Here is a 57,671-nt window from a genome sequence, read left to right as displayed (position 1 = left end):
AAGGGATTCTGTTGTATCCTACGATTGCTACTTTTTTTGTTTCCATATTGTGAAGTTTATGATGGAAGGTGTTTTAATTCTTTATCAATAATTAATAATATTCTGTCTAAAGCTAGATTGAGATATTTTTCATCGCCTGTTGTTTTGGAAAGCAAAATTCCGCCCTCGACGAGCATAATAAATAACGATCCGAATTCATCAGCATTGATATTTTCATGAATTTCACCATTTTTCTGACCTTGAATAATGACTTCTGATATATTTTTTATCCAGCCTTCGAAAGATTTTGTGACCTGCTTTTTCAACGTAGGAAATTTGTCGTCAGCTTCAGTTGCGGCATTCATCAATGGACAACCTCCGGTTTCGAAAACCATTTTCCAGCTTTTACGGTAGAAATTCACAAAAGCATTTAGTTTATCAATAGTTGTCGGAAATTCATCACCAAGCGATCGCGACATACTTTTACCCAATAAACTTGAGTTGTATTTGTAGACCGCAAGCGCAACTTCATCTTTATTCTCGAAATTTCCATAAATACTTCCTTTCGTTAAGCCCGTTGCTTCCGTAATATCCGAAAGCGACGTAGAAGTATAGCCCTTGGTATTAAACAAAGAGGCTGTTTTTTCAATAATAAATTGTTTTGTCTTTTCTGCTTTTGACATTTCTTTCAATGAAAATATAGTACAAAGATACAAAAATATACCAATCGGTATATTTTATTTTAAAATTAAATCTGAGTGTATTTAAAAGCTCAGATTTAGTTTTTTAAACCATTAAGATTTTCTTTAAGGAGTTAAGATTATTAAGAATTTGCAAGCGAATTTAAAGTTTATCTCTTTCCTTAATTTCACTTAACTCCTTAAAGAAAATCTTAATGGTTCAATTTTTTAATTAAGCCAAAGTAGCATTCAAAGTAATTTCAAAATTGAAAGCTGCACTTACAGGGCATCCTTCCTCTGCAATTTTAGCATATTTTTGAAAATCTTCTTCTGAAAGTCCCGGAACTTTAGCAGTTAAAGTCAATTCAGATTTTGTAATTTTTCCGATGTTTGGATCAAGAGTGATTACTGATTTTGTAATTAATTCTTCCGGAGTAAAACCGGCCTGAGAAAGTTCTGCACTTAATTTCATGGTAAAGCATCCTGCGTGAGCTGCTGCCAATAATTCTTCAGGATTTGTTCCTACTCCGTCAGCAAAACGGCTGTTGAAAGAATATTGAGTTTCGTTCAAAGTTGTGCTTTGAGTAGTGATATGTCCGTTACCTTCTTTAATGTTACCGTTCCAAACGGCTGTTGCGTTACGTTTCATAATGTTTTTGTTTTATTTAATGTTGTTTGTTTTTGATGATACAAAGATATGTCAGATGTTTGTCCAAATAAATAGATAAAAAGAACTAAATATTGTACTTTTTTCCCGAAGTGTAATTTTTCTTGAAATTAACAGGGGTATTTCCAACTTTATTGGTGAAAAGCCGGTTGAAATAGGCCGGATCTTCATAACCTAAATCATATGCAATTTCTTTAACAGGTTTATCGGTGTAAAATAACAATCTTTTGGCTTCCAATAAAATTCGATTGATGATAAACTGATTGGGCGAATCTAGATTTAAGTTTTTAAATTTATGAGTTAACGTTTTTGGAGCGATGTGAAGTAAATCTGCATAATCAGCCACATTGTGCTTTTCTCTGAAATGGATTTCCAGATGTCTGCTGAAATCTCTGAAAACATCCAATTCATTGCTTGGAATTTTTACCGTATCGTTGTCCAGATTTTGCTTTTTCCATTTTCTGGTAGCGCGGATGATGATCTGTTTTAAATATGTTCTTATCATTTCTTCGCTGGAAGATTCTTTCCATTCGAGTTCTTCGTTGATATTTTGAAATAAGTTTTTAATGATGATCGTTTCAGAATCATCAAGATCAACTTTTGGAATTTCAAAAACATTATGAAAAAGCAGGCCGTCACAAGCTACTTCTTTATCATGAATTTGGATACAATAAAAATCTCGGTTGTAATAAAGAAGAGAAGCGGCTTCAGAATCTCCATTTTTAATATCTAAATATTGATAGGTAAGAAAAAATAGAGTAGGAGCTTCTGTTTTATAATGATTGAAATCTACGGTCAGTTCATAACCTGCAGGAACTAAAAGTATTTTGATATAAGGTTGAGACTTTATTTTGTTGATGGTTTCAAGGTTTTCGTTAGAAAATACACTGAGCCCGAATTTTTTATAATTGTCTTCAAAAACAAGATCCTGTAATCCCATACTTTTACTTTAGTTTAAAGATACAAAAAAGCATGATTTCAAGATATTAAATTATTGAAATCATGCTTGAGTTTTTTTACCACAAAAGTCACAAAAGCTTTATGTTAAGCTTTAACTTAAAAATTAAAAATTAAAAGTTCACAAAAATGAAAATCTAAGATTTTCAGAAAACTTATGTGTTCTTCTTTGTAGTTTTATTTTAGCTTAAAATTACTAAAGTGTTATAAATCTTTTGTCTCTTTTGACTTCGTCGAATTTTCGATTTGTGGTTGAATTAAAATGTTATATCCAATCCAACATAAAAATTAGCTTTCATGATAGGCGCGTAAACCATTCCGCCATCAAAGTAATTTCCAAACAGATTCTTGAAATCTACAATCGCATTTTTCTGGTAATAAGACGTTAAATTTTCACCCCCAACATAAGCTCTGATCTTTTTATTGAAATTCCTTGAGATCTGAGCATTCAACACCGCATAAGATTCTGAGTAGGTTGGCAATTGAAATTCTTCGGGATTGCTTGATGTATTCGGAAGTCTCTGTTTTCCAACCCAGTTTAAAGTGGTGTCAAAACTCCAAAATGCGCCATTGTTATTTTTATTGGTTGCATAAGCTAAATTCACAAAACCTCTGTGTTTTGCCATGAAAGGAATCTCTCTTCTTCCGTCCAGATAATCAGCCTGTACATCATAATATTTATAAGCTAATCTTACATCAAAGTTCTTGAAAGGCGTAAAATCCCACTGCGTTTGGAAAGAATTGGCGAAAGATTTACCTTCTAAGTTATAGAAAGTTAACTGCTGAGGAGAACGGTCTAGATCAACCAAAACCTGATTCTGGAAATCTGTTCTGAAAAAATCAGCAATAATCGAAGATTTTCTTCCAAATAATTTGAATTCCTGTTGTAAACTCACGCCGTAATTCCAAGCGATTTCTGGCTTTAAACCATAAATATCTCCATTATTTTGCAAGATTTGAATATTTCTGTTAGATGCAAAATACTGTTGATTTTCAGCAAAAACATTCGCCGTTCTAAAGCCTCTTCCCGCAGAAAGTCTTACAATAGTTTGTGGAGTGAAATCATATTTAAAATTCAATCTCGGGGTAAACTGAGTTCCTGCCAAATTGTGAAAATCTGCTCTTGCTCCGGCAACTAAAGTATATTTTAAGCCTGTCAAAGTATATTCAGCAAAAATTCCCGGAACAATTTCGTTTCTTTTGAAATTATCTGTCAAATACGTTTCATCATAACCGTCGTACATAAAACTTGCACCCGTTTTATATTTGTGATTGGTATTTCCTAAAATACTTTCAAATATTAAATTTGAGTAGTACGTATGCTGCTTTCCTGAATAATTTCTGAGACCGAAAAAACTGTTCTGCTGATGATAAACATATTGATTCATCCAGCCTAAACTTTGGTAAGGTTTTCCTTTAAAAACGTATCCTGTTTTATTCCAAACCTGAAATCTTGAGATGTCAATTCCAACGCCGTAAGCGGTTTGTTTGTCCTGAGCCAATTGTTTGTTGAAATGAGTTTGGCCTGCCGTTCTCTCGTCTTTAATGAAATTAATTCCAAAATGCGAACCGAAACCTGACTTCTCTAAATCATTATAATTCAATAAATAAGCTGCGTTGATCTGCGTTCCTTTTGGACGGTCAAGGAAACCATCATCATTCATATCCGTATTCCCGAAAGTTCCGTTTCCGTGAAGTAAAAAAGTCTGTGACCATTTTTCGTTGATCTTAGAAACGTTAGTAATATTAGCTTCAGCTCTTCCATTAAAATCAGAGAAAAGATTTAATGAAGTTTCAGGTTCTTTAGCGTTTTTTAAAAGCTCTGTATTAATCTGTCCTGTAATACTTTCATATCCGTTGGTAACGGTGCTTCCTCCTTTGGTTAACTGGATGCTTTCGATCCATCTTCCGGGAATGAAGCTTAATCCATACGCAGAAGCCAAACCTCTGATCTCAGGAAGTAATTCTTTAGTTAAGCTTGTATACTTTTGATCTAAGCCTAACATTTTCAATTGTTTTGTTCCTGTAACTGCATTGCTGAAAGAAACATCAACCGTTGCATTGGTTTCAAAACTTTCGGATAAATTACAGCAAGCCGCTTTTAATAATTCTTTTTTATCAATATTAAAAACCAGCCCTGCTTCTTTCTTGCTTAGAGAAGTTGCTGCTTTGCCACCTGTTACAACAACGCCTTCAATGTGTTTTTCATGATTGTCGTGATTTTCTTGGTTTTCGTTTGAAGCGTTTGCGTCCTTATGTTCTGAATGTTCAGACTTTGCACCTTCTTCATAATGAACATTAGGATTTTTTTCTCCTAACGCGATTTCTCTGTCATACAAACAACATGAGGGCAAGTTTTTATAAGTGCTGTCGTTGGATTTGTACTTTTCATTATCATGACCAACGTCTGCAATTTTCTTTAAAATTTTATCTGCTGAGGTTTTTGATGAATCAAAATCTAATGTCACGGTCTGCTTTTCTGCATTCCAGTCCGCAGATTTTGCACCCGCGTCTTTAGCTGCTTTTTCAATTCTTGCTTTACAAGATGCGCAGTTTCCTTTTACATAAAACTCATTCTCCTTTTTGGAATGATGTTCGTGATTTTCTGCAATTTTAGGTTGTAAATCTCTTTCGTAATGACAACATCCGGGAAGACTTTCATACGTCTCATTTGATGCTTTGAATTTTTCATTGTCATGTCCCGCTTCTGCAACTTTATTTAAAATCTCGTCAGTTGAAACGTTACTGTCAGTTTCTAAGGTTAAGGTTTGAGAATCAACAGAATATCGGGCTTCTTTTGCGCCTGCCTTTTTTGCAGTTGTTTCAATTCTTTCCTTACACATTTCGCAGTTTCCTTTAACTTTAAACTGACTTTTAGAAAGATTTTGAGCAAAAATAATTTGGGTAAATAGTAAGAATGTACCAAGAATGACCTTGGAAATATATAATTTCATTTTGTTTAAAATTTAGATTAATTAAAAATCAGTTCATCATAAAATAATGAACTATTTGATAGATAATTAACCTAGTTTGGGCGGTTGCCAGATATCTTTTAAACCATCTGAAACATAAGGATCAGAATATTGAAATTGTAAGTTTTCAGTAAGATTAAAATTTGAAAAGTCCAAAGACAACAAGTTTTTAGAAGATGTAATTTCTAAAAACGGTGCGCAAGACACGCAAAAAGTACAGCAGTCATCATTACAAGATGATTTACTTTCTTTAGAGTGATTTTCTTTAGAAGAAGAATGATGATTTTTACAGCAATCGTCTGATTTAGACTCTTTTTTGCAACAAGTTTCCTGTGAAGCCTGAGCATAGAAATTATCCTTAGGAATTAAAAAAATCCCAAGGCAGAAAATGATTGTCAAAATCTGAACTAGCTTCACGAGTGCAAATTTACAAAAATTATGGCAAAGGATCTCCCACTTTTAGTGAACAACTGTGAAAAGGCTCACCATGAGGAGGATTCAATTTTGGTTTTTCACCAGTTGCAAGAGCCTGTTTAGGGGTCGGAGCCGGAGTTGATTGAACTACATTAGCAGGTGTTGCTTGCGGGGCAGGTTTGCTGTTTAAGGGCTGTCCAACAGGAATATCACATCTGTGTCCCGGTTCTCCGTGTGGAGGATTCATTCCCGGTGCTGTTTTTACCTGTCTCTTGTCTGGAACAACGAATTGTCCTGCAGGTAAAGTATTTGGATCGATCTGAACCGCATTTGGAACATTATTAACAGGTGCGTTTTGTGCTGTTGGTGCAGGTTTTGTATTCAAAGGCTGTCCGACAGGGATGTCGCATCTATGACCAGGCTGTCCGTGGGCAGGATTAATTCCGGATGCTACAGCAGTCGTGTTTTGACTGGAAATTCCGGCCTGATCTAAAAGGGATGTTTGAGGTGCATTAGCAACTGCATTCGACTGAACGCTGGCTTCCTCTTCAATGTATGTTGCTCTTTCGTCCTTTTTACAAGAAACGGTTACTATGGAAACGGCAATTAAACTTAAAAATATATTCTTCATATCCAAAATGGTATGAAACAAAATTAGCAAAACATTTTTAATTGTTTTGCTAATTTTATATTTATAATCTTAATCTGGAATTAATTCTTAACTAAAAGTCTGAATCCTTCTCCGTGAACGTTGATAATTTCCAACCCTTCGTCATCTTTTAATAATTTACGAAGTTTTGCGATGTAAACGTCCATACTTCTTGCGGTGAAGTAGTTTTCTTTTTTCCAGATCTTTCTTAATGCTAAGTCTCTCGGCATGAAGTCGTTTCTGTGGATGCAAAGAAGTTTCAGCAATTCATTTTCTTTTGGAGAAAGTTTGTATTCTTTATCTCCAACTCTTAATTGTCTCAACATAGAGTCAAAGAAAATATTGCTGATCTTGAATTGTTCCTGCTCTTCATTTTCCAATGTAGAACTTCTTTGAAGAATTGCCTTGATTTTATATAAAAGTAATTCAGTATCAAATGGTTTTGTGATATAATCATCAGCTCCCAATTGATATCCTTTCAATATATCTTCTCTCATGTTTCTTGCAGTCAAGAAAATGATTGGTGTATTTTTATCGATTTTTTTAACATCTTCTGCCAATGAAAACCCGTCTTTTTTAGGCATCATGACATCAAAAATACAGATGTCGAATTCGTTTTCTGTAAATTCTTTTAATCCCTGTTCTCCATCTACAGCCAGCGTAACTTCAAAGTTATTGATCGTTAAATAATCCTTCAACACTGCGCCGAAACTCTGATCGTCCTCTACTAATAATATTCTGTTGCTCATAATTTCAAGTAATTAATAATTAATAAATAAGAATGAACTAGCTATTCCTTCTTATTTGTACTATTTTATTTTGTGATTTAATATTTATTTTAACTCATTGGAAGCTTAATCGTAAACGTGCTTCCTAATTCTTTTTGAGAATCTACAATGACCTGTCCTTTATGCAGTTCTACAATTTTCTTAACGTAAGAAAGCCCCAACCCTTGTCCTTTCACATTATGAATATTTCCGGTTTCTTCTCTAAAGAATTTGTCGAAAATTTTCGTTTTATTCTGGGTTTCCATTCCCATTCCTTTGTCGGAAATTTCAATAACATAGAAATTGCCTTCGTTTCTTGTTTTTACATGAATTTCAGGGGTTTCCGGAGAATATTTATTGGCATTGTCCAATAAATTCACTAACATATTTGAAATGTGAAATTCATCAATTTTAAAAATATATTTCTCTGCGTTGAACTCTTGTGTCAATGAACCGTTTCTTTGTTTCACGATCAGGTTAAATGATTCAGTCGTTCTTTTGATTAATTCTCTTACGTTGGCTTCTTTTAGGAATAGGTTGACTTCGTTTCTCTCCAGTTTAGACATATTGAGGACGTTTTCTACCTGTTTTTTCATCCTCAGATTCTCCTGTTTTATCAATTCTGAATAATATTTAACCTTATCAGGATTGGTCGCAATTTTATCATTCGCCAACGAGTCTGTTGCTACCGAAATTGTTGCCAGAGGAGTCTTGAATTCATGCGACATGTTATTGATGAAGTCTGTTTTTACTTCGGCCAATTTTTTCTGTCTCATCATATAATTAATGGAAATAATATAAATTCCCAAAATCGTCAATAATGAAAGGAAAGTGCCCAAAAGCATCGGCCAGTTGTTCATCGCCAAAGAATATTCTTTCTTAGGAAAAACTAAAGCCAAGGAATATAAGGTACGTTCTTTATTGTCCGTAAAAAGAGGGTAGCTGTAGGGCGTATTGTCTTTTTTATCTTTATAATCTTTGTTGACTATGCTTGTAAGATTGTTGTTTTTATCCGTAATTCCATATCCGAATTTTGCAGAAATACCCCTGATTTTAAGCTCCTTTGAGATAATAGAATCCAGCACTTTATCATCAACTCTTTTGGTGATGGGTAAATTATTGCCATAGATTTTTGCAAATTCTTTTATGGTATAATCTCCGTTTTCTATTTCATTGTTAAGTTCTGAGGTAAGCTGTTGAGGTTTTGTGGTATCCCTTTTTATTTTATAGGCAGCTTCATCGCTGTAAAGTGTCGTCCATTTTATAGAATCTCCACTTTGAGAAATCGGTAGCTGACTTCTTTCAATAATATTTTTAGAATAAATAATTTGTCTCTGAGTCCCAGAATCTTCAACCTGCTGAATAGTGGTTAAAGAAGGCTGTTTATTGTTGGCAAGAATATTATTTCGGAAGTTTTTATTATTCTCGTTCATGTATTTTTCTATCTCAATTTCGGTAACGCTTTTGGCGGTACTTTCTAAGGCAGTATATACTTTGCTCGAAAAATCTTGCTCTAGGACATTATAATATCTTTTCAACCAATAAAATTGGAGCGTAACGAAGACAATCAGTGAGATCGTCATAAACACTGAAATTATTGGGATGAATTTATTATTCATTATTTTATTTTAAAAATTTTGGAATTATGAATGTTAAAATTAATTATTTTAAGACTTCATAAACAAAAAACGAGCCAAAAAATTGTGTAATTTTTCTTAAAACCACGTTTTTTAACATTTTATTATAAATTTTTAAATACTTGTCATAGGAAAAGCCTTGTCAGAGAATAATATATTAAGTTTGTTAAAAATAATTACTTATGAAATCTAATATCGTTTTTAACAAAGATTTTGATTCTAATACAGTTTATGTAATGAAAATTTTTAATACAGATGTGTCAAAAGTATGGGATTATTTTACAAAATCAGAATTATTGGATCAATGGTGGGCTCCAAAACCATGGAAGTGTGAAACAAAAGAACAGGATTTTAAGGAAGGTGGAATTTGGCTGTACTCAATGGTTGGTCCGGAAGGAGAAAGACATTATGCACAGGTAAAATATGGCGAAATCACGGAGCATCGTAGTTTTGATGGAACAGATGCTTTCTGTGATGAAAATGGCAACATTAATCAAGATTTTGGGCAATCAAAATGGCTGTTTGGATTTACGGGTGTAGAGGAAGGTGTAAAAATGACGGTCAATATTCATTTTGCATCTCCGGAAGGTATAAAACAGCAGTTGGAGATGGGTTTTGAAGAAGGTTTCAAAATGGGATTGAATCAGCTTGAGGAAATTCTAAAATAATTTAAACCAAATCTTAATGGTTTAAAAATTAAAAAAGCTTGGAAAAAATTTCCAAGCTTTTTTTTTATATCAATTCTTCATCCTGAAAATATTGAATAACCGCTTTTTTCATAAGCAATGATTGCTCATTGGGTTTTAATTCCGGCAGTCCTTCCAGCTTTTCAAAATGAGGCCATCCATCTTCGTAATGCGTGAATTTATAATAACCAAAAGGCTCTAATAATCTGCAAACGGCAATATGAAGAATGTTTAATTTGTCGTCTTTCGTATATTTTTGTTGACCACTTCCAAGTTCCTGAAGACCAATCAGAAATAATATTGTCTCGATTGGCGGATTTTTTTCAGTCTCAAAGTTGTCCTCGAAAAATTGTTCTACTTTTTTCCAATATTCAGCTTCGTTGATCATCCTTTTTCGTTTTCTAATTTTAATAAGAAGGCATATTCTAGTGCGTCTTCTTTTAATGATTCAAATCTTCCGCTTGCACCTCCGTGGCCTGAACTCATGTCGGTTTTGAATAGCAAAAGATTATTATCAGTTTTTAACTCTCTTAATTTCGCAGTCCATTTTGCAGGTTCCCAATATTGAACCTGAGAATCATGCAGACCTGTTGTAATCAACATGTGAGGATATTCTTTCGCTTCTACATTATCGTAAGGCGAATAATCTTTCATGTATTGATAATATTCCTTGTCGTTTGGATTTCCCCATTCGTCGTATTCTCCAGTCGTTAATGGAATCGTTTCATCCAACATAGTTGTCACAACATCTACAAAAGGAACTTGGGAAACAATTCCGTTGAATAGTTTCGGTTCGTAATTGATAACTGCTCCAACCAATAATCCTCCGGCACTTCCGCCCATTGCATATAAATGCTTTGATGAAGTGTAGTTTTCTTTAATTAAATATTTTCCGGCATCAATAAAATCGAAGAAAGTATTTTTCTTAAACAGCATTTTTCCGTCTTCATACCATTCTCTTCCTAAATATTCACCACCTCGGATATGAGCGATTGCGTAAATGAAACCTCTGTCTAAAATTGATAATCTTACATTCGAGAAACTTGCATCAACTGTGTGTCCATAACTTCCATAACCATATAAAAGTACAGGTGTATCAGCTGATTTTTTAGTGTCTTTATGGTAAACTAAAGAAATTGGAACCTTCGTTTCTCCATCTCTTGAGTCTGCCCAAATTCTTTCGGAAATATAATTTTCAGCAATGAATTTTCCTCCCAAAACTTCCTGTTGCTTCAACAGTTTCGTTGTTTTGTCTTTAAGGTTGTATTCGTAGGTTGCATTGGGTTGTATAAGCGAGGTGTAGCCGTAACGTAAAACTTCGGTGTCAAACTCCAAATTGGTTCCGATGTAAGCGGTGTAAGTTGGATCTGAGAAAGGAAGATAATAAGACTCGTTCGTTTTCTCTTCAATGATTTTGATTTGTAGAAGACCTTTTTCTCTTTCTTCAAGAACAAGATAATCTTTAAATATTTCAAAACCTTCCAATAAAACTTCTGCACGGTGCGGAATTACATCTACCCAGTTTTCCATTCCACAATTATCGATTTTGGCTTTTACAATTTTGAAATTGAAGGCATCATCGGCATTGGTGATAATGTAAAACTCATCCTCATAATGTTCTACAGAATATTCAAGATCATCGATTCTTGGCTGAATCATTTTCCATTCTGCAAAAACATCATCAGCAGGAATAAAACGATGTTCGTCCGAAATAGTGCTTGAACTAGCAAGGAAAATATATTCTAATGATTTTGTCTTGAAAACATTCACATCAAAAGTATCATCCTCTTCATGGAAAATTAAAACATCTTCCAAAGGTTCTGTTCCTAATTTATGTCTGTAAACCTGAAATGCACGTAAACTATCATCTTTTCTAATGTAAAAAACATGTTCGTTGTCGTTCGCCCAAACCGCTTTACCTGTCGTGTTTTCTATTTTATCGGTGAGAATTTCTTCTGTTTCTAAATTTTTAAAATTAATGTCATAAATTCTTCTTCCCACATTGTCGGACGAAAAAGACATTAATTTATTATTCGGACTTACGGCAACGCTTCCGACTTCGAAAAATGTTTCGCCTTCTGCAAGTACATTTACATCAAGAATAATTTCTTCTGTATTGTCTAAACTTTTATGTTTTCTGCAAAAAATAGGATATTCTTTTCCTTCTTCATAACGAACGATATACCAATATTCATTGAAGAAATAGGGTAGAGACTCATCGTCTTTTTTGTAGCGGGCTTTCATTTCTTCGTAAAGCTCTTCCTGAAGCTCTTCGGTATCTTTCATCATAAATTCTTCGTAAGCGTTTTCTTCTTCAAGATATTTTATGACTTCGGGATTTTCTCTTTCATTGAGCCAGAAATAATTGTCCGTTCTTTTATCTCCGTGTATTTCTAGTGTTTTTTCTATTTTTTTTGCCTGTGGAGCTTCCATTCAATATTAATTCTTGTTCAAATTTAGTTAAAAAAAAGCCATCTTTCCTTTAAATGAAAAGACGGCTGATTTATATTTTATAGTAAAAGCTATTTATGAAGCGCTTTAATGTATTTTTCAAGGGCCATTGTCATGGATGGCGTTTCTTTTGTAGGCGCCATTAAATCTACTCTTAATCCTGCTTCTTCGGCGGCTGCTAATGTTGTGTTACCGAAAACACCAATATTAGTTTCGTCCTGTTTGAATTCAGGGAAATTTTGTTGTAAAGATTTAATTCCTTGTGGACTAAAGAATATCAACATATCATAATCTTTAATCGTAATATCTGTTAAATCACTGCAAACTGTTCTGTACATGATCGCTCTTGTCCAATCTACATTTGAGGTATCTAAAGTTTTAATGATATCCGGGCTTAAAACATCTGAAGAAGGTAACAGATACTTCTCAGTAGGGAATTTTTTGAAAAGAGGAGCCAAGTCTGAGAAGTTTTTCTCCCCAAAACTGATCTTTCTTTTTCTGTACACAATATGCTTTTGAAGATAGTTGGCAACTGCTTCGGACTGGCAAATGTATCTCATCGTATCCGGTACGCTGAAACGCAATTCTTCTGCAAGTCTGAAATAGTGGTCAATCGCATTTTTGCTGGTAAAAATAATTCCAGTGTACTGCGTTAGATCTATCTTCTGTGTTCTAAGTTCTTTGTTGTCAACTCCTTCGACGTGGATAAAAGGGCGGAAGTCAATCTTTATTTTTTCCTTCTTCGCTATTTCCAAATATGGAGAAGACTCACTAGGCGCTGGTTGAGAAACCAATATAGACTTTATTCTCATCATTGACATTTATTAAAAAAATAATAGTTTCCAAAGCAACAATAAAGGTGCGATTTGGAGGGTGCAAATATACAAAAATTTATAATACCATTTTTCAGGTAAAACATTGTTCTTGTGAAATAAATAGAAAAAAACTTTGAAAATGAATACAAAAGAAAAGAAGAACAAATAGTATAAAAACATTTTATTTCTGTCAATAGGGAAATAGTAGTGGGTTACACATAAAATTATCAACAAAAATGACAAAACGAAATAAAATTTGGTAGAGGTAAAATAAAAAACCAGCCATTTTTTACCATCACCTATACTTTGATAAAAAACAAACCCTAAAGTCGTTTTTATGAAATAAAACAGAATAACTATTGTTAAACTATACCCAAATTTATTCAATTGATACCCCAAAACACTCAGATCGGCTACGTATTTAGGCACAATCGGAATATATTGAGAGATTAAAACGGCCAAAGTAAGAGCCATTACACAGGAAGTAATGATCCAACTTGGGAGATTATTGCTTGCGTCAAAATATTTTTGAAGCAAAAAGTCTTTCAGGTTGGCGCCTCTTTCTATGATATTCATCATAAATAGGTATAAAAATATGCAGCCCAACAATATAAAGATTACCCAATCGTTGTTCTCAGGTATTCTTACATTATTAATAAAATTTTGTGATAACGGCAAAGGAATGTTTTTTGCAAAATTATAGATTATTTTGTATAAAATAAAAAGGTTAAATAAACTATCTTTGCAAATTGAAATGAAAAAACTCGTCATCATCCCAACTTATAATGAAAAGGAAAATATAGAAAGTATAATTTCCGCGGTTTTTGCGTTGGAAGATGACTTTCATATTTTGGTGGTGGATGACTCGTCTCCGGACGGAACTTCCAACATTGTAAAAGATCTTCAAAAGAAGTTTCCCCATACTTTACATTTGTCGATAAGACATGTGAAAGACGGTTTGGGAAAGGCTTACATTCATGGATTTAAATGGGCGATTCAAAACAATTATGATTATATTTTTGAAATGGATGCCGATTTTTCTCACAATCCAAGTGATCTCCCTAAATTGTTTGAAGCTTGTTTAAATGCAGATATGGCGATCGGTTCCCGTTATTCAAAAGGAGTAAATGTGGTAAATTGGCCAATGGGAAGAGTTTTACTTTCTTATTTCGCTTCAAAATATGTGAGATTTGTTTTAGGACTTCCGATTCATGATACAACAGCAGGTTTTGTCTGTTTTTCAAGAAAAGTTTTAGAAGAAATAGGATTGGATAACGTAAGATTAAAAGGGTATGGATTTCAGATCGAAATGAAATTCAGAGCTTTTAAAAAAGGCTATAAAATTGTAGAAGTACCTATTATTTTTACAAACAGAATATTGGGAGAAAGCAAAATGAATGGAGGAATCATTCATGAAGCGGTTTTTGGTGTTTTAAATTTAAAGTGGAAATCATTAATCAACAGATTATGAAAAAGCTGATCTTCATTTTCGTTTTATCATGCATATTTTCATGCAGTGATTATGTAGATAAACCAAAGAACTTGGTGGATAAAGATACGATGGCCGAGATTCTTGCTGACCTGTCAATCAACGATCAGGCAACTTTCATGTATCAAAATAAAAATCTGGAAGCGGGAACAAGATATATCCTTAAAACACATAATATAAAATCTACCGATTTTGTTGAAAGTTTTAAATATTATGTTGTAAAAGACCAGATGAAGGGTATCGCAGACGATGCTCAGAAAAAACTGTTAGAAAAAGATCCAAAAGCGGATCAATATATAAAAGACAAATTAAAAAAGGATGGTAATGTGCCGTCTTTTGCAAGATAACAATGCAGAAACGTGATCCATTAGGCAAAATAAAACGGCTAATGGCAATGATTTAAAAGTATACGAATGAAATTTTTTAATATAGAAAAAACCTCTGAAGGTAAGGCAAGAGCAGGAGAACTTATGACCGATCACGGTAAGGTACAAACACCTATTTTTATGCCTGTGGGAACTGTTGCAAGTGTAAAAACAGTCCACCAAAGAGAATTAAAAGAAGACATTAAAGCTCAAATTATTCTGGGCAATACCTATCATTTGTACCTTCGTCCCGGCATGGAAACGATGCAGAATGCGGGAGGTTTGCATAAATTCATGAACTGGGATCTTCCAATTCTTACGGATTCAGGAGGTTTTCAGGTTTTTTCACTTTCAGGAAGCAGAAAAATGTCTGAGGAAGGAGTGAAATTCAAGTCTCACATCGATGGAAGTTATCATTTGTTTACTCCGGAAAAGTCTATGGAGATCCAAAGACAGATCGGGGCAGATATTTTTATGGCTTTTGATGAATGTGTCGCTTATCCAAGTGGATACAATCAGGTAAAAGCTTCCATGGAAATGACCCATCGCTGGCTAAAAAGATGTATCGATTGGAATGAGCAAAATCCAGAATTATACGGTCATAAACAAAGATTTTTCCCTATTGTTCAGGGTTCTACATATTCAGATTTAAGAAAAATTTCAGCAGAAGTAATTTCGGAAGCTGGTGCAGAAGGAAATGCGATTGGCGGACTTTCCGTTGGTGAGCCTGAAGATGAATTGTACAGAATTACCGATGAGGTTACCGATATTTTACCAAAAGACAAACCAAGATATTTAATGGGAGTTGGTACTCCGTGGAATATTCTGGAATCCATTGGTTTAGGAATTGATATGATGGATTGTGTAATGCCTACAAGAAATGCCAGAAACGCAATGTTGTTCACTTGGCAAGGTGTTATGAACATGAAAAATGAAAAATGGAAGAACGATTTTTCGCCTTTGGATGAATTTGGGACGAGTTTTGTAGATAAAGAATATTCAAAAGCGTATGTGCGCCATTTGTTTGTTTCTAAAGAATATTTAGGAAAACAAATTGCATCAATTCATAACTTGGCATTTTATTTAGATTTGGTAAAAGTGGCGAGAGAACATATTGTTGCAGGAGATTTTTATCAATGGAAAAACTCTGTAGTTCCGATTCTTAGACAAAGATTGTAAGAAAAGGAGTTCCAAAGGGACGACTTACCAGAGAATAGGATAAAATCCTATTAAATTTAAATTATCAATATTAAAATAAAACGCATTAAAAAAAGAAAATGCTTAAAATTATAGACCGATATATCATTAAAAAATACCTTGGGACTTTCAGTTTCATGTTGATATTGCTGTCTGTAGTAGTTTTGGTAATCGATGTTCAGCAGAAAATTCCGAGAATTGAAAATGCTAAACTTATAGATCCAAAATTAGATTTAACTTATTTTCTTATTCATTTTTATCCTTTCTGGATTATCAACTTGGTCATGACTTTCCTGTCCATTTTGGTGTTTATTTCTGTGATTTATTTCACATCCCGAATGGCTAATAATACGGAGATTGTTGCAATTATCAGTAGTGGAGCAAGTTTTCACAGATTTGCAAAACCGTACTTAATTACTTCTCTGTTTATTGCTTGTTTATCACTGGTAATCAATCACTTTGTGCTTCCTTGGGCAAATATTCAGAAAAATCAGCTTGAGGCGTACACTTATAATGCGAGGAATAAAGAAAAAGTTTTGGGTACAGCTCCGGTTTCCGCGCAATTAAGCAGAACGGAATATATTTTTGTAAATTCCTGGAACAAAGGAGAAAAAAGAGGTTCTGGTTTTGTCTTTCAAAAATTTGATAAGAATAGAAAGATGACTTACGAACTTAAAGCTTCTGATGTGCTTTGGGACAAGGCTAAAAAACAATTTGTTTTAAGTAATTATTTCGAAAAAACAATCAATAAAGACGATACCGAAAAACTAGGAAACGGTCCTGAATTAAGAAAAAATTTCGGGCACAATCCTGACGAACTTTTCCCGAATGAATTGTTGGGTCAAAATAAAACAACGCCCGAACTTCTGAAATTTATCCAAAGAGAAAAAGAAAAAGGGAATAGTAACCTGAATAGCCATCTTAATGAGCTTCACCAGAGGACTTCCATGCCTATTTCTATTGTTATTCTGACGTTTTTGGCGCTGTCTCTATCTTCTCAAAAGAAAAGAGGAGGATTGGGAATTAACCTGGCGATAGGGATTTCTTTGGCCTTTTTATTCGTATTTTCATTCGAAGCTTTAAAAGTAGTTTCGGAAAATAAAAGTATGTCTCCGGCTTTGGCAATGTGGTTCCCGAATATCATCTTTTTCCCAATTGCATTGTATTTATATCTGAAAAGAGCGAATCAGTAAAGCAATTTTATTTCTTTGTGATAAAAAGATTTTAGTCCGTCATTTTCAAGATCGATCCATAATTCACCTTTTTCATCGGCGTATTTTATGATGCCATTTTGTCTTTCTTCATTAATTTCAAAAACGGAAATCTCATCTTTTCGGAATAGATTTTCATTAAATTGATCCATAATTTCCTGTGCAGACGGAATGTTTTTTAATTTTTCAATTAAAAAGTTATGGTATTTTAGTGTGAATTCTTTTAAGTCAAATCGTATCCCGGTCTGGGTTAGAAGTGATCCAGCCTTAGAAATGTCATCAAATTCTTCCTGTAAAATATTAATACCCGAACCGATAATATAATAATTGCTTTGATTAATTTTTTTCTTCTCAATTAAGATTCCGACGATTTTTTTATTTTTAAGAATGATGTCGTTTGGCCATTTTATTTTCACTATATTTTCAGTCAAATTGGCAAGGAAATCCCTTATGATGATTGCGGTATAATAATTGAACAAGAAATCAGTAAGCGTGAAATTGTCAGCTTTAACGGCTAAAGTGTAAGCTAAATTTTTTTCAGCTGTTGAAATCCAAGTATTTCCATACTGTCCGCGACCTTTTGTCTGGTTGAAAGTATGAAGACCAATAAAATCCGAAGTATCATAAAGTAAAAACTGAGATATTTCGTCATTAGTAGAAGAAGACTCTTTTTGATAGAATAGTTGACCCATTAAGAAAACTTTAAGACTTTAAAAGGCTAAAAGTAAGGCTAAAGTAAAAGAAAAACAATAAATTTGCAGATTATAGATATTTTAATGAATAAAACAGCAGAAAAGCAGGCACTAATAGATAAAATTGTTGAAGCCATCCAAGACGTAAAGGGTGAAGATATCATGATTTTCGATCTTTCTAAGATTGAGAACTCTGTAGCGGAAACTTTTATAATTTGTAGCGGAAACTCAAACACTCAGGTATCTGCATTAGCAGGAAGTGTTGAGAAAAAGGTGAGAAACGATCTTCAGGATAGACCTTGGCATGTGGAAGGTACCGAAAACTCTATGTGGGTTTTGGTAGATTATGTTACCGTAGTGGTGCACATTTTCCAGAAAGAAACTCGTGAATATTATGACATCGAGGAACTTTGGGGAGATGCAGCAATCACAAAAATTGAATATGAATATTAAATTTTAAAAAGTATAAATGAACAATAAAGGATTTAACTGGTTTTTTCCGATTGCGATCATAGCTCTTTTGTTATTCTTCGGTTCCAATTTTTTAGGAGGCGATAGTGCAAAATCTATTGATGAAGATGGTTTCTTCAGAGAATTGCAGACGGGGAAAGTTCAGAACATTATTATATACAAAGACACCGAAAAGGCTGATATTTTCTTAACTAAGGCTGCCAAAACAGCAATGGTAAGTAAAGAAGCCAAAGACAACAATCCGTTATCAGGTTTTGAGATGGCTCCAAAAGCAGATTATTCTGTAAAATATGGAGATCTTCAGCTTTTCCTTCAAAAATTTGATCAGGTAAAAGCAACAAATCCGGCGATTAAAACGACTAAAGATTACGGTGCGGGCAAAAACCCGTTCATGGATATCTTGTTTTCAGCTTTGATCTGGATCGCTATTTTAGGATTATTCTATTTCCTTCTTTTCAGAAAGATGGGAGGTGGCGGAGGTCCTGGCGGACAAATCTTCTCTATCGGTAAGTCTAAAGCTAAACTTTTCGACGAAAAAGAAAGAATTCAGGTAACATTTAAAGATGTTGCAGGATTGGAAGGAGCAAAAGAAGAAGTACAGGAAGTTGTAGATTTCTTGAAAAATTCTGAAAAATATACAAAACTGGGAGGCAAAATTCCGAAAGGAGTTCTATTAGTAGGCCCTCCGGGAACGGGTAAAACATTATTGGCTAAAGCTGTTGCAGGTGAAGCTAAGGTTCCGTTCTTCTCACTTTCAGGTTCAGATTTTGTTGAAATGTTTGTAGGTGTAGGTGCTTCAAGAGTTAGAGATCTTTTTGCTCAGGCAAAAGCAAAATCTCCGGCAATTATCTTTATTGATGAGATTGATGCTATCGGACGTGCAAGAGGTAAAAACAACTTCTCAGGCGGAAACGACGAAAGAGAAAATACATTGAACCAACTTCTTACAGAAATGGACGGATTTGGAACAGACGTGAACGTAATCGTTATGGCTGCAACCAACAGAGCTGATATCTTAGATAAAGCCTTGATGAGAGCAGGACGTTTTGACCGTTCTATCTATGTTGACCTTCCTGAATTACATGAAAGAAAAGAGATTTTTGATGTTCACTTGCTTAAAATTAAGCTTGATGATACGGTTGACAGAGAGTTTTTAGCAAAACAAACTCCTGGATTCAGTGGTGCTGATATTGCTAATGTTTGTAACGAGGCGGCATTGATCGCAGCTAGAAATAGTCATACTTCAGTTACTAAACAGGATTTCCTTGATGCTGTAGATAGAATTATCGGAGGTCTTGAAAAGAAAAATATGGCAATCAAACCTTCAGAGAAGAAGAGAGTTGCTTATCATGAAGCTGGTCACGCTACAATCTCTTGGTTGGTAGAACATGCAGCTCCATTGTTAAAAGTAACGATTGTGCCGAGAGGACGTTCTTTAGGAGCAGCTTGGTATCTTCCTGAAGAAAGACAATTGACAACGACTGAACAGATGTTGGACGAATTATGTGCAACATTAGGAGGTAGAGCAGCAGAGCAGGTTATTTTCAACAATATTTCAACAGGTGCATTATCTGACTTGGAAAGTGTAACGAAAAGAGCTCAGGCAATGGTTACTGTATACGGATTGAGTCCAAATATTGGTAATATTTCTTACTACGACAGTTCAGGACAGTCTGAATATAACTTCGGTAAACCATATTCTGAGGAAACAGCTAATAAAATTGATGTTGAGATAAAATCAATTATTGAAAATCAATATCAGAGAGCAGTTCAGATTCTTACCGAGAATAAGGATAAGCTTGATGCTTTGGCGAATAAACTTTTAGAAAAAGAAGTGATATTCCGTGAAGACCTTGAGGACATCTTCGGAAAAAGAGCATGGGATCCTGAGTTAACAGAAAGACCTGTTACAAGTACGATCGCAGCAGCGAAAGAACCGAGTGAGGAAATCATTATCAAAGACAAAGAAGAGGGAAGTGAAATTCAGGCTCCAGAAAGCCCGACTCAACTTTAAAATACCTCAAAAACATATTACAAAAACCTGACAACACAAAATTGTCAGGTTTTTTCATATTTAAGGCTACATTTTTAGAATCTATTGTAATTAATTTTCTATTTTTGTATAAAGTTGACTAAAAATAAATTAAGTTGAGTTTATTCAAGAGAATTGTAAGCAAACTTACCAACCAACCTGAGGAAGAAGACAAACAGAGTTTGGAGAAACTAGGGGACTCGCTTAAAAATGCGGATCTCGACTATAAGTTTGCGCAATTGTTTACGCATTCCGGAGGATTTTTCAATTACTGTGCAGATGAAGCGGAAGCTCTACAGACTTTAAATCAAATCATAAAAATAGAAGGCATCAACAATATGTTTTGTTGGGATAAGGAACTTCAGAGTTTTCTGAATGTTGTAAAAGCTCCTTATACTTCAGATTTTGAACATTCCAATGATGCGGCTTTCATCACTTGTGAGTATCTTATTGCTTACGACGGCAGAATCATGCTTTCTCACAATAATATCCTGCATTACCATTCTTCAAGACTGCCAAATAAAATCATTATTATGGCGAATGTATCTCAGATCGTAAATAATCTTAATGATGCGATGGGGAAAATCAAAAGGAACGGAAATATTAAAAACCTTACTTCCATCAGCGGAAATCAGTCAAAATTAGATACTTCTTCTAATGCCAATACAAAACTGTTTTTATTGCTGCTTGAAGATTAGCATCAACTTCTAAAATTTAAATCTTGGACAAAAATCTTATTCAAAGAACGCTCTCGGGAATTGTTTATGTTGCAGTTATTATTCTTTGTACGACTCCGTTGGGAGCGCAACTGATCAACAGTATTTCTCCGGACCTCGTTAAACAACAATATTTATATTACGGTTTGATCACTTTTCTAATGGTTGTAGGATCATGGGAATGTGTAAAGCTTATGAAATTTGGAAAAGGATATGAAAAATGGGTGGTATTTCCTGTCATTTTGGTTATTTTTTATATGTTTTCTAAAAGATATTTCTATCACGACTTTTATTTTAATTTCAGACTGAGCGAAATATTAGCTCTTTCATTGATTTTAATAGCTGTTATTACTTTATTTAAATATGCCAACGAATTGTACTTCGATAGCGGAAAACTGATTTTTACAGTCATTTACGTGGCTCTTCCGTTTAGTTTTGCATTAGGTTTGCCAAAGTTTTCGACTTATGATAATACGTTCTCTTTAGAAGTCCTTTTCTTATTTGTTCTGATATGGAGCAGCGATACTTTTGCGTACTTAACAGGAAAGTTCTTCGGAAAACATAAAATGGCTCCCAAAATCTCTCCTAAAAAGACTTGGGAAGGATATATTGGTGGAGTAGTATTAACTTTAGTTTTATCATACTTCATTGAACATTATCAACCTGAACTTAGAGGAAACTGGATGGTTGTTGGATTTTTAGTGGCTGCATTTGCACCATTAGGAGACTTGGTAGAAAGCCAATTGAAAAGAAATTTCGGTGTAAAAGACAGCGGAAACATCCTTCCGGGGCATGGTGGCGTATTAGATAGGCTGGATAGTTTTTTAATTTGCGCGCCTGTCGTATATTTGTACTTTATTTTAGAAAAATTTATTTAATCTCATGAAATTACATAAGGAGTCAAAAGGGACGATCACGGTAGCAACGATACTATTTATTATTATTAGTGTGTTGGCTATTTATTTTCTTAAAATGTGGTCGCTGCTGATCATTATGCCATTATTGATTGTTTACAGTTTGGTATTTTGGTTCTTCAGAGTTCCGAACCGTGACATTTTGGAACACAGAGAGAATGTTATTGCTCCGGTTGACGGGAAAGTAGTAATGATCAAAGAAGTAGACGAAGACGAGTTTATCAAAGGAAAGGCTATTCAGGTTTCTATCTTTATGTCACCTTTGAATGTTCATATCTGTAGATATCCGGTTTCAGGAAAAGTGATCTACAAAAAATATCACCCGGGAAAATATCTTGTTGCGTGGCACGAGAAATCTTCTACAGAAAACGAAAGAACAACCGTTGCTGTTGAAAGTATGACAAATCATAAAGTGGTTTTCAGACAGATCGCAGGATATGTTGCCAGAAGAATTGTTTTCTATTGTAATGAAGGAGATCAGGCGAAAGCTGGACATGAGTTCGGTTTCATCAAATTCGGTTCAAGAATGGATGTTTTCTTGCCTTTAGATACAGAAATCATCTGCAAGATCGGAGATATCACGAAAGGTGGATTGGATGTGATCGCAAGAATGAAAGATTAAGATTTAATCAAAAATATATGCAAGACTGTTTCGAAAGGAGCGGTCTTTTTTTGTTTAAACACAAATGACACGAATGCTTTTCACAAATGAATATGAATATTAAAATAAATTTTAACCGCAATGTTTTTCATCAATAGGAACGTGCTTTAGCCCGTTTAACAATTAAACCAAAAATCAATTGGCTTTAGCCAAAACCTAATACAAAAAGTAGGTTAAAACCCTAAATCCTAAGCCCTAATATACTGTTTAACTTCCTCAATCAACCTTAAAATCAACTCCACAGGCAAATCCTCTTCCATATCGATTAAAAGGATTTTAAACTTCTTTCTGCCTTCCTGAATCAATTCCGGATGTTCAAGTCTGTCACCATGATAAAAACTTACATAATGTTTCTTATGCTTTTTGCTGTAATACAAATAGCACAGCATTTTCTTTTTATACTTAAAAAATGGAAGCCCGAAACTCAATGTTTCAGTAATATTTTCTGTATCAGATTCTAATATCTTTTTCCTTAAAAAAAGAAGAGTACTTCTTTCAGGCTCTTTAATTCTGTAGAAGTACTCTTGTATTGGGTTCATTTAAAAATTTTATTTTACTTGGTTGGAAGATTGATATTTGAAGCAGGAAGATTAATCGTATCATGTTACCAAACTCCGAGCTTCTCACTTCCAACTTCCAGCCTTGGTATTTTAATCAAAATTTTGAAGCTCAACAAGCTTGTGATAAACACCTCTTTGTGCAATAAGTTCGTGGTGACTTCCTTGTTCTACAATATCACCTTTCTCCATTACTACGATCCAGTCGGCTTTTTGAATGGTTGAAAGTCTGTGTGCAATAACTAAAGAAGTTCTGTTTTCCATCATTTTTTCTAAAGCATCTTGAACAAATTTTTCAGATTCTGTATCCAAAGCTGAAGTAGCCTCGTCCAAAATCATGATTGGTGGATTTTTAAGAACGGCTCTTGCAATAGAAACCCTTTGTTTTTGCCCTCCGGAAAGCTTTCCTCCGTCGTCTCCAATATTGGTATCATAACCATTCGGAAGCTGCGTGATGAAGAGGTCTGCGTTGGCAATCTTAGCTGCATTAATTACTTCTTCTTTCGTTGCATCCGGCTTACCCATCAAAATGTTATTGAAAACAGTATCATTAAATAATACTGATTCCTGAGTTACCATTCCCAACAATTTTCTGTATTCCTGTAATTTTAAATGTTTAATGCTAACGCCATCAATTAAAATCTCACCTTCAGAAACATCATAGAATCTTGCTAAAAGATTGGCGATGGTCGTTTTTCCACTTCCACTTTGTCCAACCAAAGCAACGGTTTTCCCTTTCGGAATGGTTAAATTGAAATTTTTAAGAATTAAATTATCTTTATCATAATAGAATCCGATGTCTTTAAACTCGATATTTTGTTGAAGTGTAGTAATTGAAACAGGCTCTGCTACTTCTTCGATTTTCACATCTGCATCAAGAATTTCCAATACTCTTTTAAGAGAAGCTTCTCCTTTCTGAACATTAGAAATAGACGTTGATAAACTTTTTACAGGAGGTAAAATCTGGAAGAAAATCCCTAAAAACACAAGGAAATCAGCTGGTGAAATACTTTGCTCTACAATGATTTGTTTTCCTCCGTACCAAGCAATGATTAAGAATGTAATTGATCCTAGAAATTCGCTCATTGGCGATGCCAGTTCTTTTTTTCTACCTAATCTTATCGAGCTGGATATCCATTTTTGCATAGATTGCATAAAACGATTATCCATTATTTTTTCAGCATTAAAGATCTTAATGACTTTTGATGATTTCAAGGTTTCATCTACAATGGAAAATATAGTTCCCATTTCGTTTTGAGCTTCGTGTGAGTCTTTTTTAAGGCTTTTTCCAACCAAAGCGATCATTGTTCCCATTACAGGTAAAACCAATAAAGAGAAAAGGGTCATTTCTGTGCTTAAGAAAAATAAAGTAACCAGTGTACTGATTAGCATAAATGGAGCATTAATAAGCTCAACTAAACTTCCTAAAATATTACCTTCAACTTCCCCTACATCGTTAGACATGCGAGACATAAGGTCTCCTTTTCTGCTTTCTGTAAAAAATGAAACGGGTAAAGAAAGTATTTTGCGGTACATGGCGCCACGAAGATCTTTGGTAACGCCGACACGATAATTAATCAATAAAAAAGATCCCAAATATCGAAATACGTTTCTCAATAAAAAGGTAAAAGCCGTAATAACACACAACCATGCAAGTACTGTCAGCGCACCATGATCCGTGACTAATTTTTGTACATAATAATTAGAATATTCTTTTAAATAAGTGAAAAGATCTAAGATGTCTCCCGAATAGCTGGGAGCCGATTCGTATTTCTCAGGCTTTATCGTGCCAAAAAGCATTCCCAAAACCGGTAAAATAGTTCCTAAAGAAGCTATTTGAAATACAGAATATAATATGTTGAAAAATAAACTTCCGTAGATATATTTTTGGTGCGGCCTCGCGAACTTTAGTATTTTTTTATATTCGTTCATTCAATGAAAAATTGGATAGCAAAATTAATTAAAATATAATGATAAGACGTTCTAAATCCTATTTTACTTTAAGTAATATGTCCCAATAGAATCTTTTTTGTTACAGCGCGATTTTGTTAAAATCTATATTTAAAAGAAAGAGTGCTACTTTTATAAGGTAACACTCTTTTATTTTTTATTAAAACTTTACTTTATCGTTGTATTTTGGTGCGAAATTCTTAGGACTCAATTTTTCCAAAGTCTTCCCGAAATTATTGATTATTTGACCCATATTATCAAAATCAACAATGCTTACATCGTCATTTACCTGGTGATAATGTTTAATTTTCGTCATATCAGCTGTTGAAATTGAGTGTGCAATAATTTTCTTCTTAACAAAGTTCACATTATCTGATCTGTAAAATAATTGCTCTGAAGCGTAAGGATCAGCGTTAATTTTTAATCCGTTTACTGCGTTTTTGTTAAAAAGTTCATCTAAATCCGAAAACTCATCACCAGTCATGAAAACTGCATTTTTCCCGAATTGAGATTCTGTAGCTACCATTTCAAAATTGAACAGCGCATATAAATTATTGTAAATTTTATCTAAATTTTTATCATCAGCGATTGCTGTAGAACCCAGCATTCCTTTTTCTTCACCATTAAATGCCATGAAAACCATAGAAAACTCAGGTTTTTTATTTTTAAAATAATCTGAAATTCCAACTAAAGTTGTGATTCCGCTTGCATCGTCATCAGCTCCGTTATAGATGTTATCTCCACTTTTATTGTTCATTCCAATGTGATCGAAATGTCCTGAGAAACCTAGATATTTATCTGTTTTTCCTTTTTGAACACCACAAACATTATAAACAGTTTTTCCTTTATAAGTAAATGGAATCAAATAAGAATTTCCTGTACAGTATTCTAAATTATTTTCTTTGAAAAGTTTGGCGATATAATTTGCTGCATTTTCATTTTCAGGAGTTCCAATTTCACGACCTTTCATTTCGTCTGATGCCAATGTTGAAATTATGGTATTTATTCTTTCCTTAGAAACTTCCTGCGCGAAAGTAAATGCTGAGAAAAGTGATAAAGTAAGATAAGCTAGTTTTTTCATGAATAGATAAATTTTAATAATCTGTCGCAATTTAAAATAAAATGTTGCAATAAGTTGTATAAATTTTGTTTCCCACAGATTTCACAGATTTGCACAGATGTTTATGCATATTTTTTATTAAACTTAGAGAATATACGCAATCATCTGTGCAAATCTGTGGGAGAAAAAACAAAAAAACAGCTCCTAAAAAGAAGCTGTTCTACTCAAAAAATCGTTGTTTCGGTTATCGAAGTCTGTCTACAGATTTCACGAGCCTCTCATCTTTGCGGATATAAATGTTTGCAATAAGCAGACAGATAATCGCTATCAAAGGAAAAATCGGCTCAATACCCTTCTCAGGAAGTTGAATTCCTCCGGGTAAGTTTAGTATCCAGTACGCCAATACACCAATCAACAAAACGTTTATAATGATGCTGATATGATTCAGCAAAATTTGTCTTTTTCTGTTTTTAAAGCTGAATACACTTAGTAATCCAACCAAAACAAGTACCACACTACCAATATTTATCACAGGAATACTACCGAAAACGGTAACATCTTGTCCTGTAACGAACAGAAACACAGCAGCTAAAACTGCCAGAAAAACCCATATAGTCTGTATTCTTTGTAGCATTGAATATTTAATTCTAGGCAAAAGTAGCATAAATTTTGCACAATTCAAAAATAAGTGTAGATTTGCATTATACAATGTACTTGAAAACAATAGTCACCGGACTTACTTTTCTTACTCACAATTAATTACATTTTTACATTAAATATGTTTAACATAGAAACGTTAAGGTCAAAATCCGTAACGGAACTGACTAAAATCTTAAAGGATTTGGGCGTTAAAGTTGCAAGAAACAGCAATGAGAATGATAAAATCTTTGCAGTTCTTGATTTTCAGGCTTCTAACCCTAAAGTTGCAAAAGATTATTTCAACACCACAGAAAGCAGTATGAATACTGAAGAAAATCCGCCAGAGAAAGAAGCGAAAGCTCCTGTAAAAAAGGCTGCTCCGAAAAGGACGCCAAAACCTAAGCCTGAGGCAAAAGCTCCGGTAGAAACAAAACCAAAAGAAGAAGAAAAAGCTGTTGAAGTTGAAAAAGAAATTGTTTCCGAAGAAGTAAAACCTCAAGCTCCAAAAGCTGAAACTGCAAATGATGATGCAGCGGCAAAGGCAGAAGCAGCAAGGAAAAAAAGAAAAAGGCTTCCTACAAATACAAGTAATGTAGAAAGTCCTGTTCAGGAAAAACCTCAAGCTCCTAAAAACACAGAATCTCAGGAATCTGCTCCGGCAGCAGAAGAAAAGCCTAGCAACCCTCAACAACAACCGCAGGCCAGACCTCAAAAAGGACAAAACCATCCACAAAACAGTGGAAACCAACATAAAAACCAAAACCCGAATCAAGGTCAGAGCTCAAATCAAAATCCTAATCAGGGACAGGCTCAAAATCCTAACCAAGGGCAAAACCAGAATCAAAACCAGAATCAAAACCAGCATTCGAATCAGAATCAGAACCCTAATCAAAATCAAAATAGGAATTCTGACAGAAACGAAGATCATCAGGAACACCATAGAAAGGAGTTCAACTTTGATGGAATGGTTAGTATTGAAGGGGTTTTAGAAATATTACCAGATAACTACGGATTTTTACGTTCTTCAGATTTTAGCTATATTTCTTCTCCGGATGACGTATATGTTTCTACTGCACAGATCAGAAATTTCGGATTGAAAACTGGGGATACAGTAAGAGGTATTGTAAGGCTTCCAAAAGAAGGTGAAAAATACTTTTCTTTATTAAAACCGGTAGAAGTTAACGGACGTGATCTTGCATTCATTAAAGATCGTGTTGCTTTTGAATATTTAACTCCACTTTTCCCTGAAGAGAAATTTAACTTGGCAGGAGATAACTCTACAATGTCTACAAGAATTGTTGATTTATTCGCGCCAATCGGGAAAGGACAGAGAGCAATGATCGTTGCACAGCCGAAAACCGGTAAAACGATGTTGTTGAAAGATATTGCAAATTCTATCGCATCTAATCACCCTGAAGTATATATGATGGTTCTTTTGATCGACGAACGTCCTGAAGAAGTTACCGATATGGAAAGAAGTGTAAATGCGGAAGTTATCGCATCTACATTTGATGAAGCGGCAGATAAGCACGTAAAAGTGGCCAACCTTGTTTTAGCGAAAGCTCAGAGAATGGTTGAATGCGGACACGATGTTGTGATTTTATTAGACTCAATTACAAGATTAGCAAGAGCTTACAATACAGTAACGCCTGCATCTGGTAAGGTTCTTTCTGGAGGTGTTGATGCGAATGCTCTTCACAAGCCGAAAAGATTCTTCGGAGCGGCAAGAAAAATTGAAGGTGGTGGATCTTTAACAATTATTGCAACGGCTCTTATCGATACAGGTTCTAAAATGGATGAAGTTATTTTTGAAGAATTCAAAGGTACCGGAAACATGGAACTTCAATTAGACAGAAAAATTGCTAACAGAAGAATTTATCCTGCTATTGATCTTATTTCTTCAAGTACAAGAAGAGACGATCTATTGCTAGATGAGGTTACTTCTCAGAGAATGTGGATCTTCAGAAAATATCTTTCTGAAATGAATCCTATTGAAGCAATGGAATTTGTAAATAAAAACATCAGAGGAACTTTGAATAACGAAGAGTTCTTGATGTCCATGAATAAATAATTTAATTTAATATTGTTAAATGAGAAGCACAGGTTTTATATCTGTGCTTTTTGTTTTGATTTTTTCTAAACTTAATTTTTTTAATTAAAAGTATTATAGAATCTACTGTATCAATGTTAAAGATTTATTAAAATAATCCCCAATTTTTGATAATCGGTCATTTATTGGCTAACTTTGAATTATAACATTAAAAATAAAATTATGTCATTTGAATTACCAAAATTAGGATATGCTTACGATGCATTAGAGCCAACTATTGATGCTAAAACTATGGAGATTCACCATACGAAACATCACCAAGCATATATCGACAATTTAAATAAAGCAATTGAAGGTACAGAATTAGCTGGAAAAACGATCGAAGAGATCTGCCAGACTGGAACTGACAAGCCTGCAGTAAGAAACAACGGTGGAGGTCACTTCAACCACTCTTTATTCTGGGAAATTTTAACTCCAGGAGGAAGCAATGAGCCTGTAGGAAACGTAAAAGCTGCTATCGAAACTTACGGTGGTCTTGAAAAATTCAAAAATGATTTTTCTGAAGCTGCTAAAACAAGATTCGGATCTGGATGGGCTTGGTTAGTTAAAAATGCTGACGGTTCTGTTTCAGTTTCTTCAACTCCAAACCAAGATAACCCGTTAATGCCTGTTGCAGACGTTAAAGGAACTCCTGTTTTAGGACTTGACGTTTGGGAGCACGCTTATTATTTAAACTACCAAAACAGAAGGCCTGATTATGTTTCAGCATTTTTCTCTGTTGTAAACTGGGATAAAGTTGAGGAATTATTCAACAAATAATCTTCAGACGATATAAAAATTAAAGGTTCAGAACTTTCTGAACCTTTTTTTATTACCTTATAGCATCACCTCCGGAAAGTCCGTTCATGCGTAATCCATATTTCCAGTTTACATAGGCGAAAACCTGATATAATTTATATTCGAATTTTAACCCGTAATTTTCCTTTGAATCATAATCTATGGATGATTCAATTACGTTTCGATATCTTCCTGAAGTGTAATAGGAATTCCATTCACTAACCAAAAATGTATTTTTAGTTTTTAAATAAGATTCTGAGTATTGGCTCATTGGTTTTGCAACTGCGCTCAGGAAATAATCAAATTGGGTATCGATTACCGTAAGATCCCATTCACCATCATCATTCTTTTCAGGCTTCATTTCTGATTTTTCCTGATCACTTTTAGGATTTGCTTGTGCTGAACAACTAAAAGGAATCAGTAGGATGAATACTATTAGAATTAAATTTTTCATACTCATAAAGTTACACAAAAAAAGCACCCAAATCGAGTGCTTTATATTTTAAGGTTCTTTTTGAAGTATCACAAATGCCGGAAAGTGGTCACTGTAACCTCCTGTAAACTGATCCCCGTTCCAGGATCTGAAAGGATAGCCTTTATAATTTCCTTCTTTATTGACTAAATATGCTGGAGCGTAGATTTCAGCCTTGAAAACAGAATAGTCTTTCGTTACCTGATCAGAGATTAAGTTTTTAGAAACAATAATCTGATCAAATAAGTTTGGTGCATCCTGATATGCCAGAGAAGCAATCCCTTTTTTGTACAAAGGATACATCAAATTAAGATAAGGATTTGCATCACTTAAATCTTTCGGACTTGCCTGAGCTTTTAAATGATTTTTTAAACTTGAACTCACAGGATCATCGTTAAAATCTCCCATTGCGAAAAGTTTTGTCGTAGGATCTGCTGTTCTTATACTGTCCATTTGTTGTTTCAGTAAAGCTGCGGCTGCGTTTCTTTTTGGTAAAGAAATTGCCTCACCACCTCTTCTTGAAGGCCAGTGATTCATAAAGAACGCTACTTTTTCATTATCAAGGAAGCCCGTTACTACCAAAATATCTCTTGTGTATTCTCTTCTTCCGTCATCACCGTAAACTTTCAATTCTTTTTTAAGAGAATTTGTTACCGTAAATCTTCTTTTTTGATAGATCAAAGCAACATCAATTCCTCTGTAATCATAAGAGTTGTAATGAATAATTCCGTAATCGAATTTTGCCAAAGCTGGCTGTTTAATTAAGTCCTGAATAACCTGTCTGTTTTCAACCTCAATTAAACCAACAACTGCCGGAGCTGTTTTCGTATATTGTGAACCAAGTTCTGAAATTACTTTAGCTTCATTAGCCAATTTCGCTTTGTAAATTTTAGTATTGTAATTTTTACCGCTACTTGGTGTAAATTCCTCGGAACCGCTTTGATATCTTACTGCTTTTTTACCTTTTAGAGAACTGTCGCTCCAATTTCCGTCATATTTTTCAGCTTCTAAAAATTTAATAGAATCTAAAGGAATACTTCTATGGAAAGCCGGATTTTTTATATCTTTTGTACCATCTATATAATCTGCGGAACGGATCGTGTCCCAAAGGTTTTCTACATTTAAAAAGCCTACTGCGGCTACTTTTCTTAATTTACCTTGCTGTTGTGCAAAAGTCATTACCGTACAAATCACGGCAATAAAACTTAAAAATTTTCTCATTTAATATTAAAATTAATTAATCGACAAATTTACTTTTTTTTAACTCTTTCAGTTTTAATTATTTGTAAATTTATAATAATTTAATGAAGAGCTACTCGTTTTTATCCTAAAAGCTTGCAATGTTAAGAAAAAATAATGTTAAAAAAATTGTTAATTATAAATTTTGACTAAATTTGTGCCCCCAAGTTTTAACCTATTGATAATTAAGGTAAAAAGTATTTAAAAAAAATAATATACTCATGATTAAAAAACTATCATTAGTCTCTTTATTTACTTTACTTCCCGCTTCATTCTATTTTGCGCAGACTACTGTATTTGCGTATCTTAAAGATGCTGATGGGAAGCCCGTTGAAAGGGCAGAAGTAGATCTTAAAGGGAATGACAATGATGTAACGGCCGATAAAATTGGATATTTCCAGTTTGTTGATTTGCAGCCGGGGCATTACCAAATTATGATTGCGAAACCGAATTACGAAACAAAAGTAATGGAGTTTGACGTAACCAGTGACGAGAAAAGAAAGGATTTAGGAGCAATTACTCTTTATCCTACTCTTACAAACGCGGATCAGGGATTGGCAATCATAGACAGCGACGACGATGACGATAGCAGCAACAGCCAGGCTTCTACAGTAGGTTTGCTACAGTCTTCTCAGGATGTTTTCAGCAGAATCGCGGCATTTGATTTAGGATTTTACTGGTTCCGTCCGAGAGGAATTGACGGAAGATCGGGAGAATCTATGTTGAATGGTGTTTCTATGGTTAAATCTGATAATGGTAATGTTGATTTTGGAAACTGGGGTGGTCTTAATGAGATTACAAGATACCCTGAAATTTCAGCAAATCATTCACCATCAGAATATTCATTCGGAGGTAACAGCTCGGTTATTTATAAAAATACAAAGGCTAGTGAGTATAGAAAAGGATTCCAGTTTACTCAATCTTTAACGAACAGAAATTACAGAAACAGAACATCTCTTAGATATACCTCAGGAATGAGCAAAAAAGGATGGGCGTTTACGGTAATGGGAGCTAGAAGATGGGCAGAAGAAGGAATTCAGGAAGGAACATTCTATGATGCTTACGGCGCGTACGTTGGTATTGAGAAAAAATTCAGTGATAAACATACGATAACATTTAATGCTATTGGTGCACCTTATAGAAGATCTACAGCGAGTCCTAGTACTCAGGAGGTTTATGATTACAGAGGTGTACATTATAATTCTTATTGGGGATATCAGAATGGCGAACAGAGAAGTGAGAGAGTAAGAAAAGGTTTTCAGCCTCTATTCCAGCTTCAGGATTTCTGGAAAATCAATAAAAAATCAAGTCTTTGGACATCTGTTTCTTATCAGTTCGGAAAAGACAAAGGTTCTCGTTTAGATTGGCAGAATGTACAAAACCCATCACCAACTTATTACAGAAACCTACCAAGTTATTATGATTCTTTAGATCCTAATGCTTCTGTTTTAGGTCCAAATGGAATTACAACTACTTCTCAGGATGCTTATCAGACTTCATTGGCAGGTTGGCAATCAGGAGATCCTAATGTTACTCAGTTAAATTGGGACAGACTTTACAGAAGAAATATGCAGCAGCCTATTGACAATTATTACGGTCAAACAGGAAAAAGAGCATTGTATTATCTTGTAAATGACGTAAGTGATGATAAAATTTGGAATGCTGCAACGCATTTTATTCACAATTTTAATGATACGACTAAGTTCTTATTAAACGTATCTTATCAAAACTACCGTTCTGAACAATACAGAGAAGTAAATGATCTTTTAGGTGCTGATTTTGTGCTGAACAAAGATCCGTTTGCTGCAACAAACCAACCAGGGAAATCTGGTTTATATAACGAAGGAGAAGAAAATGTAACGAAAAAAGTAGGTGATAGAATGACTTACGACTACATTTTCAGAAGACAGGAAGTAAAAGTAAATCCGGGATTGAAATTTTCTACAGGAAAGTTTGATGTATTTATTTCTGCGATGGCAGGATATTCTACTTCAAACAGAGAAGGATTATTCAATCATTATTTATACAAAGATTCTAAAGGAAAAGGAGCAGATTACAACTTCTGGACGTATGGAATGAAAGGGCAGGCTGTCTATAAAGTGAATGGTAGAAACTTCATTGTATACAACGGAGCATATTATTCTCAGGCGCCTTTCTTGGAAGATTTATTCATTAACCCTAGGGTAAACGGATCTACTGCCCCTAATGTTAAGAATATGGTTGTGAATGCTAATGACCTTAGTTATGTGATCTCTACACCTTTCTTAAAAATGAGATTAACAGGTTTCTTAGTAGACACAAACAACGAAACTACGGTACAGAGATTCTTTGCTGATGGTATTCCTTTGGAAAGCGTAGATGCAGATGGTAACCAAACCAATGTGCAGAGTGCTTTTGTAACTCAGGTGATGACTGATGTTAAGAAAAGAAATATGGGGGTAGAATTAGGATTTGATGTTAAAGTTATTCCTACTTTATCTTTACAGGGATTAGCAAGTTACGGACAGTATACTTACAAAAATGACCCGATGACTTACTTTGCATCTGATGCCGCAGGGGTTTTCGCAAATGGACTTTCTTATACAAGTGTAGGTAAATCTTATATTAAAAACTATCGTCAGGGAGGAACTCCTCAGCAGGCATTCTCGTTAGGTTTCCGTTACAACAACCCTAAATATTGGTGGGTAGGTGCTAACTGGAATTATTTTGATGATAATTATCTTGATCCATCTTCATTGGTGAGAACAGAATCGTTTACTCAAAACAGTACGTCTTCTACGCCGTTTTACGGTTTATCAGAATCTGATCTTAGAAGAGTTTTAGAACCTAATAAATTACCATCTTCATTCTTCTTCAATGCTAACGCAGGAAAATCTTGGGTGATCGGTAAATATTATGTTTTGATTTCTGCATCTGTTAATAATATTTTAGATAATAAAAGATACATTACAGGAGGTTTCGAACAAACAAGAAATGCTAAGTATCCTACTTTCTCTCAGGATCTTGACAGAGAATTCTCATTGTTTGCTCCGAAATACTGGTACACTCAGGGAAGATCATATTTTGTGAATTTACAGTTTAGATTTTAAGAAAAATACGAATAACTACTTTAAAAATTATTAAAATGAACATAAAGAAATATTTTAATTTAGTAACAGGAGTTGCATTTGCTGCAATTTCTATTACATCTTGTGTGCAAAAAGATGAGTGGGATACGCCGCCAATCAAATGTGAGAATAAATTTGCTGCGACTACTATGACAATGGCAGCTTTTAAAGCACAGGCACCAGCTACAGGATATATTTTAATTAATACAGACCAAATCTTCGACGGTTATGTAGTTTCTTCTGACGAAAACGGAAATTTCTACAAAACAATTTCATTTCAGGATAAGCCTGAAAACCCTACAGTAGGTCTTCAGATTGAGGTTGACAGAGCAAGTAACTATGCAGATTTTCCTGTAGGAGCGCACATTAGAATCAACGCTAAAGGTCTTAGACTAGGAACGGACAGAGGAGCAGTAAAAATTGGTTCAGTAGATCCAAGTTTTGATATCGGAAGAATTCCGGGATCTTTAGTGAGCAGATACGTTTCTGGTGTTTGTACAGGAAATGGTCTTGATATCGCTGCAATGAAACCTTTAGATTTAGCAACTCTTAAAATTGCTCAGGACGAGAAATATATCAACATGTTGGTAAAAGTTCCGAATGTACAGTTTGCTGCAGGAGAAATAGGTAAGAAATACCTAAACTATGTAGCAGGAGCAGGAGTTGATACAGATAGAAATATCGTGGATCAAGCTGGAAATGCTACAATAATCAGAAACTCTGGTTTTGCTAGTTTCGGTTCTTCTTTAGTACCTGAAGGAAAAGGTGATCTTACTTTCGTTGTAAGCCGTTATAACACTTCTTGGCAAATGCTTATAAGAAGTACTAAAGATGTAAACTTTGGAGGGAAAAGGTTCTTCTTCGAAGGTTTCGATGGTGTTCTTTCAGATAACTGGGATGCAGTAAGCGTTACAGGAGCTCAGATTTGGAATATCCAACAGTTTGGAAATCCTAAACCTTGTGTTGTAATGAATGGTTTTGCAACTGTGAATAACGCTAACGAAGACTGGTTGATTTCTAAGCCAATTTCATTACTAGGATTTACTTCTGCTTCATTATCTTTTGAAACAGACGTAAGATATGCAGGAAACCCTATTGAAGTTTTTGTAACAGATAACTATAGTGGTAACCCTACTACAACTACTTGGACACCTTTATCAGCGATTTTAGATCCTAATAATACGGCATTCAATACTTGGACGTATTCAGGTGATATCAGCTTAAATGCTTTTGCAAACAAAAATGTTCGTATTGCATTTAAATATACTTCTACAACAACAGCTGCTGCAACTTGGGAGCTTGATAACGTAAGAGTAGTTGGTAACTAAAAAACATAAATACCAAATATAGGAAAACCGCCGAAAGGCGGTTTTTTTGTTTTAAGAAATATATCTATAAACCTGTAATACAACTCGGTCACTTATTTCCCATGAGATAAAGTTCTTTTCGATAAGTTTATATAATTCTAACTCCAAATGCTTATCGGTTAATTCTTCACTTTTATATTGTGGATGCGATGTTATAAATTGTTTAAAATCCCATAATGTGAAAATTATATTATTGCTGGGCGAATAATCATAATGACATTCTACATTGTCTTTTTCTAAACTGCATCCACTTCCATGAAACCAATAAGTATAGTCTTTTATTTTACCTCGTTTTCCGTAAGGATGATCCATTCCAGGCATAATTCTTTGGTCATAAGATAATTGATATTCTGATCGAATTAAATCCTCAAAAGTTTTGATAAATTTTATATAATCTAAAAGTATATTTTCTATCATAAAATAAAAATACAACAAAAAACCACTGCAAAAACAGTGGTCTATTATTTAAATTAAATTTTCTCTTTTAAAAAGAAACTTCATTCACTTCTTTTCCTCGTTGGAAGTTCATTGTTTTCTGACTTCCTTTATAAGCAATATTAACTAGGTTAATCTGCTTTGGAAAAGCGCTTAAAAGTATTGTATTTTTAATTTTCATGGTACTTATGTCTGAAACTCCGCTGGTTTCAAAATATACCCAAACTGTTTCTCCGCTTACCTGGCTACCGGTGAAGGTAATCGTCTTTGGAGAACCATTAACGTACACGTCAAAGTTATTATTTACATATTTCTTTACTTCTGCTTCAAACCCAGCTGTGTTAGGATTTATCTTTATGGCATCCGAAATATGGTTCGTATTCATCTTTGTGGTAAACTTCAACGTCTTGCTTCCATCAATATAATCAACTTTAGTCATTGAAGAGAAAAAGTCTACATTCATGAAACTCATTAACACAAATAATGTTAATATTCCTGATATATATAAAAGTTTTTTCATCCTAATTAATAGATTTACAATCATGCTTGTAGTTTATAGTTCACAAATAATATGCCAATTAAAAATTTACGTTCACAGAATACTTATCGTAAAACGCTTTGATATGTGCAACAGCTTCGTCAGCCGTGTCTACCACTCTGTAAAGATCAAGATCGTCTTCTGCGATCATTTTTTCTTTTAACAAAGTTGCTTTAAACCAATCCAATAATCCGCCCCAAAATTCAGATCCTACCAAAACGATTGGGAATTTCCCTATTTTGTTAGTTTGAATTAACGTCATTGCTTCCGTAAGTTCGTCCAAGGTACCGAATCCTCCTGGCATTACGACAAAACCTTGAGAATATTTTACAAACATTACTTTTCTTACGAAGAAGTAATCAAAATTCATAGAATAGGATTTGTTGATGTAAGGATTGAAATGCTGCTCAAAAGGCAGATCAATATTTAAACCGATCGATTTTCCTTTTGCATTAAAAGCTCCCTTATTTCCGGCTTCCATAATTCCGGGGCCACCTCCAGTAATGATTCCGAAACCTATTTTGGTGATTTTCTCAGCAATTTCTACGGCCATTTCGTAATATTTACTTTCAGGCTTTAGTCTTGCAGAGCCAAAAATAGAAACGCATGGACCGATTTTAGCCAGTTTTTCATAACCGTCCACAAATTCTGCCATGACTTTGAAAACCATCCAACTATCCTTGGTAATGATCTCGTCCCAAGCTTTTTGCTTTAAACTATTGTGAAGTTTTGTTTCGTTAATATCAAGTTCCGGATTTACTAAACTTTCATCCCTCGTGCCATCAAGTTCCATCATGAAGATTATTTAAAATGTTTTTCGGCTTCTATTACAGATTCTGGTCTTCCTACATCTATCAGGATGCTGTCGTGTACAAAACCGTGTATTTTTTCGGTCTGCATCAGATCCAGATACTCTTCCATAACAGAAAATTTGCCTGTTCTTATTATTTTATTAAAAATGATCGGGTTGATACAATGAACACCGCTAAAAGCTAAAGCCTTGAATCCTTTATTGAACTCTGCAAGTCTCTGTTCGCCGGTTTGTACATTGAGCCAGCCTCTTAAAACCAATTCATCATTGAAAAGCAGTTTTCTTGAACTTTCCCTATCCGAAACGGCTAAAGTAGCAAAATCTTTTATCTTTTTGTGGTATTTAACCATATCCGTGATATTGATGTTGGTTAAAATATCAGCATTCATGATTAAAAAATCTTCCCCATGATCAAGGAATCTTCTAGCAAAAATCAAACCACCGCCAGTTTCTAGCAACTCATTGGCTTCATCCGAAACTTCAATGTTACAGTTGAAATTATTGTTTTTCTTTAAAAACTCAACAATCTGATCTCCAAAATGATGGACATTAATGACAAAATCATTGATCCCGAAACTTTTTAAATAGTTAATGTTTCTTTCTAAAAGCGGAATGCCATTCACCTTAGCCAAAGCCTTTGGATGATGATCTGTAAAAGGTTTCAGACGGGTACCTTTTCCTGCTGCAAAAATTAAAGCCTTCATATTTTATGGGTAATGAGTAATTGGTAATAAGTAATAATGATGTATAAATAAATAAGTAATATATTTTAACGAAGTTAAAAATATTACTCATTATCAATTACTTATTACTCATGTTAAGTTGGTGTTGTTCGTCATGATGAAGGCTGATCTCAACTTTTTCACCATATTTTTCTTCAATAAAATGAGCAATTTTTATCGCTGAATATACTGATCTGTGTTGTCCGCCAGTGCATCCGAAATTGATTTGCAGGTTTTCAAAACCTCTTGATAAATAGTTATCGATGTTGATGGATACAATGCTTTTTACTAATTCTAAAAATTGAGGCATTTCGGTTTTTGTTTCAAGATATTCCTGAACGCCGATGTCGTTTCCTGTCTGAATTTTATATTCTTCAACTCTTCCGGGATTCAAAATTCCTCTGCAGTCGAAAGTGAAACCACCTCCGTTTCCTGATTCGTCTTTAGGAATTCCTCCTTTTTTGTATGAAAAACTGTGGATGTCTATGTGTAGCATTTTCTTTTATATTTAATTGTTGTGGCTTTTAATTTGAACCATTAAGATTTTTTTAAGGAGTTAAGTTTAATTAAGATTTTTGATAAATCAAAATTTTAGTTTGGAAGTTCTTTAAAATATTCATTAATAAATGGTTTTAAAGACTTTGTTATATTATCTGTGAAGAAATTAATTAGTAAACCTTGTGGCTTTTTTAAGACTTTCATATAAGTTAATAACTGTGCTTCATGAATTGGTAATATTTCTTCAATAGCTTTTAATTCTAAAATTATAGTATCATTTACAAGTAAATCAACGACTAGCTTAGTTTCAATATCAACTCCTTCATAATTTATTGTAGTGTATAGTTGCTGTTTTACATCGTATCCGTTTTTGACTAATTCAATTTTCAAACATTCTTCATAAATACTTTCGAGCAAACCAGGACCTAACGTTTTATGAACTTTTATAGCAAAACCAGTAATTTCATAAGATAATTGCGTAATTTCTTTTTTCGTCATAAATCTTAATTAAACTTAACTCCTTAAAAAAATCTTAATGGTTTAAAACTTCTTCAATTTTCAGCCTAGTTTTATCCAAATTCAACTGTTGTATCACTTTTTCAAGCTCAGGATAATCTTTCATATTTTCCCAGGTTTGAGCAAATTCTGTGATGTTTTCAATTCCCTTTTCAATGCTTGCAATGAAATGTTGTTTCCTCTGAATCAATCCTCTAAAACCGTAAGCTCCCAAAACCTGCAAGAATCTCATCAACTGAATTGGTTTAACCGAATCTTTTAGTTGAAGTTGAGTTTCTTTATTTTCAAATTGTTGAATATAGAATTCAAGCATTTCATTTTTAAACTCTTCAGGAAAATTAGCTTTAGCTTGAAACAGAAAAGAAATAACATCGTACATCAATGGACCTTTCATCGCGGATTGATAATCGATAAATGAAACATCATTATTTTCATTTACCATAATATTTCTCGCCTGAAAATCACGGATCATTAATCCTTTCGGTTCAAGATTTTCGATGAGGTTGACGATCTTTTTAAATTCTTTCAGTAGAGTAGACTTGTGATATTCCAGCTCAAGAACATCGGCCACAAAATTTTTAAAATAATATAAATCGTGGATTACGGGAAGTTCATCATAACTTTCATATTCAAAAGTTTTATTGAAATCTATTTTTCCCTGTGTCTGAATTTGAAGCTGAAAAAGTTTTTCCAACGTCTGTCTTACCAAAGATTTTACATTTTCGGATAAACCTTCTTTTGAAATAATTTCAGAAAGTGTATTTCCGCCCAAAAACTCCTGAATATATATTTTCCGGTCATCAGAAATGGCAAAAATAGTTGGAGTATTAAGGTTTAATTGAGAAAATATCTCTGAAAAATAAAAAAAACTTTCATTCTCCGGAAGATTTTCATTGTAAGTAATAATGTACTTTTTGTTATCGGATGTTGCCACGAAATTTACCCTCGCAGAACCGCTTTGAGCCAAAGTGATGAACTCAGAAGATTTTTCACCGATATAGTTTTCAAAAAATCGTTTTGCGTTTTCGGAAGTCATAATATGGAAACAAATATACTAAATATCAGTTGATTTTTTATCTTTGCGTCATGCTAAAGGATTTTAAACCAGTTTTAAGCATTTTATTGCGTTTCATCATCATCTATCTGGTGTTGCTTTTTGGGTATCAGTTTTATCTGAATGGTTTTCAAGGAAAAGGTCTCGATTCTTTTTCAAAAATGATCGCCGATCAGGTGATGTATGTTCAGAATTCCATGGGTTATCCTACAAAATTACATGATGATATTGCAGGTGAGTCGGTTTGGTTTCATGTAAAAACGGGTTATGCGACAAAGATGGTGGAGGGGTGTAATGCGGTTTCTGTGATGATCTTGTTTGTGTCTTTTGTTTTTGCTTTTTATAAAGGCTTCAAGACTTTTATTTTTGTGATAATCGGTCTTTTACTGCTTCATGTTATGAATGTCCTGAGGATTGCAGGTTTGAATATTGTATTTACAGATTATAAAGAATACGGAAAAATGGCACATGACTATTTTTTTCCGGCTGTGATTTACGGAACTGTGGTTCTGCTTTGGCTTGTTTGGATTAAATTCTTTGCTTTAAAAAATGAAAATTCTTAGTTGGTTTCTCGTCATAATAGGATTGTGCGGACTTGTAGGTGTGAGAGCGCTTGAGGACAAAATTTTCTATGATCCTTTTCTCAACTATTTTCATGAAGCCAGTAAAAACATTCCGTTTCCTGATTTTGAGTGGGGGAAATTAATTATTGGGCATCTTTTCAGATTTATTTTAAACCTATTTTTCTCTTGTGTGATCATTCATTTTATATTTAAAAATAAAGAATGGACGATGCAGGGAGCTTTATTAATAATAATAATTTTCGCAATTACTTTCCCGATTTATCTGTATTGTATTTCTGACAGGTTTGAAATCGGTTATCTGTTTTCTTTTTATATGAGAAGGTTTGTAATTCAGCCTTTAATTTTGCTGTTGATTATTCCGCTGTTTTATTATCGGAAGCAAATGGGGAAAGCGAGTTATTAAACACAAATTTCCACTGATATTCTTTACGAATGACACAATTTTCTCATCAATAGGAACGGGCTTTAGCCCGTTTAAACGAGATAATATCATTAATTGGCTTTAGCCAAAACCTAAAAATTTTTTATGTAAAACTAAATTATTGTACGGTATGTTTAACCTCTCTGGTAACATTTTCTGCCGTCCATTCCACTCTTTTTACAAATTCTCTTTCGCGAACAGGACAGTCTTTGATCTGACAGACAGGACAAGAAATGGTTCTGCAATCATCCATGTGAAAATTAAACTCTACGGTACGTTTTGTATTTTTAGCTAAAAGAATAATCACATTTTCCATTTCTTTATGGGCATCACGAAGGGTATAATACCAAGGAAGCGTAATATGAGCATCAATATGTAAAGAAGCTCCGAATTGCTGGATTTTCATATTGTGTATATCAATCCATTCAATTTTTCTGTTGTTTTCAAGAACTTTAACGATTTGGTTTAAAAGGTCGGGATCTTGTTCATCCATGATTCCGCTTAAAGATTTACGGACGATTTTATACCCTACAAAAATAATGTAAAGTCCAAAAATTAAAGCTACAGCAGAATCTATCCAATAAATTTTGGTGAAATAAACGATCACTAAACTTATTACAACCCCTAATGTTGTAATCGTATCAGATTGAAGATGTTTTCCTGAAGAGACAAGAACTAAAGAACTTTCTCTTTCTCCTTTTTTAATGGAAATATAACCCAAACAGTAGTTAACGATTGCTGTTGCGGCAATAATCCAGATTCCCCAATCAAGTTTGTTTAATATTTTACCTGTAATTAAACTATTTGCGCCTTCATAGATGATCATGATGCCCGCAATGGCAATCAAAGCTCCTTCGATTCCCGATGTTACGAATTCTACTTTTCCGTGGCCGTAAGGATGGTCTTCGTCCTTTGGTTTCGCAGCAAGATGCAACGAGTAAAGTCCCATAAACGCACTGATGACATTGACGATACTTTCCATCGCATCAGAAAATACGGCATCGGAATTCGTAAGTTTCCATGCAACGAGCTTTCCGATAAATAAGATAACTCCAAAAGCAGCGATCCATTTTTGAAAGCCTATTTTATCTTTATTGATATTCTTCTGAACGTTCATAAGTTTGATAAAAAAAAGAATCTCAATTTTGAGACTCTTTTTTATTTTGTTAGTTTATACTAAGTTGTTTGCTACTAGGTATTCTGCGATCTGTACTGCGTTGGTTGCAGCTCCTTTTCGCAGATTGTCTGCTACAATCCAGAGATTCAGGGTCTTGGGCTGGGAGAGGTCTCGTCTGATTCTTCCAACAAAAACTTCGTCTTTCCCTTCTGAATATAATGGCATTGGATATTCGTTGTTTTTAACATTATCCATTACAATTACTCCTGGAGTTTCAGCTAAAATCTTTCTTACTTCATCAAGTTCGAATTCGTTTTCAAACTCGATGTTTACACTTTCAGAATGTCCTCCCTGAACCGGAACTCTTACTGCCGTTGCCGTTAAATTGAATGTATCATCACCTAAAATCTTTTTAGGCTCTTTCATTAATTTAATTTCTTCCTTCGTATAATCATCATCAGAAAAAACATCACAATGAGGAAGTGCGTTTTTAAAAATCTGATAAGGATATACTTTTGCAACAGAGTCGTCTCCGTTTATTTCTCCGTTTAATTGATCTACAGCAGCTTTTCCAGTTCCTGTTACAGACTGATAAGTAGAAACAATTACTCTTTTTAAATCATACTTTTTGTTTAATGGACCTAAAACCATCACCAACTGAATCGTAGAACAGTTTGGATTTGCAATGATCTTATCTTCCTTTGTCAATACATTGGCATTGATCTCCGGAACCACTAATTTTTTATCAGGATCCATTCTCCAAGCTGAAGAATTATCGATCACTGTGATACCTGCTTCTGCAAATTTCGGTGCATATTCAAGAGATGTTGAACCTCCAGCCGAGAAAATTGCGATATCAGGTTTGGCAGCTATAGCGTCGTCGATGCTTACGATAGTGTAATCTACCTGTTTATACTTCACCTGTTTACCAATAGATCTTTCCGAAGCTACCGGAATTAATTCTGTTACAGGGAAATTTCTCTCTTCGAGAACTTTAAGCATCACTTGTCCAACCATTCCTGTTGAACCTACTACAGCTACTTTCATTGTTTGATTAAAAAATTTAAATTAATATATAATTAAGCTCCAAAGACTCTTGTCCATGGAAATGCGAATGCAAATAAACCAACTGCAATTAATCCCATAATTACAATTTTCAAAGAAATAGTATCGCTAGATTTTACTTTTTTGTTGATAATTGTCATTAAAACTGCTGCAATTAGCATAGAGAATGGATGTTCTACATATTGAAATCTTAAATCAGCATTTTTCATTACTGAACCCATGTCCAAACCTTTTGTAAAATTAGTAATCAACATAATGATTCCAATTAAGAATTGAACGTGGAAGAAGATCATTGTGAAAAGGGTAGTCTTCTTTAAAAACTTATTCACTTTCCCGCTGAAACCAAACATGGTAGCTAAAAGTGCAATAATAAATAATGTTACCAATAGAAGCTCTAAATACCCAAATCCCTTGTGGGCACTCAATAAAATCTTGTAAAAATCCATAATCCTATTTTTTCTTTTTTTCTAGTCACAAATATAGCAAAAATCCCGGCGATAAGCCGGGATTGATATTTATAAAATCTAATGTTTTTATATAATTAGAAGTTGAATGATAATGTTGCAGACCATGTTCTCCCGAATCCGAAATAAACTTGGTTTTGTTGACTAACTCCATTCCAATTTCCTGCTGCTTGATAAGCTGCATAGTTTGTAGTAAGTTGTGCAGGAGTAAGAGTTGAATTAATTGCTCCATACTCTGTTTTAGTAAGGTCTGCAAAGGTATTGGTATTTGATTCAGAAATATAAATTTTATCTAATACATTATATACGTTTCCTCTTACAGTAAAGTATTGTTTAGGATCTTTTAATTTAATTTTAAAAGTAATCCCTAAATCTACTAAACCAAATGTAGGAAGTTTTAGTGCACCTTTCTCTCCAGAAGCTTCATTTTGGAAGTTGATAGGGTTTACGTTGGCATAAAGATTTTTGATACCTCTATACATCCCATCAAATGAGAACCAGTTTGTAGGTTTGAATGTAAATCCTGCAGCAGCAGTGAATTGTGCTGAGCTTCCAACCTTCACTTTGTCTAGGTATAAAGTTGTTGTTGGTGCATTATTTACGTTAATAGGTTCATTAGTTTCTGCAAAAAGGTTACTTGTAGCATTCCCTTTGTAATACCAATCTCCCATTGACAACATACCTGTTAGAGATAACATTTTGTGTACATTAGCAGTTGCATCGATTTCAATACCTTGGTGAATTTCAGTAATGCCTTGAATGTTAGCATAAGCATTATTGTAAGCAGTACCCGTATTAGGGTCTGTAAAATTAATACCTGTTCTTCTTAAGAATCTATCTTTCCAAGAAGTTCTGTAAAGGTTAACGTTAGCATTGAATATTCCTGATCTGAAACCATATCCTAATTCAATTCCAAAGATTTTTTCATTGGTCAAGTTAGGGTTAAGAAAGTTCTTGTTATTTGGATATACAGAGTTTAAAAACGGCTGTTTAGAGTAGTATCCAATATTAGCGAAAACATTATGGTGCTCATCAATATTATAGTTAGTTCCAGCTTTAATATTGTAACCAAGGATATTTTTAAATCCTGTTTTTTGATATAGTACAGGGTTAGTAGCTGTCGGTTGATTTGTCGGGCTTATTAACGTTCCATTAAGAAGAGATTGTCCATCTACAATAAAGTTGTCAATTCTTTGGAAAGCTTGATTAGAAATAGCACCTTGTACGAAAGCTGATAATTTGTCATTAGTATATTCTAATTGACCAAATCCACCATACCATAATACTTCTCCATCATTGTCAAAAGTTACCATATCGTTGATATCGTTTACTTTTCCTCCAAACGGATTCCAAGATGGTTTTGGATCAAACGTATTGGAAACAATATTGTAAGGTAGGTTTTTGTTACCTGTATCTTTGAACCCGCTAGCTCCTAATAGATTTGAAATAAGCTGATAGTGATAACCGTAATAATATCTTGCATCAATACCTACAGAGAAATTGAAGTTATCATTAATTTTATGGTTGAAACTAGAAATTGCACCAAACCAGTTATGAGAGTTTACTGAAGATACCTGAGCTATTGTATTTGCACTAGGGGTTGTTGCATTTACTGGAGTTGCAGCATTTGCAGCAAAAATAGCATCCCAGTTAATTTGACCGTCAGCTGTTTTAAAAGTAGCATCATTATATGCTTTAGTTCCTAGTCGTCCAACATTACCGTTTACACCGCCTCCACGACCGAAAGAACCATAAAATACTGTATTTAACTTAGATTTTTCAGAAATATTCCAATCCCAGTTTAAAGATAAAACAGGTTTGTGGTAGTAGTTACTTCTATTAGAAAGTTCTTCTCCATTTCTGTAACCCCAGTCTGGATTGTATTTTCTATTTGGTTCACCATCTTGTCCTCCATATTTAAAATAATCAGACATAGGAACAAATGTAAATCTGTTATTATGCCATTGTGGAGCTCCTGTCATTGTAAACTGAAACTCATGTTTGCCTCCAGGTTTTTTATAACCTAATGCAAAATAATAGTTATAAGCTTCGAAATCTGTTCCATTAGCATAAGTTGCTCCTGCTGTTCTGCTCATTAAGAATGATGATGACCATCCGCTAGCAGATTTACCTGTGTTATATGCAAAAAGTGTTTTTAAATAACCATCATTTCCTAAACCAAGTGAAACAGTACCACCTTGTTTTTTGTCAGCAGCTCTTGTTAAAATATTTACTGTACCTCCAACAGAAGCAATTGCAAGTTTAGAAGAACCTAGTCCTCTTTGTACCTGCATAGCAGAAGTTACGTCAGACATACCTGCCCAGTTAGACCAATATACAGCTCCTGATTCCATATCATTCACAGGAACACCATTAATCATTACTGCAATATTTCTTTGATCAAAACCTCTAATGTTAAGTTTCCCTTCACCGAAACCACCACCTCCTTTAACTGCATATACAGATGGAGTTGTATTTAAAATTTCAGGAAATTCTTGGTTTCCTAATTTTTCAACAATTTGTGCTTCTTTGATTGTTGAAACAGCAACTGGTGTTTTTCTATCTTTTGCGATATCTGCAACACCGGTTAATATCACTTCTTCAATGTCTTTGGATTTTGTTTTTGTTGAATCCTGAACTTGTTGAGCGTAATAGACACTAGCAGTTGATAATGTAATTATCGCAGTTAGCATCGATTTGTTGATTAATTTCATAATCGTGAGTAATAGTTAGATTTAATTTTCTGCAAAATTCGGGAAATAAATTTTAACTAATATTAACTGTATGTTAATTTTTACTCAATCTTAATAAGTTGTAATCTGTTGATTGTTAGAAATTTAAACTAAAATTGAATTTTCGCATGAAAAAAATAATATTATTGAATTTTTAACAAATGGGGGTTGTTTTTATTAAAAATACAACGCTATTTCACCGCTTTGAGACTCAAATCCATATTCTCTGCGGAATGAGTTAAGGCTCCAGCAGAGATATAAGTTACCCCGGTGGAAGCGATTTCTTTTAACATATCGCGGGTAATTCCTCCTGATGCTTCGGATTCACAAGAGCCATTAATCATTTTTACGGCTTGCTTCATCATCTTTACATTCATATTATCAAGCATGATTCTGTCGGCTTTTGCTTTGATTGCTTCCTCGACTTCTTCAAGGTTTCTGGTTTCGACCTCTATTTTTAGTTTTTTCTTGTTCTTTTTGATGTAATCTTTGGCCATTTTCACGGCATTGGTGATGCTTCCGTTATAGTCAATGTGGTTGTCTTTCAGCATAATCATATCGTAAAGACCGTATCTGTGATTGGTTCCGCCACCGATGGCAACTGCCCATTTTTCACAAACTCTGAAATTAGGAGTAGTTTTTCTTGTGTCTAAAAGTTTAGTTTTTGTACCTACTAATCGAGAATCCCAGTCATTGGTAAGGGTTGCAATTCCGCTCATCCTTTGCATACAGTTTAAAACAAGTCTTTCTGTGGAAAGTATAGATCTTGCACTTCCAGTGACGATAAAAGCTACATCTCCAACTTTTGCAGGAGCTCCATCTTTTATGAAATTCTCAACTTTTAAGTTTTTATCAAAAGTTTTAAAAATGATTTCGGCCAATTCTACACCTGCCAGAATACAGTTTTGCTTTACTAAAAGTTTTGCACTCTGCTCAAGATCTTTCGGAATAGTAGAAAGGGTAGAGTGGTCTCCATCCTGAATATCTTCTTCTAAAGCGTTTTTTATGAATTGTTTTAAAACTTTATCTGTAACGTAGTTTGGTCTTTTCATTTTGTATGCTTTTAAGCTAAATCTTTATTATAAAATGCTCCTTTATTCTCAGTCATTTCCATAGATTGGGTGATGATGAGGTGAGCAACGGTTGTTAAATTTCTTAGTTCAGACAATTGTGGCGAAAGAATAGAATAGTGGTAGATTTCGTCAACTGCGGCAGCGATTTCCTGATGCTTTTGTAAGGCCATCGCCAATCGTTTATTGCTTCTTACAATTCCAACGAGATCGCTCATCATTTCCTGAAGTTGTTTTCTTAGATAGGATACAATTACCATTTCATCCATGATTTTCATGCCTTCTTCATTCCATTCCGGAACGGCTTTTAAATCATCAAAGTTGAAATGATTTTCATTAAGTAAAGCCATCGTTTTCATCGCAGCATTGTGTCCGAAAACTAAACCTTCAAGCAAAGAATTGGAAGCAAGTCTATTTGCTCCGTGTAATCCTGAATTTGTACATTCTCCAACAGCAAAAAGGTTTTTGATGGATGATTGTCCGTCTTTATCAACTTCAATTCCGCCCATTAAGTAATGACAAGCCGGAACTACAGGGATTAATTGAGTGAAAGGATCAATTGCTTCTTCTCTACATTTTTTATAAATATTTGGGAAGTGTTCCAAGAACTTTTCGTGATCCATATCGCGACAGTCTAAGCCGACATATTCATCACCTGAAACTTTCATTTCATTATCAATTGCTCTTGCAACAATATCTCTTGAGGCTAATTCTTCACGCTCATCATATTTCTGCATGAATTTTTCGCCTCTTTTTGTTCTTAATTTGGCTCCGTCTCCACGTACAGCTTCTGAAATTAAAAATAACATTCCATCAATTTTGCTATACAAAGCTGTTGGATGAAACTGATAGTACTGCATATTGGAAACCTGACCTTTCGCACGAGCTACAAAAGCAATTCCGTCACCTGTTGCAATTTTTGGATTGGTGGTATTTTTATAAACATGTCCGGCTCCTCCAGTCGCAACCAAAGTAATTTTGGAAGTGATTTTTTTTATGCTTTTAGACTTTTCATCTAAAATGTAAGCTCCATAACAATGGATGTCTCCTTGATTTAGTTCTTTACCCGGAACATGGTGTTGGGTAATGATATCGATTACATAATGATGATCTAAGATCTCAATATTTGGGCTTTTATTAGCTGTTTCTAAAAGAGCTCTTTCGATCTCGAAACCGGTGATGTCTTTATGGTGAACAATTCTGTTTTCCGTATGACCGCCTTCTCTTCCTAAAGCAAATTCTCCATTTTTCTTATCAAAATTAGCGCCCCATTCTACGATCTCGTTGAATCTTGCAGGAGCTTCTCTTACCACCATTTCTACAACATCGCGTTTGTTTTCACCGTCTCCGGCACGCATGGTGTCCTCAATGTGTTTTTCGAAATTATCATTTTTAGAATCTGTAACTACCGCTAAACCGCCTTGTGCGTATTTGGTGTTGCTTTCGTCTTCATCAGATTTCGTAACTATGATTATTTTGGCATCGGGAAGTTGCTCAGAAACTTTTATGGCATAAGAAAGTCCCGAAATACCGGAACCAATTACTAATACATCCGCTTTTATCATATGCTTGCTTTAAGTACAATCGTCTAAATAATTAAATAAATTTAAACAATTTTTCGTTTGGTTTTCTTACTTTTTTCATGTGTTGGAAATGATCTTCCTCAGAACGGTAGCCTAAAGCCAGAGTGACAGTCACTTTTTCTGTTTCGGGATCGATGTTTAGAATTTCTTCAATCAGATCCTGACGGTAGCCTTCCATAGGACAGGTGTCAACATTTTCTATAGCTGCAGCGTACATTAAGTTAGCCAAAACTATATAAGACTGTTTTTCTGCCCAATTGAAAATTTCATCGTTGTTTTTTTGAGTAATATGTTGATTGATACTGTTTTTGAAAAGGTCGAGGTTCGCTAGCGGAACATCTCTTACTTCAGAAATATGATTAAAATAACCTTGAATATAGCTTTCTCCAATTGTCTTTTTTGAAATAATGACAATAAGATGAGAGCATGTAGATATTTGTGATGGATTATAAAATGCCGGAATTAATTTTTGCTTCATTTCTTCACTTTCAACCACTGTAATTTTGTAGGGTTGAAGGCCTAGCGAACTTGCAGACAGCTTTCCTGACTCAAGAATGTTGTGAAGAGTTTCCTGAGGAATAATTTCGTGGTTGAATTTCTTTACAGAATATCTTCTGCTTAAAGCTTCCAAATAATTCATATGACAAATTTAGGAATTGGATGTGAATAAAATAAGCTTAAAACGAAATATCTCGTACTAAATTATGCAAAAAAGAATCACTCCAAAAAAATTGAAGTGATTCTTTTATTATTTGAAATGGATATTGTATTAATCTCTATTCTTAACCAGTACCCAACCTGAATATTTAATTGGTGTATTTTTCCTGTCATTTTCGTTCCATGTTACAGAATACCAGTAGCTTCCTGTAGAAACTTTTCTTCCTGCGATGGTTCCGTCCCATCTGTATCTTGTGGATTTGTCACCTTGATGAATCTTAGCTCCGTATCTGTCGAATACATTAAATACAAGATTTTGTTTGCTTGCAAGAGATGAATAATCAATAGCATCATTTATTCCGTCTCCGTTTGGAGTAATTACGTTGATGATATTGGGAACAACAATCGTGATATCAATAGGCTCACAATCGTAAGCGTCTTTTATATAAATTTTATTATCTCCTCTTGGAACATCCTTAAATTCATTTGAATCCTGCCAGTTGATATTATCCATTGAGTATTTGTAAGGAGCACTTCCGCCCATTGCATGTACTGTTACATCATTGCTTGAAATATCAACACTTGTAATTACCGGTTGCTCTGAAGGATAAACTTTCACAGTCTGAATTGCAGTACAGTCTCCTGTTTTTAGTTTTACCCAATACGTTCCAACACTAACATTATTAATGGATGGTGTTATTGCTCCTGTGCTCCATTCGTAAGCACCGAATCCAGGACCTGCGTCTAGTGTAGTTTTGTCTTCAATACAAATTGTTTTGTCCTTCAAAGCAGTTGAATAAACCGGAGCGAGTACAATTAAATTTACTTTGGCAATTGAAAAACAGCCATCTGAATTGGTTACTCGTATGTAGACAACACCAGTTGGAGCAATATAAGTCGCTGCTGCTGTAGAGTTAATTTCATTTGTTCCATTTTGTGCATCCGTTAAAGATGGATAATACTTTTTAGTAGTTCCTGGTGTTGATGTTACAGAAGCATTAGTAAGGTTAAATAAACCTGTTGCAGGATTTGTTTCAATGAAACAGGCTCTCAACGTTGCATCGTTAACTGTGACGGTTGGAGCAACTTTTAAGACTACCGTTGCATCATTATTATCACACAATACTGATGTTGGATCTTTTATAACAACAGAAATATTAGTGGTTGAATTATATTGAAAATTGGTAGGATTGGGAATTGGAGTTCCGCTTCCTGTAATATAATATGTAAAGTTGTAGTTATTAGGGTTTGCTGTAAACTGCGGGTTTAATGATGTTAAATCAATGCTTGACATTCCTGCTAAGTCTGGGCAGAGAGTCTTAGTAATTGCGGTTTGTAAAAGAGGAATTTTATCTACATAAACTTTTACATTTTTAATAGAATGTCTTGATCTTGCACCTCCTGTAGAAGCTGAAAATCCAAAATATCCCACAGTCATTGCTGCTGCTGCACCTGAAGGAGCAAAAGATTGATTGACGATCAATGTACCATTAATACTTATTTTTACAATCCAGCTGGCCGGAGCGGCTGGGTCTACTTCTCCGCTCACTTCAACATGTTTATAAGTTGTTCCCTGAAATGGTAATGTTGCGTTGAGATCCGGCGAGTGAAAAGAGCTTCCCGGAACATTGAAGAATTCAGAATTATTGGTGTCTAAAGTGTTGGCAACCTGTCCGTAAGCGACATGTACTTTACTCATTCCTGAACTTCCTGTAGCATTATTGTAAGTGTCAAAAGCCGTAATGAAACCTATTGCGTTTTGAGAAACTCCGATTCCTGATCCCAATACACTTGCAATGGGTGGATTGGCTAAATACCAGAATGCTATTCCGTCACCGTTGTAGGTTTGGTTTGAATCCATTCTAAAGTCGAATTCTACTCTCCATTTGTCACAATATTTTAAGTTAATTGGATCGTTTAGGCGTATAGAACCAGACTTGTCGTTGGTGTCCGGAGTAAGCTGAACAAAGTCAGTATTCACAACTGTAGGCGCTACCATTGTCCATCCCGTTGTGTTTACAGGATTTCCTGCAAGTTGATAAGTTTGTGAAAGAATTTTTATTGGGAGGGAAAGTAGAATGATAAATAAATAAAAAAGTATAGGTTTTTTCATTTTACATTAGATTATTTGTTTTGTAAATATAATTAATTTTTAATGTTTATAATTTTGATTTTTAGTCTTTTTTATATGTTTTAATCAGGTTAATGGTGAAGCGTTAAAATAATTATTAAAAAGGATGGTTTGGTTTAAATTATCAACTTTAATTATGTTATAAAAGAATCACTCCAAAAAAAGTGAAGTGATTCTTTTACTATCTGAAATGTTATTATATTAATCTCTATTCTTAACCAATACCCATCCTGAGTATTTGAAAGGTGTATTTTTCTTGTCATTTTCATTCCATGTTACAGAATACCAGTAGCTTCCTGTAGGAACTTTTCTTCCAGCTATAGTTCCGTCCCATCTGTATCTTGTAGACTTGTCACCTTGGTGAATCTTGGCTCCGTATCTGTCGAATACATTAAATACAAGGTTTTTCTTATTAGCTAATGCAGAATAATCAATAGCGTCGTTTATTCCGTCTCCGTTTGGAGTGATTACATTGATAATATTAGGAACAACAATCGTAATATCGATAGGTTCGCAATCGTAAGCATCTTTTACATATACTTTATTGTCGCCTCTCGGTACATTTTTAAATATGTTAGAATCCTGCCAGTTAATATTATCCATTGAATATTGATAAGCTGGAGTTCCTCCCATCACATTAATGGTGATTGTTGTAGTTGAAATATCAACATTTGTGATAACAGGCTGTTCTGCAGGGAAAATTGTTACTTTTTGAGTTGCTATACAATCTCCTGTTTTAATTTTCACCCAATACGTTCCAACTCCTACATTGCTGATAGATTGAGTTGTAGCACCCGTACTCCATTGGTAAGAACTAAATCCAGGTCCTGCGTCTAGGGTAGTTTTGTCTTCCATACAAATTGTTTTATCCTTCAAAACAGCTGAATAAACCGGAGCAATTACAATTAATGTGACTTTTGCAATCGCATAACATCCGTTTCCGTTTGTTACTTTAATGTAAACTACACCATTTGGAGCTGTATATGCCGCTGCCGCTGTGGCCGGGATTTCATTTGTTCCGTTTTGTGCATCAGCTAAAGACGGATAATATTTTTTAGTAATTCCTCCTAATGTCGTTACAGAAGCATTCGTAAGGTTAAATAATCCTGTTGAAGGATTTGTTTCAATGAAACAAGCTCTCAGTGTTGCATCATTCACTGTTACAACGGCGAAATGGTTCAATGTAATTTTTGCATTAGAAACGCAACCTTGAGGAGTCGTTACTTTTACATAGATAAAACCTGGAGCAGAAGAATAAGTAGTTGGGTTTAGAATTTCGTTAGTTCCTGCGTTAAGGTCTGCCAATGTTGGGTAGAATTTTTTTGTTACTCCTGTGACTGTTGTTACGGCGGCTGTTGTAAGGTCAAATATTGCTACACCGGCATTGTTGTTGTTACACCCGGTTAATGTTACGTCAACTGCAGCGAAAGGGGTTGGATTTAATTTAATAACTCCATCTCCGTTATCACATAATGTAGATGATGGATCTTTAACCACTACCGTTATTGTTGTGCTTCCTGAATATGGAAAGTTGGTTGGGTTGGTAATAGGTACTCCGCCAGGTCCAAAATAGGTGATGATGTAATTGGCAGGATTTGCTACAAATTGAGTGTTGTATGATGTTAAATCTACAGTTCCTGTTCCTGTTGCAGGGTTTACGCATACAAAAGGAGTGATCGTATTTGTTAAAATAGGAACTTTATCGATGAAAATTTTTGCATTTTTGATTGAGTGTCTTGCACTGGCGCCTCCTGTTGCTGCTGAAAATCCGAAATATCCGGTTGTCATCCCTATTGCTCCTCCTGATGGTGCAAACGATTGATCAGTGATTAATACGCCATCAATTCTGATCTTGATAAGCCAGTTTGCTGGGTTGGCAGGATCGGTTTCTCCATTTACTTCAACATGTTTGTAAGTAGGACCTACAAACGGTTGAGTTGTGATAAGATCTGGAGAATGGAAAGTACTTCCAGGAGTATTATTATATTCAATATTATTATTAAGGCCATTGTTTGTTCCGTATAAAACGTGAACTTTACTCATTTGCCCTTCAGTAGTATTGTTAAAAATGTCAAAACCTACCATAAGTCCATTGGCATTTGCAGGAATTCCAAGTCCTCCTCCTGATACAAACCCTGCCGGAGGATTCGCAAGATACCAGAATGTAAATCCGTCTCCTCTTCCGAATGCAGTAGTTCCGTTTCCGTCGATCCTGAAATCGAATTCCACTTTCCATTTATCGCAATATTTCAAATTTATAGGAGAGGCCAGTTTTATTGCGCCATAAAGGCCTCCCGTATCTGCGGTGAGTTGTACAAAATCACCACCAGCGATGTTTGCACTTGAGACCAAGTCCCATCCTGTGGTTACTATAGGGTTTCCTGTAAGCTGATAAGTCTGTGAAAACATTTTTCCAGACAAGCAGAGTAAAATGATGTAAAAATAAGTGAGTAAAGTTTTTTTCATTTGAAGCAAGTTGGTTAGGCTATTAATGTTGTAAATATATTGAATTTCTATTATTTAATATTCTAAAAATGTTAATTATGTAATTTAATTTAATGAAATTGTAATGAATGTTGATTTATATAATCAAAAACATAATTATGATTAAGAATACAAACAATGAAATTCTCAAATTGAGATTGGCTTGATGGATAGAAGTATAATTCATAAAAAACTCACTCCGATTATGGAGTGAGTTTTAAATATATTATTCTCTATTTTTTACAAGTACCCAGCCAGAATATTTTGTTTGAGTATTGTTTTTATCGTTTTCATTCCAAGAGATAGTGTACCAGTAAGTGGCTGTAACTATTTTCTTGCCGAAAGCTGTGCCGTCCCATCTGTAATTTTTGATTTTATCAGCTTGGAAAAGTTTGTTTCCATATCTGTCGAATACTGTAAACACTAGATTTTTCTTGTATGCAAGCGCAGAGTAATCAATAAAATCATTAATGTTATCTCCGTTTGGAGTAATGGCATTAATTAAATTAGGAACCGTGATCTGTACCTGAATAGGCTCACAATTGTAGAAATCTTTGACGTAAACTTTTACTTCTCCTCTTGCAAGGTTTTCGAAATAATTAGAGTCTTGCCAAGTGATTCCATCAAGAGAGTATTTGTAAGGTGGAGTTCCTCCGTTTACATTTACCGTGATTGTATTGTTATTAATATCAATGCTTGAAATTACAGGCTGTGCAGAAGGGTTTACTTTTACAATTTGAGTTGTGATACAGCTTCCGGTTTTTAATTTTACCCAATAAATTCCTACAGGAACATTGGTGATGGTTTGAGTTGTCGCTCCGGTGCTCCATTCGTATCCGTCAAAACCGGCTCCTGCATCAAGAGTAGTTTTAGCATCAATACATATGATCTTATCTTTTAAAACTGATGATGTAACCGGAGTTAAAACAACAAGATTTATTTTCGCAAAACTGAAACAGCCGTTTGCTGTAGTTGTTACTTTTACATATATCGTTGCGTTAGCCGAAATATATGTTGTAGGATTTACAATTTCGTTGGTTCCTGCTGTTGCATCTGCTAATGTCAGGTAGTATTTTTTTGTAGTACCTCCAAGAGCTGTAACATTTGCTGTTGTTAAATTAAACACTGCTGTAGTTGGCGCAGTTTCAATAAAACAAGAGCGTAAAGTAGCATCAGTTACAACAACAAGCGGGTGGAAGGCTAGTGTGATTTGTGCTGAGCCAGTACATCCTTGTGGGGTTGTTACTTTTACAAAAACAACTCCTGCTCCGGAAGTATATGCTGAAGGATTGGTGATCTCATTGATTCCCGCGTTGAGATCTGCCATTGTTTTGTAGTACTTTTTGGTGACTCCAAGAACACCGGTTACATTCGCTGTTGTGAGGTTGAATGTTGCAGACCCAATATTGTTATTATTACACTCTGTAAGTGTCACATTATTTGCGCTGAATGGCGAAAGTGACAACTGTATCTTACCGTCGGCATTATCACACAGTATTCCTGCGTTATCTTTTACAACAACTGTTATTGTTGTATTGGCATTATATTGATATGCTGCCGGGTTAGCAATTGGAGTTGAACTTCCTAATACATAATAAGTAAAAGTGTAGTTAGCTGGAGTAGCAACAAACTGATTGTTATATGAAGTCAAATTCACAGTTGCGGATCCTGTTGCCGGGTTAGGGCAAAAAGATTGAGTAACAGTTGGCTGTAGAATTGGAACTTTATCAGTATAAATTTTTACATTTTTAATAGAATGTCTTGATCTGTTTCCTCCTGTTGAAGCGGAAAATCCGAAATATCCGATCGTCATTGCAGCTGCTGCACCCGAAGGAACAAAAGGTTGATTACAAATGATAGTTCCATCAATTGTAATCTTGATCGTCCAACCGGTAGGAGAGGAGGAGTTTACTTCAGCGGTAACTTCAACATGTTTGTAAGTTGTTCCCTGAAATGGTAAAGTAGTATTCAGATCCGGGGAGTGGAAAGAACTTCCTGCAACATTGAAGAATTCTACGTTGTTATTGTCGGTTGTATTGGCAACCTGTCCGTATGCAACGTGAACTTTGCTCATTACGGCTGTAGTTGTATTGTTGTAGGTATCAAATCCTACAATTAATCCAACTGCGTTTTGTGAAACTCCAAGACCGGAACCCAGTACACTTGCTACAGGCGGATTTGCCAGGTACCAAAATGCAATACCATCTCCATTGGCTGTTTGGTTGGAATCCATTCTGAAATCAAATTCAACCCTCCATTTATCACAGTATTTCAAGTTGATTGGATCGTTCAGTCTTATAGATCCTGATTGGTTATTTGTATCCGGGGTAAGCTGAATAAAATCAGTATTTACTTGTGTGGGAGAAACCATTGTCCATCCCGTTGTAGTAATAGGATTTCCTGTGAGCTGATACGTTTGAGCGGAAGCTTTTCCGAAAAAGCTGGAAAAAACAATAGTGGAATAAGCGAGTAGTTTTCTTATCATTTAGTAACGCACTTTAAATTAGACGCGTAAAGATATTAAATCCTAATCAATAAATATGTATTCAATGTTAATCTTACAGAAAATAATGATTATTTTGTAATAAAAACTAATTTGAATGGCGAAATAATTAATGTTGTTAACTTAAATTTAGATTCATTAAAATTAAATTAAAAAAGAGAATTGTTTTCAAGTGATTCGAAATAGGCATCAACCTCAAGGTTACCTGAAGCGGCGGCTGCAACAGCTAATTTATCACATAATTCATTTTCAAAATGTCCTGCATGCCCTTTAATCCAGTGCATTTTAGGTTTGTGGGTATTGTAAAGTTCAATGAATTTTTTCCAGAGATCCGGGTTTTTTACGTTTTTCCAGCCTCTTTTTATCCATCCTGCGATCCAGTTTTGGTTGATGGCATCAGATACATATTTGCTGTCTGTAAAAACATGAATGTCGTTATCCGGAGATTTTAATTTTTCCAATGCCGTAATTACAGCAAGAAGTTCCATTCTGTTGTTGGTTGTTTTACGAAAGCCTTTTGAGAAAGTTTTCTGATAATTTTTTTCAGGTACGCGCATAACGATTCCGTATCCTCCTTTTCCGGGAT

At 34.5% G+C, this 57,671-nt stretch carries 54 protein-coding genes (2 of these 54 only partly in view); 16 read left to right on the top strand and 38 right to left on the bottom strand.

The annotated features are described in order from the left end of the window. The 9 genes from SB689_RS07475 to SB689_RS07435 form a co-directional block, all read right to left on the bottom strand. Positions 1–46 carry the start of an acetyl-CoA C-acetyltransferase gene (locus SB689_RS07475; RefSeq protein ID WP_410691504.1) on the bottom strand. The gene continues 1,223 nt to the left of window position 1, outside the view, so only the first 46 of its 1,269 coding nucleotides appear in the window; it begins with the start codon at positions 44–46; the stop codon falls past the left edge of the window. 10 nt (positions 47–56) lie between these two features. Then, positions 57–662 (bottom strand): TetR/AcrR family transcriptional regulator, encoded by a 606-nt coding sequence (locus SB689_RS07470; RefSeq protein WP_410691503.1) that lies wholly within the window; start codon positions 660–662, stop codon positions 57–59. 229 nt (positions 663–891) lie between these two features. Then, positions 892–1,308, bottom strand: a complete 417-nt coding sequence (locus tag SB689_RS07465) for an OsmC family protein (protein WP_410691502.1) — start codon at positions 1,306–1,308, stop codon at positions 892–894. A gap of 85 nt (positions 1,309–1,393) precedes the next feature. Next, a complete protein-coding gene (locus SB689_RS07460) occupies positions 1,394–2,266 on the bottom strand; it encodes a helix-turn-helix domain-containing protein (protein WP_410691501.1) in 873 nt (290 codons plus the stop codon). 274 nt (positions 2,267–2,540) lie between these two features. After that, positions 2,541–5,237, bottom strand: coding sequence for a TonB-dependent receptor domain-containing protein (locus tag SB689_RS07455; RefSeq protein WP_410691500.1), 2,697 nt, complete (start codon positions 5,235–5,237; stop codon positions 2,541–2,543). Between the two features lie 66 nt (positions 5,238–5,303). After that, entirely contained in the window at positions 5,304–5,672 is a 369-nt protein-coding gene (locus SB689_RS07450) for a hypothetical protein (RefSeq protein ID WP_410691499.1), read from the bottom strand. A gap of 19 nt (positions 5,673–5,691) precedes the next feature. After that, positions 5,692–6,300: a hypothetical protein gene (locus tag SB689_RS07445; RefSeq protein WP_410692141.1), complete on the bottom strand. Its 609-nt coding sequence runs from the start codon at positions 6,298–6,300 to the stop codon at positions 5,692–5,694. 80 nt (positions 6,301–6,380) lie between these two features. Beyond that, the gene (locus tag SB689_RS07440; RefSeq protein WP_066753598.1) at positions 6,381–7,067 is read right to left on the bottom strand and encodes a response regulator transcription factor; all 687 of its coding nucleotides are present in this window, start codon (positions 7,065–7,067) and stop codon (positions 6,381–6,383) included. 89 nt (positions 7,068–7,156) lie between these two features. Next, positions 7,157–8,704, bottom strand: a complete 1,548-nt coding sequence (locus SB689_RS07435) for a sensor histidine kinase (RefSeq protein ID WP_410691498.1) — start codon at positions 8,702–8,704, stop codon at positions 7,157–7,159. Positions 8,705–8,904: 200 nt separating this feature from the next. Here SB689_RS07435 and SB689_RS07430 point away from each other — a divergent pair, with 200 nt between their 5' ends. Then, positions 8,905–9,390, top strand: coding sequence for an SRPBCC family protein (locus SB689_RS07430; protein ID WP_410691497.1), 486 nt, complete (start codon positions 8,905–8,907; stop codon positions 9,388–9,390). 64 nt (positions 9,391–9,454) lie between these two features. On the opposite strand, the gene SB689_RS07425 is transcribed toward SB689_RS07430, so the two are convergent. The 4 genes from SB689_RS07425 to SB689_RS07410 form a co-directional block, all read right to left on the bottom strand. Next, positions 9,455–9,796 carry a hypothetical protein gene (locus SB689_RS07425; RefSeq protein ID WP_072407073.1) on the bottom strand — a complete coding sequence of 114 codons (342 nt, stop codon included), beginning with the start codon at positions 9,794–9,796 and terminating at the stop codon, positions 9,455–9,457. Beyond that, entirely contained in the window at positions 9,793–11,841 is a 2,049-nt protein-coding gene (locus SB689_RS07420; protein ID WP_410691496.1) for a S9 family peptidase, read from the bottom strand. The genes SB689_RS07425 and SB689_RS07420 overlap by 4 nt, the downstream gene beginning before the upstream one ends. 89 nt (positions 11,842–11,930) lie before the next feature. Beyond that, positions 11,931–12,671 (bottom strand): uroporphyrinogen-III synthase, encoded by a 741-nt coding sequence (locus tag SB689_RS07415; protein WP_066759579.1) that lies wholly within the window; start codon positions 12,669–12,671, stop codon positions 11,931–11,933. 12 nt (positions 12,672–12,683) lie between these two features. Next, entirely contained in the window at positions 12,684–13,250 is a 567-nt protein-coding gene (locus SB689_RS07410; RefSeq protein WP_236848498.1) for a DUF4271 domain-containing protein, read from the bottom strand. A gap of 178 nt (positions 13,251–13,428) precedes the next feature. Between SB689_RS07410 and SB689_RS07405 the strand changes: the two genes are divergently transcribed. From SB689_RS07405 to SB689_RS07390, 4 genes are all read left to right on the top strand, one after another. Continuing rightward, positions 13,429–14,145 carry a polyprenol monophosphomannose synthase gene (locus tag SB689_RS07405; protein WP_066753575.1) on the top strand — a complete coding sequence of 239 codons (717 nt, stop codon included), beginning with the start codon at positions 13,429–13,431 and terminating at the stop codon, positions 14,143–14,145. Continuing rightward, positions 14,142–14,510, top strand: coding sequence for a DUF4296 domain-containing protein (locus tag SB689_RS07400; RefSeq protein ID WP_410691495.1), 369 nt, complete (start codon positions 14,142–14,144; stop codon positions 14,508–14,510). The genes SB689_RS07405 and SB689_RS07400 overlap by 4 nt, the downstream gene beginning before the upstream one ends. Positions 14,511–14,576: 66 nt before the next feature. Further along, positions 14,577–15,707 carry a tRNA guanosine(34) transglycosylase Tgt gene (gene tgt, locus SB689_RS07395; protein WP_066753573.1) on the top strand — a complete coding sequence of 377 codons (1,131 nt, stop codon included), beginning with the start codon at positions 14,577–14,579 and terminating at the stop codon, positions 15,705–15,707. 98 nt (positions 15,708–15,805) lie between these two features. Further along, the gene (locus tag SB689_RS07390) at positions 15,806–16,918 is read left to right on the top strand and encodes an LptF/LptG family permease (protein WP_410691494.1); all 1,113 of its coding nucleotides are present in this window, start codon (positions 15,806–15,808) and stop codon (positions 16,916–16,918) included. On the opposite strand, the gene SB689_RS07385 is transcribed toward SB689_RS07390, so the two are convergent. Further along, complete coding sequence (locus SB689_RS07385; protein WP_410691493.1) at positions 16,912–17,628, bottom strand: biotin--[acetyl-CoA-carboxylase] ligase; 717 nt, start codon at positions 17,626–17,628, stop codon at positions 16,912–16,914. The genes SB689_RS07390 and SB689_RS07385 overlap by 7 nt on opposite strands. A gap of 84 nt (positions 17,629–17,712) precedes the next feature. Here SB689_RS07385 and rsfS point away from each other — a divergent pair, with 84 nt between their 5' ends. From rsfS to SB689_RS07360, 5 genes are all read left to right on the top strand, one after another. Then, positions 17,713–18,081 carry a ribosome silencing factor gene (rsfS, locus tag SB689_RS07380; protein WP_066753570.1) on the top strand — a complete coding sequence of 123 codons (369 nt, stop codon included), beginning with the start codon at positions 17,713–17,715 and terminating at the stop codon, positions 18,079–18,081. 16 nt (positions 18,082–18,097) lie between these two features. Next, complete coding sequence (gene ftsH, locus SB689_RS07375; protein ID WP_410691492.1) at positions 18,098–20,113, top strand: ATP-dependent zinc metalloprotease FtsH; 2,016 nt, start codon at positions 18,098–18,100, stop codon at positions 20,111–20,113. A gap of 134 nt (positions 20,114–20,247) precedes the next feature. Then, on the top strand, positions 20,248–20,829 hold the full coding sequence (locus SB689_RS07370) for an LUD domain-containing protein (protein WP_410691491.1): 582 nt from the start codon (positions 20,248–20,250) through the stop codon (positions 20,827–20,829). 23 nt (positions 20,830–20,852) lie between these two features. After that, positions 20,853–21,725, top strand: a complete 873-nt coding sequence (locus SB689_RS07365) for a phosphatidate cytidylyltransferase (protein ID WP_410691490.1) — start codon at positions 20,853–20,855, stop codon at positions 21,723–21,725. 4 nt (positions 21,726–21,729) lie between these two features. Then, positions 21,730–22,383: a phosphatidylserine decarboxylase family protein gene (locus tag SB689_RS07360; protein WP_410691489.1), complete on the top strand. Its 654-nt coding sequence runs from the start codon at positions 21,730–21,732 to the stop codon at positions 22,381–22,383. A 227-nt stretch (positions 22,384–22,610) separates the two neighbouring features. On the opposite strand, the gene SB689_RS07355 is transcribed toward SB689_RS07360, so the two are convergent. The 4 genes from SB689_RS07355 to SB689_RS07340 form a co-directional block, all read right to left on the bottom strand. Continuing rightward, complete coding sequence (locus SB689_RS07355; RefSeq protein WP_410691488.1) at positions 22,611–22,961, bottom strand: DUF1801 domain-containing protein; 351 nt, start codon at positions 22,959–22,961, stop codon at positions 22,611–22,613. A gap of 111 nt (positions 22,962–23,072) precedes the next feature. Next, positions 23,073–24,911 carry an ABC transporter ATP-binding protein gene (locus tag SB689_RS07350; RefSeq protein ID WP_410691487.1) on the bottom strand — a complete coding sequence of 613 codons (1,839 nt, stop codon included), beginning with the start codon at positions 24,909–24,911 and terminating at the stop codon, positions 23,073–23,075. Positions 24,912–25,089: 178 nt separating this feature from the next. Next, complete coding sequence (locus tag SB689_RS07345) at positions 25,090–26,010, bottom strand: M28 family peptidase (protein ID WP_410691486.1); 921 nt, start codon at positions 26,008–26,010, stop codon at positions 25,090–25,092. Positions 26,011–26,233: 223 nt separating this feature from the next. After that, positions 26,234–26,623: a DUF4293 family protein gene (locus SB689_RS07340; RefSeq protein WP_410691485.1), complete on the bottom strand. Its 390-nt coding sequence runs from the start codon at positions 26,621–26,623 to the stop codon at positions 26,234–26,236. A 144-nt stretch (positions 26,624–26,767) separates the two neighbouring features. Here SB689_RS07340 and rho point away from each other — a divergent pair, with 144 nt between their 5' ends. Further along, complete coding sequence (gene rho, locus SB689_RS07335; RefSeq protein ID WP_410691484.1) at positions 26,768–28,699, top strand: transcription termination factor Rho; 1,932 nt, start codon at positions 26,768–26,770, stop codon at positions 28,697–28,699. Between the two features lie 201 nt (positions 28,700–28,900). Continuing rightward, a complete protein-coding gene (locus SB689_RS07330; protein ID WP_410691483.1) occupies positions 28,901–29,497 on the top strand; it encodes a superoxide dismutase in 597 nt (198 codons plus the stop codon). Positions 29,498–29,549: 52 nt separating this feature from the next. Here the strand turns inward: SB689_RS07330 and SB689_RS07325 are convergent, their stop codons facing one another. Together SB689_RS07325 and SB689_RS07320 are read right to left on the bottom strand one after the other, a co-directional pair. Beyond that, positions 29,550–29,969, bottom strand: a complete 420-nt coding sequence (locus tag SB689_RS07325; protein WP_410691482.1) for a DUF6146 family protein — start codon at positions 29,967–29,969, stop codon at positions 29,550–29,552. Positions 29,970–30,017: 48 nt separating this feature from the next. Beyond that, positions 30,018–31,208 carry an endonuclease gene (locus SB689_RS07320; protein WP_410691481.1) on the bottom strand — a complete coding sequence of 397 codons (1,191 nt, stop codon included), beginning with the start codon at positions 31,206–31,208 and terminating at the stop codon, positions 30,018–30,020. A gap of 239 nt (positions 31,209–31,447) precedes the next feature. Here SB689_RS07320 and SB689_RS07315 point away from each other — a divergent pair, with 239 nt between their 5' ends. Together SB689_RS07315 and SB689_RS07310 are read left to right on the top strand one after the other, a co-directional pair. Beyond that, positions 31,448–34,315, top strand: coding sequence for a carboxypeptidase regulatory-like domain-containing protein (locus tag SB689_RS07315; protein WP_410691480.1), 2,868 nt, complete (start codon positions 31,448–31,450; stop codon positions 34,313–34,315). Between the two features lie 35 nt (positions 34,316–34,350). Further along, complete coding sequence (locus SB689_RS07310; RefSeq protein WP_410691479.1) at positions 34,351–35,661, top strand: DUF5689 domain-containing protein; 1,311 nt, start codon at positions 34,351–34,353, stop codon at positions 35,659–35,661. A 51-nt stretch (positions 35,662–35,712) separates the two neighbouring features. On the opposite strand, the gene SB689_RS07305 is transcribed toward SB689_RS07310, so the two are convergent. From SB689_RS07305 to SB689_RS07275, 7 genes are all read right to left on the bottom strand, one after another. Next, on the bottom strand, positions 35,713–36,117 hold the full coding sequence (locus SB689_RS07305; protein WP_410691478.1) for a DUF6896 domain-containing protein: 405 nt from the start codon (positions 36,115–36,117) through the stop codon (positions 35,713–35,715). A 67-nt stretch (positions 36,118–36,184) separates the two neighbouring features. Continuing rightward, the gene (locus tag SB689_RS07300) at positions 36,185–36,655 is read right to left on the bottom strand and encodes a DUF6702 family protein (protein ID WP_410691477.1); all 471 of its coding nucleotides are present in this window, start codon (positions 36,653–36,655) and stop codon (positions 36,185–36,187) included. Between the two features lie 58 nt (positions 36,656–36,713). After that, on the bottom strand, positions 36,714–37,466 hold the full coding sequence (locus SB689_RS07295; protein ID WP_157886111.1) for a TIGR00730 family Rossman fold protein: 753 nt from the start codon (positions 37,464–37,466) through the stop codon (positions 36,714–36,716). Positions 37,467–37,474: 8 nt separating this feature from the next. Then, positions 37,475–38,188: an NDP-sugar synthase gene (locus tag SB689_RS07290; protein ID WP_410691476.1), complete on the bottom strand. Its 714-nt coding sequence runs from the start codon at positions 38,186–38,188 to the stop codon at positions 37,475–37,477. Positions 38,189–38,285: 97 nt separating this feature from the next. Next, positions 38,286–38,702, bottom strand: coding sequence for an ATP-binding protein (locus tag SB689_RS07285; protein ID WP_410691475.1), 417 nt, complete (start codon positions 38,700–38,702; stop codon positions 38,286–38,288). Positions 38,703–38,797: 95 nt separating this feature from the next. Further along, on the bottom strand, positions 38,798–39,202 hold the full coding sequence (locus SB689_RS07280) for a GxxExxY protein (protein ID WP_410691474.1): 405 nt from the start codon (positions 39,200–39,202) through the stop codon (positions 38,798–38,800). A 34-nt stretch (positions 39,203–39,236) separates the two neighbouring features. Then, entirely contained in the window at positions 39,237–40,256 is a 1,020-nt protein-coding gene (locus SB689_RS07275) for an aminoglycoside phosphotransferase family protein (RefSeq protein ID WP_410691473.1), read from the bottom strand. 50 nt (positions 40,257–40,306) lie between these two features. Here SB689_RS07275 and xrtF point away from each other — a divergent pair, with 50 nt between their 5' ends. Together xrtF and SB689_RS07265 are read left to right on the top strand one after the other, a co-directional pair. Continuing rightward, positions 40,307–40,837 (top strand): exosortase family protein XrtF, encoded by a 531-nt coding sequence (gene xrtF / locus SB689_RS07270; RefSeq protein ID WP_410691472.1) that lies wholly within the window; start codon positions 40,307–40,309, stop codon positions 40,835–40,837. Then, the gene (locus SB689_RS07265; RefSeq protein ID WP_410691471.1) at positions 40,824–41,261 is read left to right on the top strand and encodes an exosortase F system-associated membrane protein; all 438 of its coding nucleotides are present in this window, start codon (positions 40,824–40,826) and stop codon (positions 41,259–41,261) included. Before xrtF ends, SB689_RS07265 begins: the two co-directional genes overlap by 14 nt. A 136-nt stretch (positions 41,262–41,397) precedes the next feature. On the opposite strand, the gene SB689_RS07260 is transcribed toward SB689_RS07265, so the two are convergent. From SB689_RS07260 to rnhA, 11 genes are all read right to left on the bottom strand, one after another. Then, entirely contained in the window at positions 41,398–42,396 is a 999-nt protein-coding gene (locus tag SB689_RS07260) for a cation diffusion facilitator family transporter (RefSeq protein WP_410691470.1), read from the bottom strand. A 54-nt stretch (positions 42,397–42,450) separates the two neighbouring features. After that, the gene (locus SB689_RS07255) at positions 42,451–43,443 is read right to left on the bottom strand and encodes an aspartate-semialdehyde dehydrogenase (protein WP_410691469.1); all 993 of its coding nucleotides are present in this window, start codon (positions 43,441–43,443) and stop codon (positions 42,451–42,453) included. Positions 43,444–43,475: 32 nt separating this feature from the next. Continuing rightward, positions 43,476–43,907: a hypothetical protein gene (locus tag SB689_RS07250; RefSeq protein ID WP_123982353.1), complete on the bottom strand. Its 432-nt coding sequence runs from the start codon at positions 43,905–43,907 to the stop codon at positions 43,476–43,478. Positions 43,908–44,002: 95 nt separating this feature from the next. Then, a complete protein-coding gene (locus SB689_RS07245; protein WP_410691468.1) occupies positions 44,003–46,639 on the bottom strand; it encodes a TonB-dependent receptor in 2,637 nt (878 codons plus the stop codon). Between the two features lie 209 nt (positions 46,640–46,848). Further along, on the bottom strand, positions 46,849–47,709 hold the full coding sequence (gene nadC / locus SB689_RS07240; protein ID WP_410691467.1) for a carboxylating nicotinate-nucleotide diphosphorylase: 861 nt from the start codon (positions 47,707–47,709) through the stop codon (positions 46,849–46,851). Positions 47,710–47,720: 11 nt separating this feature from the next. After that, the gene (gene nadB, locus SB689_RS07235) at positions 47,721–49,292 is read right to left on the bottom strand and encodes an L-aspartate oxidase (RefSeq protein WP_410691466.1); all 1,572 of its coding nucleotides are present in this window, start codon (positions 49,290–49,292) and stop codon (positions 47,721–47,723) included. A 31-nt stretch (positions 49,293–49,323) separates the two neighbouring features. After that, on the bottom strand, positions 49,324–49,950 hold the full coding sequence (locus tag SB689_RS07230) for an NAD(P)H-dependent oxidoreductase (protein ID WP_410691465.1): 627 nt from the start codon (positions 49,948–49,950) through the stop codon (positions 49,324–49,326). Between the two features lie 129 nt (positions 49,951–50,079). Further along, a complete protein-coding gene (locus SB689_RS07225; protein WP_410691464.1) occupies positions 50,080–52,080 on the bottom strand; it encodes a T9SS type B sorting domain-containing protein in 2,001 nt (666 codons plus the stop codon). A gap of 219 nt (positions 52,081–52,299) precedes the next feature. Continuing rightward, positions 52,300–54,564 (bottom strand): T9SS type B sorting domain-containing protein, encoded by a 2,265-nt coding sequence (locus SB689_RS07220; protein ID WP_410691463.1) that lies wholly within the window; start codon positions 54,562–54,564, stop codon positions 52,300–52,302. Positions 54,565–54,808: 244 nt separating this feature from the next. Next, positions 54,809–57,067: a lectin-like domain-containing protein gene (locus tag SB689_RS07215; RefSeq protein WP_410691462.1), complete on the bottom strand. Its 2,259-nt coding sequence runs from the start codon at positions 57,065–57,067 to the stop codon at positions 54,809–54,811. 167 nt (positions 57,068–57,234) lie between these two features. Beyond that, on the bottom strand, positions 57,235–57,671 hold the 3' portion of the coding sequence (gene rnhA / locus SB689_RS07210; RefSeq protein ID WP_410691461.1) for a ribonuclease HI. The gene runs 40 nt beyond the window's last position; only the last 437 of its 477 coding nucleotides appear in the window; its start codon lies beyond the right edge, outside the window; its stop codon occupies positions 57,235–57,237.

It is taken from the genome of Chryseobacterium sp. SIMBA_038 (genome assembly GCF_046535115.1).
GTDB lineage: Bacteria > Bacteroidota > Bacteroidia > Flavobacteriales > Weeksellaceae > Chryseobacterium.
The sequence above is the reverse complement of the archived record's forward strand: the minus strand, read 5'-3'. Positions and strand labels throughout refer to the sequence as shown.

Coding starts and splice junctions, on each gene's coding strand:
- SB689_RS07470 (WP_410691503.1), bottom strand. CDS start 662: ATGTCAAAAGCAGAAAAGACAAAACAATTTATTATTGAAAAAACAGCC.
- SB689_RS07465 (WP_410691502.1), bottom strand. CDS start 1,308: ATGAAACGTAACGCAACAGCCGTTTGGAACGGTAACATTAAAGAAGGT.
- SB689_RS07460 (WP_410691501.1), bottom strand. CDS start 2,266: ATGGGATTACAGGATCTTGTTTTTGAAGACAATTATAAAAAATTCGGG.
- SB689_RS07455 (WP_410691500.1), bottom strand. CDS start 5,237: ATGAAATTATATATTTCCAAGGTCATTCTTGGTACATTCTTACTATTT.
- SB689_RS07445 (WP_410692141.1), bottom strand. CDS start 6,300: ATGAAGAATATATTTTTAAGTTTAATTGCCGTTTCCATAGTAACCGTT.
- SB689_RS07440 (WP_066753598.1), bottom strand. CDS start 7,067: ATGAGCAACAGAATATTATTAGTAGAGGACGATCAGAGTTTCGGCGCA.
- SB689_RS07435 (WP_410691498.1), bottom strand. CDS start 8,704: ATGAATAATAAATTCATCCCAATAATTTCAGTGTTTATGACGATCTCA.
- SB689_RS07430 (WP_410691497.1), top strand. CDS start 8,905: ATGAAATCTAATATCGTTTTTAACAAAGATTTTGATTCTAATACAGTT.
- SB689_RS07425 (WP_072407073.1), bottom strand. CDS start 9,796: ATGATCAACGAAGCTGAATATTGGAAAAAAGTAGAACAATTTTTCGAG.
- SB689_RS07420 (WP_410691496.1), bottom strand. CDS start 11,841: ATGGAAGCTCCACAGGCAAAAAAAATAGAAAAAACACTAGAAATACAC.
- SB689_RS07415 (WP_066759579.1), bottom strand. CDS start 12,671: ATGAGAATAAAGTCTATATTGGTTTCTCAACCAGCGCCTAGTGAGTCT.
- SB689_RS07410 (WP_236848498.1), bottom strand. CDS start 13,250: ATGAATATCATAGAAAGAGGCGCCAACCTGAAAGACTTTTTGCTTCAA.
- SB689_RS07405 (WP_066753575.1), top strand. CDS start 13,429: ATGAAAAAACTCGTCATCATCCCAACTTATAATGAAAAGGAAAATATA.
- SB689_RS07400 (WP_410691495.1), top strand. CDS start 14,142: ATGAAAAAGCTGATCTTCATTTTCGTTTTATCATGCATATTTTCATGC.
- tgt (WP_066753573.1), top strand. CDS start 14,577: ATGAAATTTTTTAATATAGAAAAAACCTCTGAAGGTAAGGCAAGAGCA.
- SB689_RS07390 (WP_410691494.1), top strand. CDS start 15,806: ATGCTTAAAATTATAGACCGATATATCATTAAAAAATACCTTGGGACT.
- SB689_RS07385 (WP_410691493.1), bottom strand. CDS start 17,628: ATGGGTCAACTATTCTATCAAAAAGAGTCTTCTTCTACTAATGACGAA.
- rsfS (WP_066753570.1), top strand. CDS start 17,713: ATGAATAAAACAGCAGAAAAGCAGGCACTAATAGATAAAATTGTTGAA.
- ftsH (WP_410691492.1), top strand. CDS start 18,098: ATGAACAATAAAGGATTTAACTGGTTTTTTCCGATTGCGATCATAGCT.
- SB689_RS07360 (WP_410691489.1), top strand. CDS start 21,730: ATGAAATTACATAAGGAGTCAAAAGGGACGATCACGGTAGCAACGATA.
- SB689_RS07355 (WP_410691488.1), bottom strand. CDS start 22,961: ATGAACCCAATACAAGAGTACTTCTACAGAATTAAAGAGCCTGAAAGA.
- SB689_RS07350 (WP_410691487.1), bottom strand. CDS start 24,911: ATGAACGAATATAAAAAAATACTAAAGTTCGCGAGGCCGCACCAAAAA.
- SB689_RS07345 (WP_410691486.1), bottom strand. CDS start 26,010: ATGAAAAAACTAGCTTATCTTACTTTATCACTTTTCTCAGCATTTACT.
- SB689_RS07340 (WP_410691485.1), bottom strand. CDS start 26,623: ATGCTACAAAGAATACAGACTATATGGGTTTTTCTGGCAGTTTTAGCT.
- rho (WP_410691484.1), top strand. CDS start 26,768: ATGTTTAACATAGAAACGTTAAGGTCAAAATCCGTAACGGAACTGACT.
- SB689_RS07330 (WP_410691483.1), top strand. CDS start 28,901: ATGTCATTTGAATTACCAAAATTAGGATATGCTTACGATGCATTAGAG.
- SB689_RS07325 (WP_410691482.1), bottom strand. CDS start 29,969: ATGAAAAATTTAATTCTAATAGTATTCATCCTACTGATTCCTTTTAGT.
- SB689_RS07320 (WP_410691481.1), bottom strand. CDS start 31,208: ATGAGAAAATTTTTAAGTTTTATTGCCGTGATTTGTACGGTAATGACT.
- SB689_RS07315 (WP_410691480.1), top strand. CDS start 31,448: ATGATTAAAAAACTATCATTAGTCTCTTTATTTACTTTACTTCCCGCT.
- SB689_RS07310 (WP_410691479.1), top strand. CDS start 34,351: ATGAACATAAAGAAATATTTTAATTTAGTAACAGGAGTTGCATTTGCT.
- SB689_RS07305 (WP_410691478.1), bottom strand. CDS start 36,117: ATGATAGAAAATATACTTTTAGATTATATAAAATTTATCAAAACTTTT.
- SB689_RS07300 (WP_410691477.1), bottom strand. CDS start 36,655: ATGAAAAAACTTTTATATATATCAGGAATATTAACATTATTTGTGTTA.
- SB689_RS07295 (WP_157886111.1), bottom strand. CDS start 37,466: ATGGAACTTGATGGCACGAGGGATGAAAGTTTAGTAAATCCGGAACTT.
- SB689_RS07290 (WP_410691476.1), bottom strand. CDS start 38,188: ATGAAGGCTTTAATTTTTGCAGCAGGAAAAGGTACCCGTCTGAAACCT.
- SB689_RS07285 (WP_410691475.1), bottom strand. CDS start 38,702: ATGCTACACATAGACATCCACAGTTTTTCATACAAAAAAGGAGGAATT.
- SB689_RS07280 (WP_410691474.1), bottom strand. CDS start 39,202: ATGACGAAAAAAGAAATTACGCAATTATCTTATGAAATTACTGGTTTT.
- SB689_RS07275 (WP_410691473.1), bottom strand. CDS start 40,256: ATGACTTCCGAAAACGCAAAACGATTTTTTGAAAACTATATCGGTGAA.
- xrtF (WP_410691472.1), top strand. CDS start 40,307: ATGCTAAAGGATTTTAAACCAGTTTTAAGCATTTTATTGCGTTTCATC.
- SB689_RS07265 (WP_410691471.1), top strand. CDS start 40,824: ATGAAAATTCTTAGTTGGTTTCTCGTCATAATAGGATTGTGCGGACTT.
- SB689_RS07260 (WP_410691470.1), bottom strand. CDS start 42,396: ATGAACGTTCAGAAGAATATCAATAAAGATAAAATAGGCTTTCAAAAA.
- SB689_RS07255 (WP_410691469.1), bottom strand. CDS start 43,443: ATGAAAGTAGCTGTAGTAGGTTCAACAGGAATGGTTGGACAAGTGATG.
- SB689_RS07250 (WP_123982353.1), bottom strand. CDS start 43,907: ATGGATTTTTACAAGATTTTATTGAGTGCCCACAAGGGATTTGGGTAT.
- SB689_RS07245 (WP_410691468.1), bottom strand. CDS start 46,639: ATGAAATTAATCAACAAATCGATGCTAACTGCGATAATTACATTATCA.
- nadC (WP_410691467.1), bottom strand. CDS start 47,709: ATGAAAAGACCAAACTACGTTACAGATAAAGTTTTAAAACAATTCATA.
- nadB (WP_410691466.1), bottom strand. CDS start 49,292: ATGATAAAAGCGGATGTATTAGTAATTGGTTCCGGTATTTCGGGACTT.
- SB689_RS07230 (WP_410691465.1), bottom strand. CDS start 49,950: ATGAATTATTTGGAAGCTTTAAGCAGAAGATATTCTGTAAAGAAATTC.
- SB689_RS07225 (WP_410691464.1), bottom strand. CDS start 52,080: ATGAAAAAACCTATACTTTTTTATTTATTTATCATTCTACTTTCCCTC.
- SB689_RS07220 (WP_410691463.1), bottom strand. CDS start 54,564: ATGAAAAAAACTTTACTCACTTATTTTTACATCATTTTACTCTGCTTG.
- SB689_RS07215 (WP_410691462.1), bottom strand. CDS start 57,067: ATGATAAGAAAACTACTCGCTTATTCCACTATTGTTTTTTCCAGCTTT.